Genomic DNA, 57,671 nt, shown 5'->3' on the forward strand with positions numbered 1-57,671 from the left:
AGATAAAGAACAAAAACGTGAGCAGCATGAAAGAGAGCAACCACATAGGCGAAAGCAGATAGTTGCAAAGGAAGAACAGAAAGCAGAGCAAGACTTTGCTGGATTATTGGGGGAGTAGAAAGTGCCAACCGTTGGACTGAATACAACAAATACAAATCATATTCCAGTAGGGCAAACACAGCAGGTACAGACTCAAAATGGAAGTACTGAAGTGAGCCAGCAAAAAACGCCTGGAGTTATGGGAAAAGATGATTTTTTAAAGCTCTTTTTAACAAGCTTACAATACCAAGATCCAATGAATGCAATGGATATGAATCAAATGATGAGTCAAATGTCGCAAATGTCACTTATGGAGCAAGTGCAAAATATGACAAAGGCGGTAGATTCATTACGAGACACGATGTATACAACAGCATTAGATGGTGGTATGAAATTTTTGGGTAAATATGTAAAAGGTGTAGATGCGGACGGGAAAACAGTGGAAGGTACTGTTGATGTTGTCCGTCTTGCGGCAAATAATGATGTCCAACTTGTAATAGGTGATCATGTCGTATCACTTCGCTTTGTCGAAAGTGTGTCTGATAAAAAAATAGAGAAGCCAGAAGAGAAACCGAATACAGAAGAACCAAAAACAACGATATAAGGAGTGTATAAAGAATATGATTAAAGCATTATATACAAGTATTACAGGAATGAACGCAACGCAAAATGCATTAAGTGTTACATCAAATAATATTGCCAATGCGCAAACAGTTGGTTATAAAAAACAAAAAGCTGTTTTTGATGATTTATTATACAATAATACAATTGGCTCAAAAGATACAAATCCAAAAAGTATTGGTAACGGTGTGAAACTAAGCGACACTTATACAGATTACAGTGGTGGATCAATTACATTAACCGGTGGAAAAACACAAGCAGCGATAGAAGGAAATGGCTTTTTTATGGTTGGTGATAAGCAAGGTGGTAATACGCAATATACGCGTAAAGGGACATTTGGAATATCGGGTGATTACTATCTTACAAATTCCGAAGGTCAATATGTACTTACGTATCCAACAAAAGCTGGTACAGAGGAAATTGATTATTCAGCGGCTCCTCGACCAATCCAGGTTCCGATGGGAACAGCGGTTGGAGGGATACGTACTGATAAAGCGACAATACAAGGGAATCTTCCGAGAGATCAGGACCAAATTACACAAGACCTTCCCGTTTATGATCAAGAAGGAAATACATTGACAATGCGTGTTGACATAACAAAAGTCGCTGACGGACAATATACGTATAAAGTATCAGTACGAAATGATTCGAAAAAAGAAACCAATTTTACTGACCTAGTTAATAATAACTCACTAACTTTTAATTCTTTAGGTGAAATTACGCAAGGAGGAACAGGGACAATTCCGTTTAACGGGGGGAATTTAACTTTAGATTTAAGTCATTTAACAAATTACCCAACTGAAAAAACATTAGCCCCAAAAGATATAACAGGGCGACCTGCGACAACGGTAAAAGATTGCATGATTTCTGATGGTGGTTATGTGATGGTGAGATATAAAGATGGAAGTATGAGAGCGGCTGGTCAACTTGCAGTAGCTATGTTCCCTAATGAAGGTGGATTGATGAAAATGGGAAATGGTAATTATGCCGCTACAGCATCAACTGGTGTTCCTACTTTCGGAGGATCTAATCAAAATGGTGCTGGTACAGTACGCGGCGGTGCGACAGAAGGGTCTAACGTTGATTTATCAACAGAATTTGTTGATTTAATGTTATACCAACGTGGATTCCAAGGAAATGCAAAAGTAATTAAAGTAGCAGATGATGTGTTAAATGAGGTTGTAAACTTAATTCGATAATAAGGTTTAATTTCCATCAGTGGGGGCTTCATCTCCAGCTGATGGTTAGTTGGACGATACAGGCAGTTATCACCCACATATCTTCCTTGTTTCCACTGAATACTGAGGTGGAGGCCTTACTGCCTATTAATACGGAATAAATAAGATATATTTTTTATGATGAATAGTGAGGTTTCTATGAGTATGACAAGAGAAGAACGAATTTTGCAGCTCCCGTTTTTTCAGGATAAACGAGACCTTGCGCAGCAAATTATAAATATTGAACAACAGGAACACCGATATTTACCAAATCAATTTGCGATTAAACAAGTACCACCATACACATTTGGAGACAAACGAGTAGTAATCGGCCGCATTCATGAATTTTATTTTATCGGTATTGATAATGGAGATAACTGGAGACATCAAGTGTTTGCTGATGTTATCAAGTGTCGCTCATTTTTTATTGGTTTGCCTGGTATTACGGATCAACAGCTAGCATTTTGGTTTAATAATATGGAGTTGCTAGCAGTTTCATGAAATAAAAATTCCATAAGTGAAGGGGATTTCCTCGTAGATGGCTAGTTGAATCAATTAAGCATTTATGGGTAGTTATTCCCTATTTAATTATATTTTTCGTATATTGAGATTAAATATATGACCGTTCATTAAATCTCGTATAATAAGGGGAGAAAGGGAATATGGTGCAAAATAAATATCGTGTAACGTTCATTTCGCCAAATGAAATGGAGCAGCGGACGGTTATGTCAGCAAGTAGCTTACCGAATTTAATTCGCAAAGTTGAAAATGTGATGGCAGACCCGAATGGCTATTTTATAAATGACAAAAAAAATAACTGCTATTTTCAAGTTATAAAACAAAATGTCACGTTTATTCAATATGAACTTCTCTTCTCTGATAAAGCGGTTCATATTGAAAAAGTGAAGCATGTTGCACCGGCTGTTATGCGGAAACTATTTCAAACGATGCGTAGTCCAGAAATATATGCGCTTGCATTACTCGATGTTGATGAAGAAACGAAAGGGTTTCTTTTAACAGAAATGGATGATCACCTGCGCAAACAAGTTGAGAAAGAACTTACGCAAAAGTGGGAAGTTGCACCAGCAGAAATATCAGAAGCACAAGAAGTGTTGCTTAATACGCTAGAGTCACTTATAAATGAATAAAGTAAAACGCCATAAAGTGAAACTTCCCTCAGTGGGGGGGCTTCATCCCCACTGAGGGTTAGTTGAACCAATCGGGCTTTTACGGGCAGTTATCCCCCGCCTATCTTCTTCGCTTTCCTCTGAATCTTGAGGTGGGGGTCTTACTGCCCACGAATAGCGGGATAAACATAAATAGAACAATTGGAGAGGGGAATTACCCGTTTATGTCACAAGCACAAAGCATTTTACTAGAAAGCGGAACAAATGAACTAGAAATCGTTACATATACAATTGGAGAAAACTTATTTAGTATTAATGTTATGAAAGTTCGTGAAATTATTAACCCGTTTCCTGTTACAACTGTTCCGGAAGCGCATACAGCAGTAGAAGGTGTTGTACAAGTACGCGGTGAGATTTTACCAGTTATTAATTTATCGCAAGCATTAAACTTAAAATCGAATAAGCCTTTAGATCAAACAAAGTTCATCATTGCAGAATTGAACCAAATGAAAGTGATTTTCCGCGTTGATGAAGTGCACCGCATTCAACGTATTTCATGGGAACAGATTGATGAACCAGCTTCCTTATCAATGGGCTTAGAAGAAACAACATCAGGGATTGTCAAACTCGATGGGAAAATCATTTTATTGTTAGATTACGAAAAAATCGTATGTGAAATTAGTAATACCGGCTATGAAACTCAAAAGTTATCCGGATTAGCAGAAAAGACAGATCGTGCTGAAAAAATTATTTATATTGCTGAAGATTCAGCAATGCTTCGCCAAATATTAGAAGAAACATTAACAACAGCAGGGTATTCGAAAATTAACTTCTTTAGCAATGGTGCAGAAGCATTAGCGCAAATTGAAAAGTTAGCAAATGAACAAGGTGAGAAGATGTTCCAGCATATTCACTTGCTCATTACCGATATTGAAATGCCGAAAATGGATGGACACCATTTAACAAAAGTAATTAAAGATCATGGCATTATGAATCAGCTGCCAGTTATCATTTTCTCTTCATTAATTACAAACGAGCTGTATCATAAAGGCGAATCTGTTGGTGCAAATGCACAAGTAAGTAAGCCGGATATTCAAGAGCTTATTGGACTTGTAGATAAACTTGTTTTATAAAGTGAAACTTCCATCAGTGGGGGGTCTTTATCCCCCACTGATGGTTAGTTGAACGAATCGGGCTTTTACGGGCAGTTATCCCCCACCTATCTTCTTCGATTTTCTCTGAATCTTGAGGTGGAGGTCTTACTGCCCGTTAATGCGGGATAAAAAATGTGAAAATAGATATAACCCTTTGGGGGGGCAAGAGGGTCTGGCCATGCATAGAAGCGGTCAGGGCCTTTTTCTGCCACATGCAAGGTTAAGACATAGAGAGAAAGCGAGTGCAGGTTCCTTTATTTCTGCATAGCATCCACTTATATGTTGAAAAATTAAAATGGATTTATATATTTTAAGTAATTGAACAGCATCTTTATCTAAATATAGAAAAAAGAAGGTAATTATCCGTGTCTGGTCGGTAATTACCCTTTTTTGTAATCAAATAAATTTTTTCAGTACTGTTGTTTTTAGGAAATCACTTTCTACTTCTATACTTTTTATATATTTTTATATGTTAATTATTTGACAGATAATTTAGAAATGTTATAAGATTAATATGTAAATATTTCTATTTTTGCAAATGATAAGGGGATAATGATGAGGGAATGAGAGGTGTGGGAGAGGGAGATGACACAACAAACCGCAATTTCTGCATTACAGTGTGTACAAAAACTATTACAAAAAACAAAAACAACGAAAAATTTGGAAATAGAATTTCGAAAAATAGAAAAGAAATTTCAAGTAGATTACGAAGAAGTAATTGGTTTACATAATAAAATGTTTATGTTCCAGATGGATATTGACAAGCTAGGCGGCTTTGTGGAATACGAACAATCAGATGTTACATGGCTAAAATCTGAATTAGAGCTGTTACTAGAAGGGTATGAATTTTGCCAGAAATATGGTATGAACATTTTAAGTATCTCTGAATCTTTAAGTCAAGAGGGGATACAATTATTTCCAAAAACACCAAGTCAATTACAAAATACATACTATAAATTAAGAAAAAAAGAACTACCATTGGAAAATATCATGAAACAAAAACCGGGGCGCAAACGAAAAAATGATTCTGTAAAACAATCTAGTACAAAAAAAGAAAGTAATAGAACAGAAGAAAAAATTGAAAAACAAAATGAAATAGTAGAAAAAAATCTCGTTACGTTATTATCAGGAATTGTAAACAATTTTCAAATGATAGATGCAAAAGATGGACGGCAGGAAAATGAACTGTATCACTTTATGGAAGGCATCTATAAGCTATCTAGCATGGCCGGAGAGCGAATGAAAGATGAGCAAGATGTTGAAGGGCTAAAGAAAGAAATTACTGCTTTGCGCGCTGAAACAGAGCGGTTACGAATAGAGAAAGAAGAACTGATTGCGGATATGAAAGGAATGACAAACAACGTCATTCACTTTATCACAAGTTCTGACGTGGAACAAATTCGTACCTTGCCGTATTTTGTTCATATGTGCAAACAAGACTTGCATAAACTAGGATTATATAATGGTACAACAGAAGGACAATTAAAAGTTGTCATTGATCGCAGCGGACAAGTTGTGTCAGTAATGAAATAAGGGAAGTCATCTGGAAGCGGGTGGCTTCTTTTTGTGTTTGTTGTAGTGATTTTAGAGGGGGATTTAATAAATAGAATATATTTTTACTATAGATGTATCTGTATTAGCATATGTGAGAAAGCAAGGTTTCGTATATAGGAGAAGAAATAGGAGAAAGATCATACAGTGTAAAGGGAAAGTTGGAACAGAATAAATTAGAAATATGTAGCTCCTATTTTATAAAAAAATACACCTCTCCGCACGCAGAAAGGTGTATTATCGTTATATCATCAAATGGATTATTGTAATAATTTACTTACCATTTGTGGGTTTTGGTTTGCTTGAGAAAGCATGCTGATGCCAGCTTCGTTCAAGATTTTGAACTTTGTCATATCAGACATTTCTTTCGCCATGTCAGCGTCTTCGATTTGAGAAGCAGCAGCAGAAATATTTGTTGCTTGGTTGTTTACGTTATTTAAGCTATGGTCTAGGCGGTTTAATTGAGCACCAAAAGTTGCTCTTGCGTCAGCAACTGCTTGGATAGCAACATCAATTTTATCCATTTCAGTTTGTGCATTAGTTACAGCTGTTGGTATATCAGCACCTGTTAAAGATCCAATAGCAGCACCAAGAAGTTTGTCTGTTGATGCGTCAATAGCTGTAATTGTAAGTTTGTCTTTTGAGATATCAGAAAGTTGAAGGTCTACATTAGTACCTTTTGTACTACCATTAATACCAGCTGAATTTAAAATTGCATTGCCGTTATAGTTTGTTGTTGTAGCAATATGGTCAATTTCTCCCCCTAATTCTTTGTACTCTTTGTCAAGAGATCCGCTATCTTTTGTATTATTTGTACCGTTAGCTGCTTGCGTTGCAAGGTCACGCATACGAAGTAAGATGTTTGAAATTGAGCCTAATGCTGAATCAGCAGTACGTAATGCAGACATACCATCTTGCGTGTTACGAGCACCTACGTTTAAGCCGCCTTCTTTTGCGCGCATACGAGTTGCGATTGCTAAACCAGCTGCATCGTCAGCTCCGCCGTTAATACGTTTACCGCTTGATAGACGGTTCATCGCAGCGTTCATTTTTTCTTGGTTTTGACGCATGTACTCTTGCGTACGCATACTGTTGATGTTTGTGTTAATTCTCATAATTAAGAACCCCCAAATTTTTTTTTTTTGTTATTGATTTTTTCATTAATCGTTAAAGTTGGATATGCGAAAAAATCAATTTCGAGTTAATTGTAATCCCTGGTATATATCATGTCAACATAAAATTGTAATGATTAAATATAAAAAAATATAATTTTAACAATTTATTAATTTTTAGAATGGTTTTTATTTTTTTTTTCAATTATTGCAAAGTGTTATAAAAAACTCTAATATTAGATTATCTTTGTTTCTTAAAAAGGTGATATTATGATAATAGGAAATGTAGTAAAAGAAGTTCTTTCTTATAAGAGGGGACAGCTGCAGCAAAAGCTAAGTAGTCCAGAGGCTTTTGTAAATAGTACTTTTGGGCAAGCGCTTCAAAATGAAACAATAAAGGATATGAAAGCGACTACACAGCTTTCAAAAGTAGAAGAGGGTCAAAAAGTAGTAGGAGAGACAAGTGTAAAGAATGCGGAGCCGTTGCAAGTGGCCCAGCAGGAGTTTACGCGCCGTTTTGCTGATCCGAATAGCACGGGTAAGGATACGTGGGAATTAACGGGAAAATATAATATTCAAAGTATACGTTCTAGTAATGAAGGAAAGTATGCGGATGTGATCCAACAAGTAAGTGATACATACGGCATTCCAAAAACGTTAATTCAAAAAATGATTGAAGTGGAATCTGACTTTAATCCAAATACGGTTTCTTCAGCAGGAGCGATGGGATTAATGCAGCTGATGCCAGCGAATGTGAAGGAACAGGGGATAAATAATCCATTTTCACCAGCTGAAAGTATTGAGGGCGGCGTGAAGGAGTTAACGGGATATTTGAAAAAATATAACGGCGATCTCGTATTAGCACTTGCGGCTTATAATGCAGGACCAGGTAATGTAAAAAAATATGGAGGTGTACCGCCGTTTCAAGAAACAAAAAATTATATAAAAAAGATATTAAACATCGATGTTTCTAAATAAAAAATTTCTTACATATAAACAGAAAATGAAATTTTGTAAACACGATACGGGAGTTGCTAGAAATGAAATTACATGATGATATTCCATTAACGATTCATTTTGAAATTGGCAAGACGAAAAAGAAAATTGATGATCTGCTTCACATTACAAAAGGGACATTATATCGCCTTGAACATTCAACAAAAAATACGGTGCGTCTTATGCTTGAGAATGAAGAGATTGGAACCGGGAAGATTTTGACGAAAAAGGGCAAAATGTACGTCGAAATTGTTGAATTAAAGAGATAGGGAAGGGGATTTTCATGAGTGGCGATAAATTAAGCCAAGAGCAAATTGATGCGCTGTTGAAGGCGATGAATGAAGGGGCGGAAATGCCTGATTTTGCACAAGAAGCAGAGAAGTTTCAAGAGTATGATTTTACTAGGCCAGAAAAGTTTGGTGTAGAGCATTTGCGCACTTTACATACGATTGCTTCTAGTTTTGGAAAGCAGTTGTCGCAGTCGCTTGCTGCACGCATGCGCATTCCAATTGAATTAGGACCATCAACGGTTGAGCAAGTTCCGTTTACGAGTGAGGATGCGGAAAAGATGCCGTTTACGAGTGAGTATGTGGAAAAAGATTATTATTTATATTGTGTTATTGATCTTGGTCTACCAGGACTTGGAGAAATTGTAATTGAGATGGATTTGGCGTTTATTATTTATATTCACGAATGTTGGCTCGGTGGGGATAGCAAGCGTAAATTTACGCGGCGCAGACCACTTACAGCATTTGAAGGTTTAACGCTTAAAAATATTTTCTCTATTCTTTGTCAAAATTTAGAGCAATCATTTGAAAGTGTAATTGAAATCAAGCCAAAAGTTGTAACAACAGAGACAAACCCAAATGCACTCAAAATCACGACAGCGAGCGATATGATTTCGGTGTTAAATGTAAATATGAAAACGGATTATTGGAATACAACGATTCGACTAGGCATTCCATTTTTATCTGTTGAAGACATTATGGATAAGTTAACGTCAGAAAATATTGTTGAACATTCTTCTGATAAACGAAAAACATATTTTGCGGAAGTGGAAGCAGAAGTACAAAAAGTTCGTAAACCTGTATATGTAGCGGTTGGTGAGCAGAAGATTACAATGGGTAGTTTGGAACAGCTTGAGGAAGGTGACATTATCCCGCTGCAAACGAAAGTAACAGATCAGCTTCGTGGATATGTTGACGGAAAGCATAAGTTTAATTGCTTTGTCGGAAAAGACGGAACACGTAAAGCATTTTTATTTAAAAGCTTTGTAGAGTAAGAGAGGGAGAAAAGGATATGAAGCATGAAGTATCATCTGTTGCGCTAGTAGATTTAGAAGAATACATAAAAGATCATAGCGAACCATCAAAAGCGCATATTGAAACCGTTTCAGATATTTCAGTTGAAGTTGGTGTACAGCTTGGAAAAGCAAGGTTAACACTTGGAGATGTGAAAAAACTGAAAGTTGGCGATATTTTAGAAGTGGAAAAAAGTTTAGGTCATAAAGTTGATGTGTATTTAGGTTGTGAAAAAGTAGGAATTGGCGAAGCGATTGTGATGGATGAAAATTTTGGAATTGTTATTTCTGAAATTCAAGCTGATAAGAAAAAAGCGGTACTAGCAGCTATGAAACATGAATTGAGTGAGAATGAATAGAGGAGGTGTCATATGAGTTATATGACGACCTTGTTGCAAGTTGTATTATTATTTGGTGCTCTTGGGTACGGTGCGTACTATATGATGAAAAAGACGAGAAAGCATCAGTTTTATAAGCAAGGAGAAAATGGTTTCATTCAAGTGAAAGATGGTATGTATGTGAATCATCAAACGAGTGCATTTTTATTTGAAGTAGATGGTAAACAAGTGTTTACGATTGTAGGTAATAATGGCATTCATTCCATTCAATTATCAGGAAATCAGTTTCATAAAGTGCTAGAAGATGCGATGAAAGAGGAACAAATTCAACAGAAAAAAGTAGAGGATCCATCATGAAAATAAAGAAACATATATCTTCTATTGGTTTTATTTTTGCATTTTCTATTGTTTTTTGTATTATTTTTGCAAATACAGCTTATGCAGAGCCAAATGGCTTTATTAATTTAGAAAATGGAAAAGAATTTACGAATAATTCCAGTGTACAACTTTTCTTACTCGTAACGCTTTTATCATTGTCTTCGTCAATTGTATTACTGTTTACGCACTTTACTTATTTTATGATTGTTCTTGGGATTACACGTCAGGGACTTGGTGTTATGAACTTACCGCCAAACCAAGTCCTTGTTGGCTTAGCGCTGTTTTTATCATTATTTACAATGCAGCCTGTTCTTGGGCAGTTGAAGAGTGATGTATGGGATCCGATGACGAAAGATAAAATTACGGTAAGTCAAGCAGCGGAGAAGACGGAACCTATTATGAAAACTTATATGGCAAAGCATACATATAGTCATGATTTGAAAATGATGTTAAAAGTTCGAAATGAAAAGTTGCCAAAAGATACGAAGGATATTTCGTTGTTTACACTTGTTCCATCTTTTACATTAACTCAAATTCAAAAAGGGTTAATAACAGGCATGTTTATTTATTTAGCGTTTGTCTTTATTGATTTAATCATTAGTACACTACTCATGTACCTTGGGATGATGATGGTACCGCCGATGATTTTAAGTTTACCATTTAAAATACTCATTTTCGTATATTTAGGTGGATATACGAAAATCGTCGACATTATGTTTAAAACGGTTGCTTAGGTGCTGTTAGCAGCCTTGTACTATACGTGATAGGAGTCACATTTGCATGAATATATCACCAATTACAGAAATCTTTCAAACCTTTTTTTATAAAGGGTTTGAAATTTTACTTCCAGTTGCGGGAGTAAGTATGATCGTTGTTATTATTCTTGCGGTATTAATGGCAATGATGCAAATTCAAGAGCAGACATTGACGTTTTTACCGAAGATGGCGAGTATTGTTCTTGTCATTATCATACTAGGTCCATGGATGTTTAACGAAATTACAACATTAATTTTAGACTTGTTTGATAAAATTCCGACGTTGCTGCGCTCGTCCTGAAAAAGGGTGACTGAAGATGAATATGGATTTATGGGTTGCAACGTTTTTTGCATTTTGCCGTATTACCTCATTTTTGTTTTTTTTACCGTTTTTTTCAGGACGATCCATGCCAGCAATGGCGAAAATTACATTTGGACTCGGGCTATCACTAGCAGTTGCTGATAAAGTTCATGTTTCTCACATTGAGACGATATGGGATGTTGTCGGTTATGCTGGCACACAAATTGTAATTGGATTAACACTTTCAAAAATCGTAGAGTTTTTGTGGGATATTCCAAAGATGGCCGGGCATATTTTAGATTTTGATATTGGTTTGTCGCAGGCAAGTTTATTTGATGTAAATGCTGGTTCGCAATCAACGCTGATTGCAACAATGTTTGATATTTTCTTTATGATTATTTTCGTTGCACTTGGTGGAATTGATTATTTTGTCTCGACAATTTTAAAGTCGTTTCAATATACAGAAGCAATTTCACAGCTATTGACGAAAGATTTTTTAGATAGTTTATTAGCAACGTTGTTATTTGCGCTTACGTCTGCAGTGGAAATTGCACTTCCACTTATGGGCAGTTTGTTTATTATCAATTTCGTATTAATTTTAATTGCAAAAAATGCACCGCAGCTCAATATTTTTGCGAATGCGTTTGTCTTAAAAATTACGTGCGGCATTTTATTTATCGCAATGAGTGTACCGATGTTCGGTTATGTATTTAAAAACTTAACGAATGTATTACTTGATGAATATACGAAACTATTTAATTTTTTCTTAACGAAATAGGGGGACGGTTATGGCCAAAGATAATAAAACAGAAAAAGCCACCCCGCAAAAGATTAAAAAAGCACGTGAGGAAGGAAACGTTGCTAGAAGTAAAGATTTAAATAATTTGTTTTCTGTTCTTGTTTTAGCAGCGGTTATTTATTTTTTCGGCGATCGTCTTGGCTATGAGATCGCCAATTCTGTTGCGGAGCTGTTGGACCAAATTGGAAAAAAAGCCGATACGACCGAGTACTTCTATTTAATGGGCATGCTTCTTTTGAAAATATCAGCGCCGATTCTTGTGCTTGTCTATGCGTTTCATATGCTGAATTATATGATGCAAGTCGGCTTTTTATTTTCAGCAAAAATTATTAAGCCGAAAGCATCGCGTATTAATCCGAAAAGCTATTTTACGAGACTGTTTAGTAGAAGAAGTATTGTTGATATTTTGAAGTCATTGTTTTATATGGTCCTTCTTGGTTATGTGGCGTATATCATTTTTAAGCGCAATTTTGAGAAGTTCGTAAGTATGATTGGATTTAATTGGACTGCTTCGCTCGTTGAAATTATACGGCAAATCAAATATGTCTTTTTGGCCATTTTAATCATTCTTATTGTTGTTTCTATTATTGATTTCATTTATCAGAAATGGGAGCATGCACAAGATTTAAAAATGAAAAAAGAAGAAGTAAAGCAAGAGCATAAAGATAACGAAGGGGACCCTGAAGTAAAAGGAAAGCGAAAAAGCTTTATGCATGCGATTTTGCAGGGAGCGATTACGAAAAAGATGGACGGTGCGACCTTTATTGTAAATAATCCAACCCACATTTCTGTTGCTCTTCGTTATGATAAGTTAGTTGATGCAGCACCAATTGTTGTTGCAAAAGGTGAAGACGAGCTGGCGCTTTATATGCGAACACTTGCACGTGAGCAAGATATACCGATGGTGGAAAACCGTCCATTGGCGCGTTCTTTATATTATCAAGTTGAGGAAGACGAGGCGATTCCAGAAGATTTATATGTTGCTGTTATTGAAGTTATGCGCTATTTAATTCAAACAAAACAAATTGAAGTGTAGGGCGCGTTTGGAGGAGATTCTGTTTGTTTAAGATAGATTCTGCAAGAACCTATTTTTCTATCTTTTTAGCAGTGTCATTCATTGTGGCACTTTTAATTCCATTGCCACCATTCATATTAGATGTCATTATTGTCTTTTTACTTGGGATGGCAGTGCTCGTATATATGCGGGCAACGAGCATTAAAGAGTGGGATGAGTTAAAGTCATTTCCAACATTATTATTATTAATTGCAATTTTCCGTGTTTCGATTAACGTTTCTACGACGCGGGCCATCTTAACAAACGGGAATGCTGGTCATGTTATTGAGGAGTTTGGTCAGTTTGTTATTGGCGGAAATATATTAATTGGAATTGTAATTTTTATCGTACTTATTGTATTCCAATTTATTGTCGCAAATGGTGCTTCTCGTACGGCTGAAGTTGCGGCACGTTTTACACTTGATTCTTTGCCAGGGAAACAGATGTCAATTGATGCAGATTTAAATCAGCGCATTATTACAGATGAAGAAGCAAAGAACAAACGGAAGAAATTAAATATGGAAACAGATTTTTACGGCGCGATGGACGGTGCCGGAAAATTTGTAAAAGGTGATGTTATTTTTAGTATCGTCATCTTATTCGTCAATATTGTTTTCGGATTAATTGTGGGAATGATGCAGCAAGGAATGGGATTTCAAGAAGCTGCCTATCATTATACGAAATTAACGATTGGCGATGGAATTGTAAACCAAATTGGTTCGTTATTATTAGCTATTTCAACAGGGATTATCGTTACACGTGTATTTGACGGGTCATCTGATACAGTAAACGAAGGTATTTATAAAGAGTTAATGGCGCATGACGTCGTTGTATATGCACTCGGTGGATTATTTATTGCCATGGGTATATTCTCGCCACTTCCACTCATACCATTTCTACTTGTTGGCGGAGGAGTTATTTTCTTAGGATACAGGAATAAACAGCGCTTGAAAAAAGAAGAAGAAGAAGCGCTGCAAAAAGAATTAGAAATGATTCAAAGTGATGACGATCAAATTAAGAAAGTGGAAGATTCATTTGGTGTCTTTACTGATAAATACCCAATCATTGTTGAACTTGGGCTTGATTTAGCAGCACTTGTGAAACAAAAAATTAACGGAGAAACAGCTCGTGATAAAGTTGTATTAATGCGAAAATCGATTATTACAGATTTAGGAATTAACGTTCCTGGCATTAACTTTAAAGATAATACGAGTTTTAGACCGCGTGGACGGTATGTGATTCGAATTAAAGGTGCAAAGGTAGCGGAAGGTGTCTTAAAATCAGGGTATTTATTAGCACTCAAAACACCAAACGTAATGGCAGATTTAGATGCTGAGCCTGCCAAAGACCCAATCTTTGGCGAAGATGGCTACTGGATTTTAGAGCATGTTGTACAAGATGCTCAAATGAAAGGCTATCAAGTGTTAGAACCGCTTAGCATTTTAATTACGCATTTAGATGTTATTATTCGTCGTAATGTACATGAACTATTGCAGCGTCAACATGTGAAAGATTTAATTCAATCTTTAGAGCGTGATCACAGCGTATTATTAGAAGAAATTAAGAAAAAAGAAATTGATTTATCTCTTGTTCAAAATGTCGTGAAACAATTGTTAAAAGAAGGAATTTCAATTCGGGATTTACCAACCATTATGGAAGGCATTATTGACGGAAAAGAAATATATCAAAATCATGCGGATGGTGTTACCTCTTTCGTACGTGAATGTATTTCGAAAGTCATTTGTGAGCATGCAAAAAACTATGATGGAAAAATTTATGCAGCACTATTCTCAGACTCAATAGAACTAGATGCGGATGTTGTAAACAATTCGTATCAAGGGTATTTACTAAACTGGGATTTAGAACAAGAAACACGTGTTATCGATCAAATTCAACACATTTTCAAACAGTCCCGCTTAACGGGAAGAGATCCAGTTTTATTAACGCGCCGCAAAGATTTTCGATTTGGTATTGTAAGGCTGCTTGACCGTTATCAAATAGAAGCAAAGGTACTCTGCATAAGTGAGTTGGCACCTGAGGTAGTTGTAGACCAAATTGCATATATTGAGTAGGGTGAAGGTGAGAGAAAATGGAAAGCGCAGCAAAGAAGGAAAGTATAAAGCGAATTGAAGCCTATTCTAAAAGCGAACTGTATCATAAACTTTTTGAAGAGCATGGAAATGATTATTACTACGTTGTCGATGAAACAGTCAAACGAAAAATTCCATTCTTTTGGAAAAAGAAATATGAAATGATTGTAAAAATTCCACAAAAGAGCGAAGAAGAGCAAGAACTATTCGTAACAGAACTAGTAGAAGAACAATCAGAAGAGATGATTCGAGAAGAGAAGATACAATCGATTTTACATGACCTTGAGAATAAAACGCATGACATTCCGTATACACCAAAGCCATTTGCTCAAAGTGAAGAGTGGCTGCAGAAAAAACAAAGATTACTTCAAGTATTTGATAAAGGACTTGTTGTAATGAAAAACATAGAAAAACAAGAAGAAAAATTAGAAGTGATCGCTAATCTTGTAAATGAAACATCACAAGAAAAAGAGCAAGGAGCATCAGTTCCGTTTATTATTAAAAAAGTACTTCGGACACTCGAACAAAATGATGTAGAGGAACATTTCTTAACAGTGTATGAGAAGAAATTACGAGCGAAGTTCGAACATACTTCTCTTATTACTGAAGAAGAGGTATTGCAGTTTATTCTTGAAGATATGAGTACACATTTTCAGACGGAAAATGTGTTTGATAAGGGAGTACAAACAATTGCTTTAATCGGACCGACAGGTGTTGGGAAGACTACGACACTTGCAAAAATTGCTTGGCAGTTATATGAACAAAATAAAACGGTCGGATTTATTACGACTGATTATTCTCGGAGCGGGACGGTTCAACAATTACAAGAGTATGTGAAAACAATTGGGGCAGAAGTCCTTGCAGTGCGTGATGCAGATGGAATGTCTAGAGCATTTTCTTACTTTAAACAGGAAGTACCAGTCGATTATATTTTAATTGATACAGCCGGGAAAAATTATCGTACAATAGAATCAGTACAAAGTATGATTGAAACGATGGAGCAAATTCATCCGGATTATATTTGCTTAACATTATCTGCTTCAATGAAAAGTAAAGATATGGTTGAAATTATTACAAATTTCAAAGACATACATATTAATGGGTTTATATTTACAAAGTTTGATGAAACAGCTAGCATTGGTGAACTGCTAAAAATTCCAGCTGTTTCAACTGCACCAATTGTATTTACAACAGATGGCCAAGATGTTACGCAGCATTTGCATATCGCAACAGCTGAACATTTAGCAAAACAAATGTTATACACTTCATAATAGAGAGCGAGGGGAAGAATAAGGCTTCCGCCTTATTTGTCACAGTATGAATGGTTTATACATTGGTTCTATGGGAATGATGAACTACATGCAGCATTTAAATGTGCATGCAAATAACATCGCTAATGCCCAAACAACGGGGTTTAAAGCGGATCAAATGACGTCAAAAGTCTTTAGTACACATGAAACATACCGTCAAGCAAATGGAACAGAAACTCCAATTGGAACGGTTGATTATGCAGTTATACCAGCTGCAACGCATGTGAATTTGACGCCGGGTTCAATGCAAATTACAAATAGCGGTACTGATTTTTATTTAGAAGATGGAAATGCAAACGCAGCTTCTTTCTTTGTTGTATCACAAAATAATCAAACATATATGACGAAAGATGGACATTTTACTCTAAATGCGGATCGTTACTTACAAACAACAGCTGGTGCGTATGTACTTGATAGTAATAATGAGCGTATTCGTATTCCGGAAGGTGCGAAGCTTTCTGTGGGAGCTGATGGTACTATTTATAATGAAACGACGCGGCAAAATATCGCACGTTTACAAACGAAATCAGTTGATGAAAACATGAAAGCACATCTTGTAAACCATGAAAATAAAACCTTTACAGTAGATGGAACAAACATTGCTAATTTACCGAATGGTACAGCTGTTGTTCGCAACTATATGTTAGAAAACTCAAATGTTGATATGCCGAAAGAAATGACAGACCTTATGACGAACCAAAAGATGGTTCAAGCATCCCAGCGTGTGATGACAACATTTGATAAAGTATATGAAAAAGAATCCAATGAACTGTTAAGATAAAGGAATGCCTGAAGAGGGCATTCCTTTTTGTGTTAAAATTCAGAATATTATTGACTCAATGAAAATCTTTTTTTATATTAGTAGGTATAACAATAACGACTAAAGGGGTGGGATTATGACAGAAGCGCTGTCGTATAGAAATGAAGAAAGTGGATGGGTTTACTATTACTCTTCTTGAAGTGGTTACTGTTTATTAGAATCAGAATAAGTGCGGGACGGTGAACAGGTGAAATTGTGAAAGAGTTGCAAAAACTTAGCTTTTCTTACATAAGGGTAAAGGAGGAGTTAGAGTGGAACGAGCAGCAGTATTAGAGTCGCAAGATGCAACGTTTATGCAAGGTGTGAAAGATTGCTTACCGACAGTTCTCGGTTATTTAAGCATTGGCGTTGCGTCAGGCGTAATTGAGAAAACAGCTGGATTTTCAATAACAGAAATTGCACTTATTTCATTACTGATTTATGCTGGCTCAGCACAGTTTATTATGGCCGGAATGTTTGTAGCAGGTGCGCCAGCTTCTACTATTATTTTTACCGTTTTTTTTGTAAATCTAAGACATTTTTTAATGAGCGCAGCATTAGCTCCGTACTTAAAAAGGGTATCAGTTTGGAAAAACATAGTGATTGGTTCGCAACTTACCGATGAAACATTTGGCGTTGCAGCCCAGCATGTAACAGGAAAACAATATGTAAGTGAAAAATGGATGTTAGGTTTAAATGTGACGGGTTATGTAAATTGGATAGTAGCAAATATTATTGGAGGCGTTTTAGGAGAGTGGATATCAGATCCACATACATATGGGATGGATTATGCGCTTCCAGCGATGTTTATAGGCTTGTTTGTTTTGCAACTTGTGAGCAGTCGTCCAAAGTTATTTGTTCATCTTTGCGTTGCCATTGCCTCAATTATGATTGCATTTCTTGCGCATTTCTTTGTATCAAATAGTGTTGCTGTTATTGTTGCAACACTTGCAGCAGCGACAATCGGGACGGTGATTGAAAAATGGAAGTAAGATGGGATGTATTACTTATTGTACTTGGATCTGCAATCGTCACATTTCTTCCGAGAGTAGTACCGCTGCTTGTATTAAGTAAAGTAGAAATTCCAGAATGGGGACTAAGATGGCTAAATCATATTCCAATTGCAATATTAGCTGCATTGTTAGCACAAACATTATTTATGAATGAAACGGTGCAAGTGGATTATTTATTAGCGGCCATTCCGACGTTCCTTGTTGCGATTTTTACACGGAGTTTGCTTGGGTCTGTACTAACAGGAGTCATTGTAACGTTTTTGTTACGCTTATTTTTTTCAATTTAATGAGGGATAAGAAAACGATTGGTACGGCTTAATGAAAGAAAATCCTCACTGATGAAAGTTTGATTTTTTGTAACAAGGATTATCCCATATTGCATCGAACTTTGTAATATAACGATTACAAAAGGAGTGATGCCATGTTCATTTTAACAATTGGTGTTGTTATGTTTACAATGTTTTTATTTTTTATTATTGGGCTTACAACATATAAAATGTTTGTTCAAAAAGTGACGCCTCAAATTTACTACACACCGTTTGAATCAATTACTGCACAATCACCTGTAGAGTTTCATGAGGAGAAGGACGATAGGGAAGAAAGTGCGGATTATGGTAAGGATAAAGATAGATAAAAAGTAATTTTGGTTGAAGGGGAAAAGAAATGAAGAAGTCGAAGGTAGCTAATATTACTGCTATTGTAACAATTATTATCGTACTAGGAATCTCTATTTTTTCACCTTACAATTATTTGAAACAGGTTCATGCAGAAGAAATTATGCAAGAACAAGGACTAAAAGACGAATTTAAGGATAAAAGCGTACAGAGTGTTACATATAAAGGTGATAATACGTATATTGTCAAAACAGATACGAGGGAATATGTTGTTATTCAAGAATATTACACACTTATGAATTATAAATGGAAGATATACGTGCTTGAGAAAACATGGGAATAAATATAACAGAGAAGTAGGAGCTACTTCTCTGTTATATTTTGAAGAAAAGAATGGATCATCTGATACCCTTGGTCTGCAGCTTCCTCATTGTATTTTGCAGAAAATGGATCAAGAAACCCGTGTTCTCCGTTAAGCTGTTTTATGTTTAGTAGCGAATGGCCTTTATTCTGCAAATTATCAATGACAGTAGAAACTAAAAAACTAGTTTCTGTTGCGGGGAATAATAATAATGTAGGGCATGTCGGCACAATGTTTGTGTAATCACGAATACGTGAGCCATAGCATCCGATAACAAAATCAATTCTACAATCTTCACTACATAACCAAGCAAGCGTTGCCCCGACGCTGAACCCGAGAATCCCCACATACGTATAGTTATTTCGTAATTCAACGAGCATATCTTCAATGTGTTGTTTTCCTCTTTGAAATCCAACATGCTTTATAAAATACGAATACGCCTCTGTTTCTTCGGTGTAATGAAAAGGGATGGGGCGATGTAATAAATTTGGACAAACAACGTCTATAGTCGAAGAGGAAAACGTATGAATAACATGCTCCATATGTTGGTTGATTCCGTATATTTCATGCAGAAGTAGAAGAGCCGTTTTCTGTTTCATAATCTATTATTCTCCTTTTGTAGCACGATACTCTCTTTCAACAAGACAAATTCTTGTGTGAAATTGTTCATACCATTGTTCTCGGCCTCTTTTTCTAGCAATCGTATGAGCAGCATGTTCTTTCCACTGCTGGATTGCTTCAAGTGATTCCCAGTACGAAATGGTAATACCAAAGCCGGTTTCATCACGGACGCTTTCAACATTGACAAATCCAGGTTGCTGCTTTGCTAACCTTACCATTTCATCTGCAACGATTTCGTAATCATCAGTTTCAGTTGAAAGTTGAGAAGTGAAAATAACCGCGTAGTATGGAACGTTGTTCATTTTGTTTTCTCCTTGCTATAAATTTTTTCTTTTTAGTTTAACACGAAATCTGAATAGTGTGTCATTTGGTTTATTCTTTAATTTCATTTACCGTATTGAATTTAAAATTAAAAAATTCATAAAAAATCAAGGATAGTCTCGTTTTTTTCTTTTAAGTGCTTAAATAAGCAGTAAGGCATTTACGCAAGAAATTAACTTCAATTATTTCATTGGGGAATTTATCCCGCTACTTTTGGGCGGTAAGAGCCCGATTGGTTAGTTTTACTTTATTTCTCCACTGTTCGTTAGTGCAGAAAATATAAGAAATCCCACTTCAAAATAAAATGAAGTGGGATTTCTTATATTTCCTCTAAGCTGTTGACTGGAACAGTAAGTTCACGATTTGGATTTGTTGCTTCGTATATGTGGGCTGTTTCATTTTTTTCGTCGACATGTTGAATTGTAACAGGCATACCTTGAAAAGTTACATTTGTTTGTTCCGTTGATTTTGAAATTTCTTTTGCTCTTTGAATATTCATTTCCAAACTCCTCTCTGTGTCCGATTGGTTAACCAGCAAGAGAGCTCCCACTGATGGAAGTTACGCTGTATTACTATTTTGGCTCACAGTAAGGAATAATATACCAATTAATAGAGAGTTTAAAGCTTTTGAATCATTTGTAATGTTTCTTCAGTGAAAGAAGAAAACATAGGAGCGTGATATTCTTGAATAGCGCTGTGCGCTTGCTTTGCTTCATACAGAGCTTGTTCTTTATCCTGCAGGTGCATATAGCATAAAGCACGAAAAGAGCCAGCTGTAGTCAGTAATGCTTTGTCTATCGGATGGTGCGTATAATCAGAGATTGTTACTTGTTTAAGGGATTCTAACGCTTCATGATAACGCTCTAGACCATATAGAGCTTTTCCTTTTTCAAGATAATAATAGCCATCTTTTTCGGGCCCTAGTATCTTTATAGACTGTTCCCCATATGCTTCAATGTGTGTAAGTGCAACCTCATATTGCCTCGTTAGCATATTATAAAAATAAGCTTTTAAAATATGAAGAAGAGTTGTTGAGATGGCGTTTTCTGTAAAAATCGCGAATTGTTCTGCTTTCTTTAAATAGTGTAAGTAACCTTCCATATCGTTAGCAAATGTGGCTTGATAAGACAAAATACGATAAAATTCATCTGTTCTATAGTACACTTGATTTTTTTTAGAAAAGGCAAGTGCTTGTAAAATAATATTTTTGCAGCCTTCGTAATCTCCAATGGCTAATAAAATGATTGCCTCGTCTAAAAAAAGTTCAATTTGCATAATTAAATCCATTTCTAAATGTTTTTCTTTATATTCATCACGAATAGAATTGATTAATTGTAAACATTCATTATATTTTTTGTTGAGAAACAATAATCTAAATAAGATGAGCTTTGTTTCTGTACTTTCGCGATATAAAGCATATTTTTCGAAAATTAACGTTGCTTTTTCAATATATGCATGGACATGATAATCTTTCATATGAAGTGCCACTCTAGCGTATTGTTTATATAAGCGTGCAGCATCTAGTGTAGATGGTAGTGCATCATGCACAATAGGATGAAGAATTTCGTATACATCTTTAAAGCGCATGTCTTGTATATGTTGCTCCATTTCTTGCACAAGAGTAGCGTGTTCATTCGCTGCTTCTTCTTCTTCTTCTAATAATAAAAAGCTTGCATCACAGCCGAGTTTATCAGCAAGATAATGTAACGTTTTCATAGAAGGAGTTGCCTTACCATTTTCAATTTGACTGAGCATACTTTTTGTTAATTCTGTCCCAGCAAGTTCAGATTGGGTAAGTTTTTTTTCTTTTCGTAATGTCCGTATTTTTTCTCCGAGAGTAGCCATGGAACTCCTCCTTTTTTAGAAAGTTAAATATAATTAAACTTTTTATTGTCAAATTCAGAAAATTAATTATATAATAAGTTTAACACAATTTAACTTTTAAAGGGAGAGTGATTATATGGAGGGTGTATTAGAAAAACAAAATGATGCACGATTAAAAATTGCGACGCGAAATATTATTTTGATGATGATTGGAAAATTATCATCAATGCTTGGGGCAAATATTTACACGTTTGCAATGGGGCTGTACGTTTTAAAAACGACAGGATCGGGCATGGGGTTTGCTATTACACTTGTTTGTGGTTCTGTACCACGTATGATTTGCGGGCCAATCGCCGGAGCAGCAGCAGATCGAATGAACCGGAAGTGGCTCGCTGTTGGAGCAGATATATTAAGTGCTCTTATTATGTTCACCATGTTTTTACTTTCAACTTCATTTGGACTTTCATTGATCTTCATCTATGCATCCGCAGCACTGTTATCCATATGTGCAAGTTTTTTCTCTATTGCTTTAACATCTTCTATTCCATCCTTAGTTGATACGACACGTATTCAAAAAGCGAATTCATTAAATCAAACAGCTACATCGCTTGCAACAATTTTAGGACCGATTATTGGTGGTCTTGTATACGGTTTATTTTCTATGAAATTCTTTTTTTTACTGAATGGTATGACATTTGCTTTTGCAGCGATAATAGAATTATTTATGATATTTGATTTATATAAAGCAGACAAAAAAGAAGATAAGGATCATTTTTTAACGAGCATAAAAGAAGGTTTTGTATATGTGAAAGAGCAAAGTGACATATTTTCAATGGTCAAACTTTCACTTTGGATTAATTTCTTTTTTTGTGCAATTACCGTTTCGTTGCCCTATATTATCGTTCAAAAATTATCACTTTCCTCTCAGCAATTTGGAGTAATTGAAGGAATGTTTGCGGTTGGGATGCTAATTGCTTCTATTGTTTTATCAGTTCGAGCAGAGGCAACAAATAAGTTCCAGACCATTCGTAGGAACCTTTTCATGCTAGCAGGCTTATTGCTTTGCATTGTATTACCGATTTTTCTTCCGTTAACTAAAACAATGATTTTTATATATTACATTACACTCATGATCCTTTTTGGGGTGAATATCATCACGATTAACGTTCCATTGCAAGTATTCGTTCAAAAAACGACAGCACCAGAATATTTAGGACGTGTATTCGGATTAATTGAAACAATTGCAACAGCAATTGTCCCTCTTGGAACACTCTTGTATGGTGTACTTTTAGACTATATACCAGCATCTACTGTTATGTTGATATCAGCGTTTGGACTGTTTATTGTTGTTTTCTTTGGAACGAAGCAATGGAAGAATGTGAAGGATGTGCAAAAACAAGAGGGTGTATCTATACCTTAAAGAAGAAGCAGTCATTGTTACAAAAAGATGAACTTCCTGCATTTGGAGAAGAAAAGGAGTATACTAATATTATAATTCAATCACAAGGAAGTGTCATTATGAGTACTGTTGGTGTTGTATATGGAGTTATTCTTTCTTCTATTTTTGTTTCTTTCACTGTAGGTGTAACACGTTACATTCATAAGTGGAAAGAAGGGATTGTAAAGCTAAATCATATTGAAGAAGAAGCAAGTGATTTCATGTTACATCACGGGAAATAAAGTGAAACTTCCATCAGTGGGCGCCTTTCCTACTGATGGAAAGCTCTCACTAATCGGGCTCTTACGGGCAGTTATCTTCTATTTAACTTCTTTGCTTTCTCAGAATCATGAGATTGAGATTTTACTGCCCGTTAGAGCGGGGTAAAGTGAAACTTCCATCAGTGGGGACCTTTTTCCACTGATGGAAAGCTCTCACCAATCGGGCTTTTACGGACAGTTATCCTCCACTTATCTTCTTAGCTGTATGGGTCTTACTGTCCGTTAATGCGGGATAAAACAGTATCTTTAATCTACTGATAATGAAATGTTTTTTAGGATAATTAAATATTTATAATTTTATTATGTAAACAAAAAGTGTGGTGTTAGAGATACGAACATCACACTTTTTGTTATGTAATATATTTTATTAACATATTAACCAATTTATCAAAAAATTGGCAAGAAAACCTCATCTTCAAAACGCGGAGAGTATAGCCCAGTTTAAGGTGGGGGATGAATTGCCCTTGTATTCGTAAAAAATTTTTGATATCAATGCGAATGTATGTTCTTTTTTATCGTTTTGTAGTATCATGAAGGTAAGGAGATAAGGCGGTGAAAATCATGACAAACGAAAAAGAATATGCAACCTATCAAATTTGGATTAAGAAAGGTCATAAATTGCACGTCTACTTCATGGAAATGTGTCAAAATGCAAAAAATCTCTACAATACAACAAACTTCTATATTCGCCAAGTGTATACGGCCTTATGTACGGATCAACCATTACAGCCGCTCCAACAAGAAGTTCTTCATACATTACAAGCACATATTGAAATCATGAATGAAAATCAACTTCATGCATACCAAAAACGTGTACAAAAACAGAAAGAAAAACCTGTTAACGAACAGAAAGAAATGAAATGTAACTTGTTTACATTCCCGACAAAAGAGAAATCGTTTCTATCCTATAACTTTCTAGATTGTTTGTTTAAAACAATGAAACAACAAGATTATATGAATTTGCCAGCACAAACAAATCAAGCAGTCATGAAGAAGCTATATCAAAACTGGAAATCATTCTTTGCTTCCATGAAAGTATATCAAAAACATCCTTCCACTTTTACGGGCAGACCTCGCATTCCAAAATATATCAAATCATCTATGAAAGAAATTGTATTCACCAATCAAGTGTGTAAACTCCAAGATAAGTACATTCGTTTTCCAAAAACAAGCATGAAATTAAATATCGGTAAATTGTTCGGGCATATCGAAAATCTCAAAGAGGTACGTGTTTCTCCTGCTTACGGGAAGTTTAAAGTTGAGATTGTAACAGAACAATCTGAGTCAGCGCCTGAGCATATCGACAATAATCGTTATATGAGTATTGACTTAGGAATCAATAACGTTGCAACTATCATAACAAATACAGGGTCTACTCCTGTGTTAGTAAAGGGCAATGTCATTAAAAGCATTAATCAATACTACAATAAGCAAAAGGCTTATTTACTGGGTATTCTTCGTCATGGAAAAGAACCAAAAGAAGGACCACACACATCAAACCGTTTAGAGAGGCTTCATGAGAAACGGTTTCTCAAAATAAAAGATTTCTTTCACAAAATCAGTTACCACATTGTTCAGATGGCGATTCAACAGGAAATCTCTATGATTGTGATTGGGAAAAATACATCATGGAAACAAAACGGTGAGATGGGGAAACAACAGAATCAATCGTTCTGCCATATCCCGCATAATCTACTCGTTGAAATGATCACCTACAAAGCAAAACGAAAAGGTATTCTTGTACAAGTCGTGGAAGAATCGTATACAAGTAAGGCCTCCTTTCTAGACGATGATATAATCCCCACTTATGGTGAAGAAGACATTCCTGTATTCAGTGGGAAACGTATCAAACGTGGCTTGTATCGTACGAAAGAGAATAAACTACTGAACGCAGATGTGAATGGTTCCTATAACATCTTAAAAAAAGCAGTTCCAAAGGCATTTGCCGATGGAATAGAGGGGTTGTGCCATCGGGCAGCTGTGTCAACTCCACTCGTGTTAAGCATCACTTGAAGGTGATATACGAGAAACCCCCACTTCAAGCTCCAAAGGAGATAAGTGGCGGGAGTTTTCATATAATAATGAAAAATGCAAAGGGGAGTAGGGGAATGACCAATATTTACTTTGTACGTCACGCACATTCTACATATACACCAGATGAGAGAGAAAGGCCGCTATCTGAAAAAGGTTGGCAAGCGGCAGAGAGAGTGACAGAAATATTACAAAATGAATCTATAGATGCTGTGATTGCTAGTCCATATAAGAGAGCTATTCAAACGGTAGAAGGGGTTGCTAAGTATTTTCAATTACCGATAGAGTTAGAGGAGGATTTAAGAGAGCGGTTATTAAGTTTGCAGCCCGTCGGAGATTTTGAACAATCTATTATGAAAGTATGGGAGGATCCTACTTTTTATTTTGAGGATGGAGAATCTAACATTACCGCTCAGGAGCGCGGAGTTGCTTGCATAACGGAAATCCTGCGGAAATATGAAGGGGAAAATATTGTAATAGGAACACATGGGAATATTATGGTCCTTATTATGAATTATTTTGATTCCCAATATGATTTTTCATTTTGGAAGAAGCTTCATATGCCTGACATATATAAGCTGACATTTACAGAAGGGCAGTTTGTTCAAGCAAATCGACTTTGGAAAGAAGATATTGTAAAGAAAGTGTGAATATTGACGAAAAGAGCAGGAGATTATGTAACAGTTATAGAAATCAATTGCTGGAGTGAAAAAGTTTTTTAATAAAAGGAGGCTGTTCATATGTTCGAGAAAAACAATAGATTTTCATCCATGTCAGGAGAGATTGTAGAAGTTCACAATGTGTATGAGATTTTACCACCTGACGGAACGATTATTGGTATGGCAACACCTGAGGAAATGGAAATTGCAGCAGAACTAGAACTAAAGCATTACGCTTTTTCACGTTTAATGGAAGCTAATATTCAATTAGACGGTGCCTCCTACAAAGAGATGTTAGAAGAATTTGAAGGTTATGAAAGAAGATCGATGGCTTTCTGGCGGGCACTGCATGAGCGTTTATCTGTGCCATGGGCATGGGTGTTACGCGTTGATGTTGCAAACGGCCCTATTCATGTAAGCAATGGAAACTTGTTTTATGATGTAGAAGAGTTAGAAGAAGACTTTGAATAATAAGAAGAGGAAAGCAGCATAGATACTGCTTTCCTCTTTCTATAAGTGCTGTATATTTTTGATTTGTTTTATTGCTTGAATTATAATATCGGGCCGATCTATTTCAACGGAGTGGCCTGATTTAGTAGCAACAATAAGTTGGCATTGTGCGTGCCTTGTCCCATTATCAGTACTTCAACTTTTTCTCCGAAGACATCTACATGTGTAATCAAAAGAAAGCCCCCTTAAGTTTGAAAAAACCTTTGACATACCAATAATATTCCCCATACTCCTATACCGCATAGAATAGAAGTGCCAAGTGAAAATGAGTTACGAAGACCCAAATATACAATGAATAATAGCAAGGCTGATGCAGGAAATCCATATAATACTCCTAGTGCAAAACCACTTAATTCTTCTCGAGATCCCCCTTCGACAGAAATCCAAAATAGACTGAGCAAACTGATTAATGGAAGTGCCGCAATGAAGCCACCAAGTGTACTATAGTGCTTAGCGATTTCTGTAACTCCTCCAATAATAAGTGCAGAAACAATCACTTTAATGAGAAAAGACATCGTGAGCCTCCTTCGCTAATAATTCAAATGCGGATTGAATTAGCTCATTTTCTTCTTTAGATAACTTCTCTCCTAGTTGTTTTAGTTTTGCCTCATCGAGCAGTGTATGTGTAGCTAATGCTTGTTGTCCTATTTCTGTTAGCTTTACAATTACAACTCGTTCATCTTGCTTACTGCGCTCTTTTACTACAAATTCTTTCTGAATTAACCGTTTAATATGTTCAGAAGCTGTGTTATGAGAGAGATGTAGTTTTGCGGCGATATTACTAATGGTTTGCGCTTCTTTTCGAGAAATCATTTGTAAAATACGAATGGCTTGGTGAGATAAATTTTCTTCGTATTCATGACGGAGATAAAAATAAATCGTTTCCCAATGTTTATTTAACGTTAGCATAATTACAACTCCTTTTTTTATATCGTACAATACGATATAATCGCTTGTAAAGATATAAAAGGTTAAATTTTTCTGTAAAAAAGTATCTTTTTTTTAGTAGATAATATAAGCTTATCTTAAAATCACAATGAAACGAGGGATGAGGATGGAAGCTGTACATACCTTTAAATGGACTGGTGATGAAAAAGCGTATTTAAATGTGATACATGTAGAAAAGCTAGGTCCTCTTTCTATCGGATTATATGGTGGAAATACAGAAGCTGGTGCAAGCAAAAATGAAGATGCTGTGCTTGCTTGGTGTGATCCACATGGAACATGGGAATTCGTTATGATTTTTGATGCACAAAGTACGATCGAACGAGCAAAGTTTATTATAGATATAATTTGTAAAAGAAAAGAGAAGTTACTACAGCTTTTCACTTATCCATCTCATCTAGTTTTTCATCATACGCATATGTATTTATTATCGCTCTTTACGGATGAAAAAATTATTGAAGAAAGTGAACGAATACAAGAACAAACAGCATGCCTTATTTGTCTTCGGAAAGGAAAGTTTGTGTATTGGTTGTCAGTAGGGGAATGTTTTGTCTACTTATTTCATCCAAGACTATTACAATGTGACCAGGGGCGCTTGAATAAACAGCAATGTTATGAACGGATTGGCAGAAAGAATATTTTTTCAGCAGCAACCCCTTGTTTTACTTCTGGGGTTCGTGAATTACAGGAGGGAACCAATCATATTGTGATGACAACAGATGGGATCATTGAATGTGGTGAACGGATATTTGAAGATGATTATGTATTATATCAATCGTTGTATTCAGATGATACCCTTCATGTTGGAGATGTACTGGAGAAGATAGAGGTTTGGAAAGGAACAGATAGTGCTACAATTATAGGTTGGTCTGTTGATATAGGACATATGGATTGTATCTGTGAGCAGGATTAAAGCAGATATCATAAAAAATAGAAGTGACATGTAAAACATACAGTGCAGGAGGAAATAAATTCTTTTGCGCTGTATGTTCTATTTTATTACTTAAATAATATTGTTAATTTGAGCTATAAAACAAGAGAAACCTTATTTATGGAGTTCCCTTATTCCATTAAGGCACACTTTAGTTGAATTAAATTATCTCTTTTATCCGTTTTATTGCAGAGTGAACTGTAAGTCTATGAAATGAAACTAATTTATTTTTGTAGATGACTCCATAGATACCATAAGGAGTAGGTGAAAGTCTCAACAATTCTTCTCTGTTTTTTATGTCAATAATTTCTGCATTAATACCCAATTTGTTTGCTGCCTTAACAACATTATTGGCTGATACATCTACAAATGGACACTGCTGGGTACGGAGAATTGTTAAATCTTTAAAAAGTTTAAGTCGCTCATCCCAATCTTTTGGGAAATATGGGTCAGGTGAATGTCCAAATTTGTTAACAAGTAACTCAAAACCATAAGGTGCATTATCTATTTCTCTAAAATTGTTCTTTATAAAAACGTCCTTACTGGGTGTCCAAGAAGTGTTCGGATTCGTAATCACAATAACTCCATCTTTATTTTGTTCCTGAGCATCTTGAATACTTTTATTAATCAATTTTGAGGCATACCCTTTTCCTGTAATATTTACCCATAAGCAATGGATAACTAAGTAATTTTCGCCATAGACAACTCTCGAAGAATATTCAATAGGTGTATATTCAATAAACCCAGCTGGTTTGTTATTCTCCATTATTTTTATATACTTTAATCCTTCATTGAACCTTCTCATAAGCCATTTGTTTTTATTTATGTAACCTGTTGAAGATGGCTTGCTACGAAGACAATAACAACCCCCATCATCTATATTCTCTTCGTCTAACTCTACCAGCTCAATTTGTTCCAATATATTTCTCCCTCCACAATTTTTCAATATTCTTATTCACCTATTCTATCTTTTAAGGGAATAATAAACATTTATTATTTAGTAAATTATTACAATTTGAGTTTATCATAGGTTGCTTCCGTTGAAAATAGACAGCTTTTCACAAAGTCAGTGAAGGGCTTCATCTCTCACCTATCTTCTTCGCTTCTGTCTGAATCTTGAGGTAGAAGTCTTACTGCCCGCGAATAGCGGGATAAAAAAATCTTAAAAATTGTCATAAGATCTTTCTTTGTGCATATATATGTATAATGTGGCCACAAAGCGGGAGTATACTCTCACTTCCTAAAAATCTATTTTAAAACTTGTAAAGGTTATTATAGGGAAATTGCCGAAAGGAGTTTTGAAGAAAGTATGAGTTATGGGCTCCGTTATGCTGTAGAACAAAGGAAAAAACAATTGATTGAGAAGTTAATTGATGTAGGTGTATACAAAGTATTAAATAAACAATTGTATGAATTATCACTAGATGAATTAGAAAAAGAATATAATGATATCTTAAAATATGAAGATGTGCGTGCGTAGTTTATTCAAAATTGTTCCTTTTAAATGAAATAAAGACGTTAGGCATAGTTAAGCATTAGTAGAAGGTGAAGAAATCCTTCATTTTATGGAAAGTTGACTTTATAAAAATCCCCTTTCTCAGTGTAGTATTGAGAAAGGGGATTTTGTTTAAGATACAGTTGTAAATGAAGGGATAGGGTCATGGAACATATCCCAGTCTTCATACATTTCTTTTTCAGTTAATAAACAGTGGTCTAAAGATTGTTCTATTTCTTCTCTATTCATATCAATACCGATAAAGACTAATTCGGTAATTCGGTCTCCGTATGTGTCATCCCAACGGTTTAAAATGTCTGGGTCTTCTGAAATAATTTGTTGTTGTTCCTCTTTTGAAGTAGATGCTACCCACTCGCCAGCTCCTTGAATCGTAATAGATGAACCTGCTTGAGAGAGAAGTCCGATGATATTGTTGCGAGAAGCAAGCCAGAAGAAGCCCTTCGCTCTCACGACGTCAAGTGGCCAGTTTTCAAGCCATTTCATCAATCTCTCAGGCTGGAACGGGCGCTTACGGCGGTATACAAATGATGAAATGTTATACTCGTCTGTCTCAGGTGTGTGTTCGCTATTTAATTCTTTGATCCATCCAGCTGCTTGACTTACTTTTTCATAGTCAAATAGATTCGTATTTAAGATTGAGTATAACGGCACTTGCGAATAAACTGCTTCAATAATACGAGCTTCTGGATTTAACCTTTGTAATAGTTTGTGAAGTTCTGTAATATCATCCTGCTCTAGCATATCTGTTTTGTTTAAAATAATTACATTTGCAAATTCAATTTGATCAATGAGTAAATCAATCACTTCGCGTGTATCTGTCTCATCAATTGCTTCTTGGCGATCTAATAAACTTTCACCTGAAGCATAATCATCCCAGAAGCGATTCGCATCTACGACAGTAACCATCGTATCTAAACGACATGTATTTGATAAGTTGATTGCTAATTCTTCGTCCATATATGTGAATGTTTGTGCAACTGGAATAGGCTCACTAATACCTGAAGATTCGATGACAATATAATCAATATCTCCAGATTCTACGAGACGGTTCACTTCTATAATTAAATCTTCACGTAATGTACAGCAAATACATCCATTTTGAATTTCAACAAGTTTTTCCTCTGTTCTAGAAAAACCACCTTGTTTAACAAGTGCAGCATCAATGTTAATTTCGCTCATGTCATTAACAATGACAGCTACTTTCATTCCGTCGCGATTTGTAAGTATATGATTTAGTAATGTTGTTTTTCCAGATCCTAAGTAACCGCTTAATACTGTAACGGGAATTTTTTTCATATAAAGACTCTCCTTTTCAAATCGTAATCATTACGTTTTATTTCTTGTTATATCTTAAAAGATGAAAAAGAAAATTGCAATAGTAAATCATAATGATTACGATTTGAGAGTAAGATATAGTAAGTGTGTTGTGGATGAAACATGGCATAGAAAAAGAGGACAAGCATATGTTTACAATAAAGAGGAGCTTCTATCGGAAAGTATTTTATCCCGCTCTAACGGGCAGTAAAATCTTAATTTCAAGATTCTGAGAAAGCAAAGAAGCTAGATGGAAGTTAACGGCCCATAAGAGCCCGATTGGTGAGAGCTTTCCATCAGTGGGGGATGAAGAAAGCCCCACTGATGGAAGTTTCACTTTATTGCTAGTTGAACATGAGCTAAAAATATAAAGGAGGAGATTGTGATGACACTTGCACGGATTTCTAGAGAAATTATGGGTACAATGTTAATCGCACTATTTGTGTTCTTATTATTTTTTGTTGATTTTACAAATGTATCATCGTTGCAAGCACTGATCCCTAAAACGTGGATGAATGTAAATACAATTTTTTTAAGTATTTTTTTTGAAGCTGTTCCATTCATATTAATTGGTGTATTCATTTCAGCGGTTATTCAAGTATTCGTGACAGAAGACGTGATAAAGAAAGTGTTGCCTAAACATCCTATTGTTGCCATGTTTCCAGCAGCATTTGTTGGTGTATTATTTCCGATGTGTGAATGTGTAATTATTCCAATTATAAGAAGACTGATTCAAAAAGGATTACCTCTTCATGTAGGAATGGTAATTCTTGTTACCGCCCCTATTTTAAATCCGGTTGTATTTTTTTCAACATTCTATGCGTTTCGCATGAACCCTACAATTGTATACGCTCGTTTTGGACTCGCTTTTCTTGTCGCTATATGTATTGGAGGTATTGTTTATTACTTATATCGTGACAAGAATGTATTGAAAGAAAGTGGTGTGATAAGTGAACATAAACATTCGAAGAGAAGCTGGCAGGAGGTTGCTTCGCATGCAGCAGATGAGTTTTTTAGTACAGGAAAATATTTGTTAATTGGTGCATTTTTAGCTAGTTTATTTCAAACATTTTTAGATCGTCACCTTCTTGCCGAATTAGCGAACAGTAATCTCATTTCTCCACTTGTTATGATGGCCCTTGGTTATGTTTTATCTCTTTGTTCTGCAGCAGATGCATTTATTGCAGCATCATTTGGTCACATTTTTTCAACAAAAGCTCTTCTCGCTTTTTTAGTGTTCGGACCAATGGTAGATTTGAAAAATACTGTTATGCTATTTGCATATTTTCAAAAGAAGTTTGTGTTTCTGTTTATGGCGATTGTGACGATTAGTGTATATGTTATCGTTCAACTTACCATGAAATAGGAGGCGGAGAAGGTGGAAGAGCAGGAGAAAAAAGGATTTCATATTTATATTCGCGGCATTATATTGATTGGATTTGCGATGCTATTATTCAAACTGCTTATTACCGGGCATATTGATAACTTTATTGCACCGCGTATGGTGAAACTTACTTATATAGCAACAATTGTGTCTTTACTACTTGGTTGTTTACAAGTGTGGCGAAGTGGAAATGAAAAGTCAAAGGCATGTCATTGCTGTGAGGGACATGTGCTCCCAAAAACGAAAATAGGAACTTGCTTCTTTTATGGATTATTTCTTATACCTATTATCAGTGCCTTTTTATTTTCGAGTGTATCACTTGACGGAAGTGTTGCCGCCAAGCGTGGAATGAATCAAAGTACACAAACGAAGCCACAAAAAGAAAATGACGATTGGAAGAGATTATTAGTAGATGGAGAGGAACCGCAAACTGCTAATGTACCAAGTTCTCAAGTAAGTTCTCAAGTAAGTTCTCAAGCAAGTTCTCAAGCACCATCCGAAGACCTAGAAAAGAACTTGTTAGAAAAGAAAAGCATACAAATAAATGATAAAAACTATATGGATGCTATGGATATTATTAGTCGTGATGTTATTGGATTTAAAGGGAAAGAAATTAATTTTTCTGGGTTTGTATACCGTGATACAGACGTGAAAGGAGCGCAAGTTGTAGTTGCACGTTACGGTATTACGTGTTGCATAGCAGATGCTACCGTTTATGGAATGATTGTTTCCGGTGAAGGAATTACTAAATTACAAAATGAAACGTGGGTTACGATTACTGGAACATTAGATGAGACAACCTATAGGGGAGCTTTATTTCCACTTGTAAAAGCAAATAAAGTAGAAAAAATAGAAGCTCCGAAGCAACCGTATGTATACGAGAATTTAATACCATAAACAAAAAGATGAGCCCGTAACTGAGCTCATCTTAATTTGTATATCAGATTAAAGGTTCTTCACAATTAACTTCACAGTTTATCCCGTTACTTTAGGGCAGTAAGACTCCCACCCCAAGGTTCTGGAAAAACAAAGAAGATAGGTGGGAGATAACTGCTGGCATGCGCCCGATTGGTGAGAGTTTTCCATCAGTGGAGGATGAAGAAAGCCCCACTGATGGAAGTTTCACTTTCATTCAATCACATAATGGATTTTTAACTTTCACATAAAAATAGGCATGTGCTTCTCCCATCATACGCATAAGAGTTAAGGCTTTATAATCTACTTTATCTGCAAAAAAGACAGCATAGTCAGATGTTGCATGCTCTTTATTGCTAGAATCTCTTTGTAAATCTATAAAAATATTGTGCAAGACTCGTTTTACAATATTCCATAGCAATTGTTCATTTAGCTGATAGAATTGGCTAATATGTAAAAATAATTCTCCAAAGTGATTTTGTATGACAGAATAAAACACTTTATTACGCATACTTTTTTCATTATCCACCAAAATTCTTGATTTATGATGAAACATGTTTATATCAAATCCTGCATTTTGTAAACGACCACGATGAACTCGAATACCTTCCCAATCGCGTACAAGTAGTCGGTCTGGTGTGCCATCTTTTTTAAATACAGGTACTGTGTTTTGTAGATGGCCTTCTAAACCAATACCGTATTTAACCATGAGCGGAATAAAGCCGGTAAGAGCGTTTGTTACATACTTTTCAATAAACAGAACAATTGCATCGTGTAATGGTAGGTCATGACTATCTTTATACAACTCAATTAGTTCTGCTATAACTGGTCTATTTGCGCCGTGTACAGAAGCGACAAGGGCAGAACCAACAATGGCCCATTCATCATGTTTTACATAAGTATGAATATTGTCGCGAATGACACAAGCGAGATTTTCACTTCGCAATGTTTGTGTTTCTTCGTCTATGTCATTTGGATGAAGAAAATGAGCGCCAGCTCGCTCCATAATTGGAACAAAGCGAGTTTCGTTAATCATCGTCTCCATAGTAACAATTTGTTTTAAAATATTGCTCATAAGTGGTCCATTATGAATAGTTTGTTCAGATAACGTCCGCACTTCTCCTGTTAAATGAATATTTGTTGTTAGTTTATAATGCGGTCTAATCGTTTCATATTGTGCAGGGAAGATTGTACGAAATGACATGCCCGCTAAATAATTTGCTTCATAATCGAATAAAATGATGATTTGTTTTTCGAGTTCATCACTGAAAATTTCACGTAACGTATGAGTAGCTTGCCATGGATGAATTGGTAATAGAATGTAGTCATCTATTTTATCGCCAAGTCTTATTTCTGCTTCTACTTGGAGTACAGGTTCAAAAGAAAACAATAATGCATTCCAATTTTGTTCTTCCATAAAAGCAGCACTTATATAATCTTGATGTACGGCTACAAATCGTAATGGAATTGTATTTTTAAACTCTGCTGAATACGCAATGGTTTCTTCAGGACTTAAACCTTTTCGCATTTTGGCACCAGGGTGACAAGGATGACCTTCTATAACAAGCTGTTCAAAAAACGCATAGGAATCTTGTGCGTGAGAAGCAGCTTGTAGTGTTGAAGAATTTTCAGTTTGTTCATGAAAAGTATAAGCAAGAGCTAAATTGGCAGCGCTATTAGTGACATCATCTTCAAATATATGAAAATAGGAATGTGATCCTTGCCAATCTTCATGTAGTAGTAATGTCAATACCTCATTTGGATGTGTAATTTCATTTGCGCTAGATGGTGATACGAAAATATACGGCCCGCATATAACCGGTCGTTCAAAAGCATATATGTGTTGAATCGGTATAAGTAGGTATGCATTTTGCCCCTTGAAATATAGTCCCTGTATCATTGAAATTTCATCAAATAGATGAATATGAGTGTTTATATAGTCTAGTAAATAGTCTGGACAACGATGTTCTGAAAATGCCGCAAATACCTCTTCGTGTTTTCGAAGTTCGATTCCAGTTTTTGTAATGTTACATATGTTTTCACGTATGAAGGACGATAGTAATCGTTCAAGTATACCAGCTCGTCCTTTTCGAATCATTTGTTGATAGTTTTTATGTAGCGGTGCGTGATGTTGTTGTAAAAAAGAAAGTAAGTTTTGTTCCTCTAATTTTAACGTTTGAATTTTATTGAGATGCATAGTAACCACCTTTCTCAAGTTTTTAATCTTTACAAAAAAATAAGAATATTTTATATTGTTAATGTGATGATATTGATAATCAATCTCAATTATAAAAGATACATTTAAAAATGCAACAAAAAAATTCGAGGTGGTTCGTATTCGTAAACTCTTTTTTAGTAGTTCATTTTTCTTATTTATGGGGAATTGGCTTGGAATGACTGCAATCAATTGGTACGTCTATGATTTGTATCATAGTGCTACATATTTAGGGTGGATAAACTTTGTACGGCTCATTCCAATTGCATTGTTTAGTGTATATGCAGGGAAGCTTTGTGATCTGTATCCGCGTATTAAGTTAATGAAGTCATATTCATTCTGGGGGCTAATAGTTACAACGTTACTTGCTATTTATGTTGTGTTTGTTACTCCTTCGTTTTTTATTTTTATTCTTTTTTCATTTGTAAGAGGAGTAATTAGTGCATTAGAAACACCAAATCGAAATACGCTTCTTTCGGATATTGATACGAATAATCAAATTAGTAAACTGATATCTATGAATTCGTTTGTGATGAATGCTTGTCGTTCGACAGGTCCGGCAGTAGCTGGATTTTTAATTGCAGGAGGACATATTAAACTTACATTTATGATGCAGGCAGCTTGTTCACTTATTGCATTCATCCTCGTATTACCAATGAAAGATAAAACGATGAAAAAACGAAAAGAAAAGAAAAAAGCAAGCTGGGAACAAATTGTTCAATATTTCTCTCATGATCATATGGGAAGAAATATTTTTATCACATCAATGATTACAATGGCTTTTGGCTTTTCGTATACGTCTGTATTGCCTGTACTTGTTTCTCATCAATTTACTGGAAAAGCAGAAGTATTTGGTATTGCGATGTCTTCGGCGGCAATTGGTGCCATTATAGCAACCATTATTCTTCCTAGGGTATTAGAGTATATTTCAGAAATGAAGATTTATTACATGAGTTTAGTTATGTTTTCCATTAGTATAGCGCTCCTCATTATTAGTAATACATTTGTGTTTTTTATACTATTATTCTTTATCGGCCTTTTTGGACAGCTGTTACGCTCTAGTAACCGTGTGTATTTTCAAAACAATGTTCGTGAAGAAGAACGAGGACTCATGCTTAGTGTTGTATTAATGGATCGAGGAATGATTCCACTCGGTTCGATTGTAATAAGTTATGCCATTGAATATGTGGGGATTTCTGAAACATTTATGATGATGGGTATTTTATGTATGATTCCATTTGTATTTCAATATATAAAAGTGAAAAAACAAAACAGGAAGGTGAAGCATTTTGTCCATTCAAAGTAAACAATCCAATCGAGTACAAGCGGAATATCGTATTTTAAATCGTTTTTGTAATGCGTTAATTCGTGAAAAAAATTTATTAGAAAGCTGTGCGGTGCTAAAGCATGATTATGGTATTGAAATTATAGATTGTATGAATGAAGCAGAATTATTATTAGAAGTGCAACAAGAAGGAGCATTTGAACGGTACGAATTTGCTTTTCCACTCCGGTTTAAAGTAAGAGGGCATGTTAGATGGATTGAGTCATTACAAATGTTTTTTGAAGAAGTGGCACCATTCTTTCAGCTTCATGTTTCAGATTCCTTGCAGAAAGAGTTACAGAACAGTGTAGAGAACTTAGAATTGGCTTATGAAGCATGGGAACAAAAACAAGAATGGACAAAACAGCAGCTTGAAACAAATTTGATGTTTTTTGCAAAATACAAACCAAATAATCTATGCCAATTCCTTGAAGAACTAAAAAAATGTATGTCGTTTGACGAATTATTATATACAGAGTCATTAGTAATCGAAGGGCATCCACTGCATCCTTCTACAAAAGCAAAACTTGGTTTATCAAAAGAAGAAGTAAAACGTTATGCTCCTGAATTTGAGCAAGTTGTTCCGTTATATGTAGTGCTTGTTCATAAAGATGTAACAGTAGTTACAGGAGATAGCTTTGAAAAACCTTTATTATATAAAAATTTACCAGATTTATATGAAACAGTTTCTGGCCTATTAGTAAACAGAAGAAACAGAATAGAAGACTATTATCCATTTCTTGTTCATCCATGGCAATATGAGCATGTACTAACAGAGGAGTATGGGGAAGATTTAGAGGAAGGACGTATTATTCCGATCCCATATCAGCTTTCGTCCAGAGCAACGCTTTCATTTCGAACAATGAATCTATTAGAGTTACCATATCATGTGAAGCTTCCAGTACGGGTACAAGCAACAAGTGCAGTTAGGACGGTATCACCAGAAATAACTGTAAATGGGCCAATTCTTTCTACGCTATTTGATAAGATTTATGCAAAAGAAAAAGAGCTATCACAATCAGTAATTGTCGTTCGTGAACGAGTTGGAGCTACTTTTACAAAAAATAATGACTTTCATTTAGGAAGAAATCTAGCATTTGTTTTACGAGAAAGTCCAAATGTATATAAGCAAGAGGGAGAGTTACTATGGGTTGGAGCTAGTTTAACAGCAAGCAATCCATTAAAAGAAGGAGAGCCTATTATTGTAGATATGATGCGTACATATTTCGGAATGGAGACGATTGGTAAAAAAGAGGTGCTTCACTATGTTGCTCATTACACTGAGAAAGTTATGATTCCTATACTGCAGCTTGTTTTACAATATGGAATTGCTTTAGAAGGACATATGCAAAACTCTATTATTGTTACAAAAGGCGGGGAGGTCCAACGTATTTTTGTACGTGATTTAGGAGGAGTAAGAATTCATAAGAAGACATTAGCGGAGGTAGTAGACATTTCTGAGGTTAAAGAAGCAGTCGTATTTACAGATGATATGAATGAGGTTTATAACAAGTTTATTCATTCGGTACTGCAAAACCATTTTGGGGATGTATTATTTACGTTAGCTCGCTCAATAGATGACGTACAGGAAAAAGAGTTATGGAGAATTGTTGCTGCTATTGTTGCAGATTACATGGTAGATGCAACCGAAGAGCAAAAGGCAGCTATATTTGCAAGGCAAATTGAAACGAAAGCATTGTTCTCAATGAGAATACAAGATCAAGCAAAATCTTATTTATATACAAGTTTTCAAAATCCACTTTGTATGTAGTAGGAGGAACGAACATGCTGCCTATCATGAAAGTAAACCTTTCAAAATTGAAGTATAATGCTATGATAATGAAACGATTATGCGAGCGTTCAAATATTATATGTTTTCCTGTAACAAAAGGGGTCGGCGCTGCAGAAGAAGTGATTGAAACGCTTCAAGAGGCAGGGTATACAAAATTTGCTGATTCTAGATTACAGCATCTTTATAAACTTCGTTCTATTGTTGGAAAAGAAGCTGAGCTTTTATTAATTCGTGCACCAGCTTTGTCAGAAGTAGAAGAAACGGTTCTTTGGACAGATATTAGTTTGAATTCTGAACTATGTATCATAGAAGCATTAGGAAGAGCAGCGAGAAGATACGGAACAACGCACAGCGTGATTCTAATGGTTGATTTAGGTGATCTTCGAGAAGGAATGATGCCATATGAAGTGGTGGAAGCAGCACAGAGAGTATCGAATATACCAGGAATTATACTCGATGGTATTGGAGCAAACTTTACTTGCTTTAGCGGTGTTATTCCAACTGAACATTCTTTACAAGAATTAACGCAATTAGCAAAAGTAGTAGAGAAGGAAATTGGAAAACAGCTTCGGTTTATCTCAGGTGGTAACTCAAGTTCGTTACCACTTATCATGCAAAGAAAACAGATTGGATGTGTTAACTCTTTACGGATTGGAGAAGCTATTTTTCTTGGGAAAGAAACAGCGTATGGAAAAAATATTTCTTTCATGTACCAAGATGTATTTTCAATTGAAGCGGAAATCATTGAAATAAAAAGAAAGCCGTCTATGCCAAAAGGCGTTATTGGAAAAGATGCATTTGGTCAAGTCCCGTATTTTGAAGATAAAGGGGAGCGACTACGAGCGATTGTTGCAATAGGAAGGCAGGATCTTGATATTAGTGGTTTACGACCTTTCGATAGGAATATTGAAATTCTTGGTGGAAGTAGTGACCATTTAATTGTTGATATAACTGATAGTACACCTTATAGCATAGGGGATAAAATGACATTTGTTCCGGCGTACAGTGCATTGCAAAGCGGTATGGTTTCTTCACTTGTACGAAAAGAATATGTATATGATGATGTACTGCAAAAAGCGCTTATATTATAAAGCAAAAAAATAAGTGGGAGCTTCATCCCCCACTTATTTTTTTGCTTTCCCCTGACTTTTGAGATGGAGGAATTGCTGCCAATTGTCTTTAAATCTCGAGATGAAAATGGTTAGAACGAGAGAGTGTGTGAATCATTGTTACGAATAATTTCTCAATAAATGGTAGACAATTTTTAAAATTATGCTATCATATTAAATGATAATGATTATCAATATTATTTAAGTGGGGGATTACATAATGAAAGGAAAAAAACTTAGTACTTTACTTATAGCTATGTCAATAACGGTGGGAGCACTTGCCGGCTGCAGTGGGGAAGCAAAAGAAACAGTTAAGAAAGAAGAGAAAGCGGAAGCAAAGAATCAAACAGGTTCAGTGAAAATTAAACATGAATGGGGAGAAACAGAGTTAAAAGAAACACCGAAAAATATAGTAACTCTTGACTTTTCATTTATTGATACATTAACGGATTTAGGTGTTACACCAGTCGGAAATGCGGGAGTAGGAAAAACAAAAATTCCAGAATATTTGCAAGATAAAGTATCGAAAGTAACCGATGTTGGGGAGCGAAAGGCTCCGAATTTGGAAGTTATTTCATCTGTGAAACCAGACTTAATTATTGCAAGTAAGGATCGCCACAATATGATTCAAAAAGAATTACAGGATATAGCACCAACAATTGCGTTTGATGATAATAGTTATGAAGAAATAATGAAAAATATGGATACGATTGCAAAAGCAGTTGGAAAAGAAGAAGAAGCGAAAAAAATTAAAACAAAATTACAAGATAAAATTTCAAAAGCAAAAGAGAAAGTAAAAGGAAATCCAAAAGTACTTGTAATCGGAGCTTTTGATGATGAGTTTTCTGTATGGATTAAAGATTCCTTTATTGGTTCTTTAATGACGGACATTGGCGCTACATATGCATATGAAGGAGAAAAAGCAAAAACAGAGGGCAAGGCAGAAATTGCAAAAATTACGATGGAACGTCTAAATGAAATTAACCCGGATTATATTTTCTTATATGGTGAGAATGTAGAGAAGTTTAAAAATAATCCACTATACAATAACTTAAAAGCAGTGAAAGAAAAGCATGTAGTTGACGTTGATCGAAACCTTTGGGCACGAGGGCGCGGACCAATTGCAGCAGATAAAATTTTAGATGAGGCGATTCCGGCATTAACAGGTCAGTCTTCTAAATAAGGAGTTGGAGACTTTGTATCATACACAAATTAGAAGCAGACGGGCATCAAGTCCGTATGCTTCTTCTACTTTGCAATTTATCTTCTTTTTTCTACTATTAGTAATGTTTGGAGCCCTCTCCGCATTATTTCGTGTAAAAGGATTATCATTTCATAACATATCAGAAGTATTTGCAATAGATACAAAAAATTTAATTTACTATACTGTTTGGCAAGTACGTGTGCCACGTGTATTACTAGGGGCTCTACTTGGAGCAGCGTTAGCCGTTGCGGGATGTCTATTACAAGGAATTACACGGAATCCTTTATCTGATCCGGAAATTATGGGAGTAAACCAAGGAGCTTCTTGTTTTGTTGTAATTGCCCTTTTAGTGTTTGGGGAGAAGGATGCGACTTTCGTTATTTTACTAGCAGCTTTTCTCGGGGCCGCAGTAGGAGGCAGCGTCATTTATTCATTAGCGTTTCGCGGTGAATATACACCTTCACGTCTTGTGCTTGCTGGTATTGCAGTTAGTCTATTTCTTGGATCATTAACAACAGGAGCGATTTTGTTATATGAAACGCAACTAACAGAAATTTTATATTGGATGGCTGGGAAGTTATCAGGAGCAAATTGGCTAGATATAAAAATGATGTTAGTATCGGCAGTTCCTGTTATAGTGATTGCTTTTTTTCTAGCAAATCAATTGAACATTTTATCTCTTGGTGAAGAGACTGCACGCGGACTTGGCATAAACGTTCTTCGTATTCGGCGAATATTTGCGTTTTTAATTGTTCTTCTTGTCGGTAGTGCGGTAGCGGTAGCGGGACCAATTGGGTTTATTGGACTCATAGTTCCGCATGTTGCGAGAAAACTGGTCGGTCAAGATTATCGAATTATTTTACCATTTTCAGCATTGCTTGGTGCAAACCTTCTTGTCATAGCAGATTTTGCAGCGCAGTGGGTTTCTTATCCAGCTGATACACCAGTTGGCGTTATAACCGCACTCTTAGGCACACCGTTCTTCATCTATTTAATGAGAAGAAAGCGAGGTGCTGTCAAATGAAGAAGTTTGGCCGATTTACGATTGTTATGATAGTAGGGATTATATTGTTAATTGCAGTTGCTCTACTTAGTTTACGGTTTGGAGCTGTGCCAACACCAATTGCTGATATTATAGAAGGAATGATGACAGGGAAAGGTATTGTAATAAAATATCGTTTACCACGTCTTATCATAGCGATTTTAGTTGGAATTAACATGGCATTATCAGGGGCCATTTTACAAAGTGTTACACGTAATCCACTTGCTGCACCTGACATTATTGGGATTTCTGCTGGTGGAGGATTAGCAGCTGTTATGATGTTGCTTATGTTTCCAAATGTGCCGCCAATTATGCTTCCTATTGCTGCATTTGTCGGGGCAATGCTTGCGAGTTTACTAGTATATGCTTTATCGTATCAAAAAGGAGGAGTGAAGCCAGAGCGTCTTGCGTTATGCGGCGTTGCAATTTCTGCGGGGTTACATGCGCTCATTACGTTTATTATTGTGAAATTTGCACTTGATTCCTCACAAGCTCTCGTATGGTTAAAAGGAAGTTTATATGCAAGGTCTTGGCAACATGTTGAAATGCTATGGCCATGGACCTTGATTGGTGCGGTAATTACATTTATGAGTTATAAACAAATTAATCTTTTATTATTAAATGAAGAAACTGTAAAGGGTTTAGGAATGCGTATTGATGTTGTTCGTCTTGTACTTATCGGTGTAGCAGTTGGTTTAGCAGCAAGCTCAGTAGCGGTAGCAGGTACAATTGGTTTTGTAGGACTTGTTATTCCGCATGCAGCACGGCTGCTTGTTGGCTCAGACAGTAGGTTGTTTTTGCCAGTGTCTGCATTGCTCGGTGCATTGCTTGTTACCGGTGCAGATATGGTAGGGAGAATTATAATTCCGCCAATTGAAATACCAGCTGGAATTATAACAGCACTTATTGGAGCACCGTATTTTATATATTTACTGGTAATTAGAAAAACAGCATAAATAAAAAATAAGGAGTGAACAAGATGACAAGTTTACATACGAAACAATTGGAGCTTACGTACGGAGATCAAACAATTATTAATCATCTTGATTTACATATTCCAGAAGGGAAAATTACGGCACTTGTTGGTCGAAATGGATGTGGAAAGTCAACGATTTTAAAATCATTAGCAAGGCTGTTGCAACCAACAAAGGGGCATGTATACTTAGATGGAAAAACAATTCATACGATGCCAACAAAAGAAGTAGCAAAGAAATTAGCTATTTTACCACAATCCCCGACAGCACCTGAAGGGTTAACAGTAGAAGGACTTGTTTGGCATGGTCGTTATCCGCATCAACGATTACTTGGAAAACGAACAGAGAAAGATTATGAGATGGTTACTTGGGCGCTTGAAGTAACTGGAATGAATCAATTTACAGAACGTACACTAGATGAATTGTCAGGCGGACAGCGTCAGCGTGTTTGGATTGCGATGGCGCTTGCGCAAGATACGGAGTTATTGCTATTAGACGAACCGACAACATATTTAGACATGGCTCATCAGCTAGAAGTACTAGAATTACTGAAAAGATTAAATGAAGAAGAAAATCGAACTGTGGTGATGGTTGTACATGATTTAAATCACGCGGCCAAGTATGCACATCACATTGTTGCGATTAAAGATGGAGATAAAGTAATGGAAGGTGAGCCAAAGGATGTTTTAAATGATGAATTGTTTGAAACAGTATTTGGAGTGAAAGCACGCGTTGTATATGACCCAGTTGCCATGACGTATATGTGTACGCCGTATGCTTTACTTTCAGAGAAAAAAGAAAAACAAGAAGAAAGAAGTGTTGGATAAAAAAACTGTTGAGAATTGTTTCTCAACAGTTTTTTATTGAGGAAGTTATTGGGCGGTAAGCCCCCTACTTATGGAAGTTCCGATTTATATAAAAATTAGAGCAGAAAAATACTGTATTTTTTCGAATTGGCATTGCGAAATACACGATGTACTTTTACAATAAAACAGTCGTTATATTTATTATACTAAAAAAACAAATCAGAATAATGTTAATATTCTTATTGGCGATTTGTGAAGGGAGAAGAATTTTGAAAAGTGTAAGATTACCATCGATGGTAGAAATCATCGTTCTTTTGCTGTTATTTCTAAGTGTTGTCTTTTCGTTTCAGACAATTTTTGATTTACCGATTCAGCTTGCTTTATTTATTTCATGGTTTCTTGTTATTGCACTTGGACTAAGACTTGGGTTTCGTTATCAAGAATTACAAGATGCAATTACGAAAGGAATTTCCAATGGTCTTGAAGCGATTTTAATTTTAGTATCGGTTGGTGCCCTTATTGGAACGTGGATTGCTGGAGGTGTTGTACCAACCCTTATTTACTATGGTTTAGAATTTATTCACCCAAGTATCTTTCTATTAGCAACATTAATTATTTGTTCTATTACATCCATCGCAACAGGTACTTCTTGGGGAACAGTAGGTACAGCTGGTATTGCAATGATGGCAATTGGAGAAGGACTTGGATTACCACTTCCTCTTGTAGCAGGTGCAGTTCTGTCCGGTGCATATTTTGGAGATAAGTTATCACCATTATCCGATAGCACAGTACTTGCAGCTTCTATGGCGAAGGTGGACGTTATTGCGCATGTTCGTGCAATGTTGTATTTAGATATTCCAGCTTATATTATTACGGGGATTATGTTTACAGTTGCAGGATGGATATATGGCGGTAAGAATGTAGATTTAGAAAAAGTAGATTTTCTAAAGGCATCTTTACTAAAGCAGTTTGATATTCACATATGGATGCTCGTTCCAGCAGTAATTGTAATCATACTTTTAGCAATGAAACGTCCATCTATGCCTACAATTGCAATGGGGGCACTTCTTGGTTCCATTTGGGCCGCTTTGTTCCAAGGTATGCCTTTTGGAGAAGCGATTGGCACAGCTTATAAAGGGTTTTCTATTGATTCTGGAATCGATTTCATTGATAAGTTATTAAATCGTGGTGGAATTGAAGGGATGCTAGGCTCAGTTGCCGTCATTATTTTTGGACTTGGTTTTGGTGGGTTACTAGAAAAGCTTGGTGTTTTGAAAGTTATTGTTTCGAAGTTTGAGAAAAAATTAACCTCAGCAGGTAATGTAACACTTTCGACTTTAATTGTTGCATTTTTAGCAAATGTATTTGGCTGTGCTATGTATGTATCCTTAATTTTAACGCCAAAAATTATGGAAGAAAGTTATGATAAATTAAAACTAGATCGCCGCATTTTAGCACGTAACTCAGAAGTTGGCGGAACACTAACATCGGGGATGGTTCCATGGTCTGATAACGGTATTTTTATGGCCGGTATTCTAGGCGTTTCGACTTTATCTTACCTTCCGTTTATGTGGCTGAGCTTTGTATCGTTAGCGCTCGCGGTTATTTACGGATATACTGGTAAATTCATTTGGTATGTAGATGATGTGGAGAAAGGCAAGCAAGTATCATAGTATGAAAAAATCATCCTTTTGCTTATAGCGGGGGATGATTTTTTGCTTTAATGAGCGAATCTATTATATTTGTGTAGTAATTTATATTATTAAAATCATCATTTAATAGAATCTATAGAAAACAATAAATGATTTTCATTTTTATTGGTAATATTTATCATTTGTTTGTATTTTAGGTAAAATAAAAAAGAAGGTATTTTATTCTAAGGGGATGAAAAAATGGGGTACAGAATTGAAAGAGATACATTAGGAGAAATGAAAGTTCCAGCTGATAAATTATGGGCAGCGCAAACGCAGCGCAGTAAGGAAAACTTTCCGATTGGAACAGAACGTATGCCGCTTGGAATTGTGCGGGCATTTGCAATTTTAAAGAAAGGTGCAGCGATTAGTAATCAAAAATTAGGAAAGTTATCAGAAGAAAAAGCAACTGTAATTGTAGAGGCGGCGGATGAAATTTTAGCAGGAAAATGGGACACACATTTTCCACTTGTTGTTTGGCAAACAGGAAGTGGTACACAGTCTAACATGAATGTGAATGAAGTGATCGCAAACCGCGCGAATCAAATTTTAAAGGAAAAAGGACTTGAGGGACATATTCATCCAAACGATGATGTAAATATGTCCCAAAGTTCAAATGATACGTTTCCAACAGCACTTCACGTTGCTTGTGTTATTGCAGTAGAAGAACAGGTATTACCGGCAGTAGAAAAACTAAAAGAAACCCTAAAAGAAAAAATAAACGCATTTTCACATATTATTAAAATTGGCCGTACTCATTTACAGGATGCGACCCCGTTAACGTTAGGACAAGAAGTAAGCGGCTGGCATCGTATGCTTGAAAAAACAGAACGGATGATTATAGAAAGCAGTACATATATGAAAGAACTCGCAATCGGTGGCACTGCGGTTGGAACAGGGATTAATGCTCATCCGAAATTTGGTGATATGGTTGCAGGAGAAATTAGTAATTTTACAGGCAAACAATTTGTATCAGCGTCAAATAAATTTCATGCGCTAACAAGTCATGATGAAGTTGTCTATACGCACGGTGCCTTAAAAGCGTTAGCTGCTGACTTAATGAAGATTGCAAACGATGTACGCTGGCTTGCAAGTGGTCCTCGCAGTGGTCTTGGTGAAATTACGATTCCAGCAAACGAGCCAGGGAGCTCTATTATGCCAGGGAAAGTAAATCCAACACAAAGTGAAGCTTTAACGATGGTCGCAGCGCAAGTAATGGGAAATGATGCAACAATTGGCTTTGCGGCAAGTCAAGGAAACTTCGAATTAAACGTCTTTAAACCGGTTATTGCGTATAACTTTTTGCAGTCAGCTAGATTATTAGCAGATGCAATTGTTTCATTTAACGATAATTGTGCAGTAGGTATTGAAGCAAATGAAGAAATTATTGGGCAACACTTAAATAACTCGTTAATGCTTGTAACAGCCTTAAACCCACATATCGGTTATGAAAATGCAGCGAAAATTGCGAAGCATGCACATAATGAAGGATTAACACTGAAAGAAGCAGCAATGCGATCAGGATTATTAACAGAGGAACAATTTGATGAAATTGTAGATCCAAAGAAAATGATTGAGCCGAAGGAATAAATGAAATGCTTTATAAAGGATAGGATTCTCAAGTGAGAATCCTATTATTTTTTGTTTATCATGAGACCGAATAAGTACAAAAGTTCTCTTTTTTGTTAAAAAATACAAAATTATTTCATAAATTCCACACAATTGTTTGTTATCCTTCATGTAGGTCGACTTAATTAATAAGAAAAAGGGACTGCTATATGAAACCAACTCGAGTTTTTTTTCTCTTTTGTATACTGTTTTTGAGTTTGTCATTACATACTCACGCACAAGATACGCTACAATCTCAAATTAACGCTGCTCCTGAATATGGAATCGTAAAAATCCCAAGCGGTATTTATAATGAAACAATCGTTCTTTCAAGGCCTATAACCTTGGAAGGAACGGGAGAGGTTACCGTTCGTTCTTGTAGTAAAGAGCCTGCTATTACGATAAAAGGACAATCTGTCACCTTGAAGCATATAAAGGTAGAACAATGCAGCAATGTGACAGACACGGAAGCGATTCGTGTCACTGGTAAGAATCATAGGTTGCACAATCTTCGAATCTACACGAAGCAGTTTGGAATTAAATTTAACGAGGCAAGTGATACGGTTGTAGAAGATAGTTTTATTAGAGGAGATTCTAAAGGAAACGGAATCGATTTATGGGAATCAAATAATAATATGATTCAAGGAATCGAGATTGATGGAGTAAGAGATGGCATTTATATAGAAAATAGTCATTTTAACCGAGTAACTCAAAATGCTATCAGAAATTCTCGTTATGGCGTACATATTATGTTTTCTAATCACATCACCGTACAGAATAACAAGTCTCATCACAATATTACAGGTGCTATGGTGATGGGAACAAAAGAAACAACAATTAAAAAGAATAACTTCAGTTTTAATAACCGTAATGTCAATGCACAGGGTTTATTGCTATACGATACAGAGAACACAGAAGCGATTGATAATCGAATCTCTTATAATCGTGTTGGAATGTATGTGGAAAATGCGAATAACAACCGTATTTCAGATAATGAAGTAAACGGGAATTTTATTGGCATGCAATTTAAAAATGCGAATGAAAATAATGTGTCTGACAATATCTTTATCGGAAATGTAAATGAGTCTCAAGCGATAAACAGCACTGGAAACAAAATTATACATAATTATTGGGACGCATCCTTGAAACTGGATACAAAGGGAAATGGTATTAGCAGCATACCATACAGAGCAGATCCCTTTTTTTTAACACTAACAAATGAAGTCCCTGAATATCAGCTGTTTTTCCAAGCACCTGGTATGCTTGTACTCCAAACATTGTTGAAAAGTCCTGAAAATCAAGTTTTAACTGATTATGAACCTGCGATGACAATTAGAGGAAAGACGGAAGAAAACAATTCTTCATTCAGGATGCAAATCGGAATGATTAGTGTGAGTATGTTAGCAATAAGTATCATTTTATTTAAAATTGGGAGGAAAAGAAGATGAAATGGAAAGGTTTATTCATTACAATAGTTGCAGCTCTTTTATTGACAGTAGTTGGCTGCGGGAAAAAGGAAGTTAAGCCAGTAGCAATTGACGAGAAAACTGATAAATGTGCCAATTGTAATATGGCTGTGACGAACGATCAATTTGGAACAGAAGTAATTCTTGAAAACGGTAAATCATTAAAATTTGATGATCTTGGCTGTATGTACAAATGGATGGATAAAAACAAGAATGAAAAGTTGCAAGCAAAATTTGTACGTGATTTTAATACAAAAGAGTGGGTTGAAGTAGAGAAAGCGACTTATGTTTATGACAAAGATATTAAAACACCGATGGCTTATAATGTGATTTCTTTTAAAGATAAAAAAGATGCGGAAAGCTTTATATCTAAAAATAGAGGTGAAGTGTTAGCTGCAAAAGATTTGGAAAAGCATGAATGGAAAAAGAACATGGATATGATGATGAAAATAAAAGAAGAGAATGGCAAGAAAAAGGATATGAATCATTCACATTAATAAAAAGGACAACCGTTCCGGTTGTCTTTTTTTACGGAAAGAGGGATTGTATGTGGCACATTTGGCAATCTGAGTGGCGGATCACGATAAGACAACGTTCATCTTATACATTTGTAATCCTATGGTTGAGCGTTCTGTCTTTACTATTTTTACTGGAGCGAAATACCCCTACTATAACAGGATACACAAATATGATAGGTACAATGGCGAATTTAGTGCTGTATATTATACCGTTATTTATGCTGATTATCAGTTCTTTTTCTGTTGCGAATGAAATGGAAAACGGACAGTGGCGGTTATTAAGTACGTATCCCGTTTCTAGCGTTGCTTACGTAATGGGAAAAGCATTCGGACAATTTACAGCGCAGCTCATTATTTTCACACTTAGTTATGGTATAAGTCTCATAATTGGTCTAATTAGTGGAAGTGCGTTATCTATCAAATGGGTGCTGGCTCTTTATGTATTTTCAATAGTATTAATGCTTTTCTTTCTAATAATCGGTTTCGTGATAGGTTCTTTTGTCGTAACAAGATGGCAGGCGCTAACGATATCTGTAGGGATGTGGTTTTTCTTAATTATGATTTGGCCTACTGCGCTTATCGCTGTTCTTAGCCTTGTTCCGTATCCGATGATTGCTGTGCTTCTAAAGATAGCTTTGTTTATCAATCCAGCTGAATTACTTCGCATCGTATTTGTTGTTCAATTAGGCGGTGGTGCAATATTTGGACAAGCATACGATACTCTAATTACTTTCTTACAATCCGGGGCGGCATGGGGAGTGCTCATTTTGTATACATTGTTGTACATGATTTTAGGATTTGTTCTCTCTGCATGGAAGCTAGAAAGGAGAAAAATGCAATGACACTTTTGCAAGTTTCAAAGGTTTCAAAGGAATATAAGACAAAACAAGCACTTTCTCACTTTTCAATTCAAGTAGATGGGGGAACATGCATCGTACTATGCGGCGGGAATGGTGCAGGAAAAAGTACACTTCTTCATATATTGGCAGGTATTTCAAAGCCGACAGAAGGTACAATTGTATTGAATGGTGTTGCTCTCCATGAAAACAGAAATGCATACGTGTCGCAAATTGGATATATGCCAGATGACTTTCATGCACAGAAAATGATGACAGTGCAGGAATTTCTTTCTTTTTATGGTGTGTTACGAAAGGCAAGTCAACAACAAATACAAGAAATCTTAGAAAAGATAGGTCTGGTTGAAAAGAGGGATGAACTTGTAAAACATTTATCGAAGGGAATGCGGCAACGCTTAGTATTTGGGCAAGCGTTGTTAGGGAAACCGAAACTATTATTATTAGATGAACCAACAAACGGTTTGGATCCATTTTGGGTCAATGCATTCGTCGAGGTTTTACAGGACATCAAGAAGGATGGGAAAATTGTTATTTTTTCAACACATATGATGGATGTGGCAGCGGAGATAGGGGATTGTATTTTGTTTATGAAAGATGGGACCGTGACAAAGCACATTGAACATAAAGGAAGTAAAGAGGAGAAAACACTGCACTTGTTACAATTGCACCGGCAGGGATGAAATCGAAATAATTTTATCGGAATTTTGGCAAGAAAACTCCATCTTCAAAACGTGCAGGGCATAGCCCAGTTTAAGGTGGAGATGAATTGCCGTCGCATTTGTAAAAGTATTTTCGTGGTGTTGCGAATGTATGTTCTTTCTGGCCGTTTTGTAGTATCATGAAGAAAAGAAGGAGGTGAACATGATGACAAAAGAAAAAGAATATACAGCCTATCAAATTTGGATCAAGAAAGGTCATAAATTGTACGCATACTTCATGGAAATGTGTCAAAATGCAAAAAACCTCTACAATACAACAAACTTCTACATTCGCCAAGTGTATACGGCTTTACGTATAGAGAAAACTTTACGGCCCCTTCAACAAAAAGTTCTCCATACATTACAAACACATATTGAAACCATGAATGAAAATCAACTTCATGCGTATCAAAAACGCATGCAAAAACAAAAAGAAAAACCTGTGAAAGAGCAGAAAGATATAAAATGTAACTTGTTTACATTCCCGACAAAAGAGAAATCGTTTCTATCCTACAATTTTCTAGATTGTTTGTTTAAAACAATGAAACAACAAGATTATATGAATTTGCCAGCACAAACGAATCAAGCGGTTATGAAGAAGTTATATCAAAACTGGAAATCATTCTTTGCATCCATTAAGGCATACAAGAAACATCCTTCCACCTTTACGGGCAGACCTCGCATCCCAAAATATATCAAATCATCTATGAAAGAAATTGTATTCACGAATCAAGTATGTAAACTCCAAGAGAAGTACATTCGTTTTCCAAAAACAAGCATAAAATTAAATATCGGTAAATTGTTTGGGCGGATTGGCAATCTAAAAGAGGTACGTGTTTCTCCTGCTTATGGGAAGTTTAAAGTGGAGATTGTGACAGAACAATCTGAGCCAGCACCTGAGCATGTCGACAATAATCGTTATATGAGTATTGACTTAGGAATCAATAACATTGCAACTATCACAACGAATACAGGGGCCAATCCTGTGTTAGTAAAGGGCAATGTCATCAAAAGCATCAATCAATACTACAACAAGCAAAAAGCTTATTTACTGGGTGTTCTTCGTCATGGAAAAGAACCAAAAGAAGGACCGCACACATCAAAGCGTTTAGAGAGGCTTCACGAGAAACGGTTTCTTAAAATAAAAGATCTCTTTCATAAAATGAGTTATCACATTGTCCAGCTGGCAATTCAACAGGAAGTTTCTATAATTGTGATTGGGAAAAATACATCTTGGAAACAAAACAGTGAAATGGGGAAACGACAGAATCAATCGTTCTGCCATATCCCGCATAATCTACTCATTGAAATGATCACCTATAAGGCAAAACGAAAAGGTATTACTGTACAAGTCGTAGAAGAATCGTATACAAGCAAGGCATCCTTTTTAGACAATGATGTGATTCCCACTTACGGTGAGGAAGACATCCCTGTATTCAGTGGAAAACGTATCAAACGTGGCTTGTATCGTACGAAAGAAAATAAACTACTGAACGCTGATGTGAATGGTTCCTATAACATCTTAAAAAAAGCAGTTCCAAAGGCGTTTGTCGATGGAATAGAGGGGTTGTGCCATCAGGCAGCTGTGTCAACCCCACTCGTGTTAAGCATCTCTTGAAGATGATACACGAGAAATCCCCACTTCAAGATCCGAAGGAGATAAGTGGCGGGAGTTTTCATACCACATCAGGTTATTTGTTTATAGAGTTGTGCATGTCCAATAAGTCGGATTGGACAAGCGTTGTAGCGTTAGTTTTAGACAGCTCCAGCCAATCATTTCATCTAGACTATCTTCAATTATTTTTCGTCTTTCTATCTACAATAGTTGGTTTCATTATGCTCAAGTTAATTGAGAAAAAAAGAAAAGTTTAATAACGATAATGAGAAATAGGACTAGCATGATAGCTAGTCCTATTTGTTGTTTTTTCGTGTGCAAATGTAAGCAAAAGTTGTATTTATTTATCCAGCTACTCGAGGGTAGTAAGACCACATTGATAGAAATGTTGTTTTATTTGAAAGGCATGAAATTTCTTTTTGATATTTATAAAACATAAACATTATTTGTTTTTGTTTGAAAATAGGTAAACGAAATATTGAAATGTTTATTTTTATTGTGTTATTATAAAATAAAATAAACCAAATCATAATTTGTTTGTTTTTAAAATAAACTTTTTAGGGGATTGTTTAGCATGAATGATATTTCGGAATGGTTTTGGAATGCCTCAGTAGAAGAATTAAAAAAAGGATATGTATTTGAGAAGGAAACTGAAGAATACATTTGTTTAGCGTGCGGAGCTAGATTTGTGAAAGGTATTATTTATCAAGAGCAAAATGTTTTTTATGAAGCAGAGAAGTTTACGCAGCTTCATATCGCAAATGAACATACTTCTATGTTCGACTATTTATTAGGATTAGATAAGAAGTTAACAGGTTTAACGGACTTGCAGAAGAAGATGATTCAGTTCTTTCATATGGGTCTAAATGATAAAGAAATTGTGAAGGAAATGGACGGTGGAAGCACATCAACAATTCGGAATCATCGTTTTACATTAAGGGAGAAGATGAAACAAGCAAAGGTGTTTCTTGCGCTTATGGAGTTGTCAGAAGAAAAGGCGACGAATCAATCTAAATTTCTCCCTATTCACCGTACAGCTACGATGGTCGATCAACGGTATAACATTACAGAAGCAGAGAATGAAGAAGTTTTAAAATCACATTTTACAGAAGGATTAGACGGACCGCTTTCTACATTTCCGAAGAAACAAAAGCGAAAATTAATTATTTTGAAACATTTAGTGAAAAAGTTTGATAGTAATCAAAAATATACAGAAAAAGAAGTTAATGAGATTTTAGAAAATGTATATCCTGATTATGTCACGTTAAGAAGATACTTAATTGAATATGGTTTCATAGGCAGAACAACTGATGGAAGTCAGTACTGGGTGAAATTATAGAGAACAATATTGAGAAAGTGAAAGGAGAAAGGAAATTGAATAGAAGAGAAGAATTAAAACAACTGTACAAAGAAACAGAAATAGAATCTGGAATTTACTGTATTAAGAATATGAAAAACGGAAAAGTGTATGTAGAGAGTACGGGGAACTTAAAAACTATGAGTGGAAGACGACTTTTACTTAATATGGGTTCTCATACGAATAAGGCATTGCAAGATGATTGGAAGGAATACGGGGCAGATGCTTTTGAGTTTGAAGTATTAGAAGTGTTGAAAAAGAAAGATACTGGATATTTTAACGCAAAAGAAGAATTGAAGAAACTAGAAGAGAAATGGTTAGAGAGTTTAAAGCCATATGGAGAGCGTGGATATAACCGCGAAGCATCTCGATAAAAGGGGAGATGAAATTTGAAAATAAATGAAGAAGGAACAGAAAGTAAACCAATATGGCGTTCTATGTCTATGTTTCTTATTCCTTTACTTTTAAGTAATGTATTGCAGTCGCTTGGACAGTTGTTTGGTATGGTAGTAGTGGGACGTTGGCTTGGTATTAATGACTTAGCTGCTATTTCGGCTTTCTTTCCGTTGTTTTTTCTACTCATTTCATTTGTAATTGGGATTGGTTCTGGTAGCTCGATTTTAATTGGGCAGGCTTTTGGGGCTCGTAATGAGGATCGTTTAAAGGCCATTGTCGGTACAACGTTGACATTTACGTTTGTACTTGGAGCGATTTTAGCGGTAGCGGGTAGTATGTTTGCAATGGATATTATGCGCTTGGTTGGTACGCCAGAAAATATCATTGATATAAGTGTTCACTATGCACGAATTTTGTTTATTTCCATGCCAGTGCTATTTTTGTACTTTGCATATACAACATTTATGCGCGGGACAGGGGACTCTAAAACACCATTTTATTTTTTAATTGTTAGTACAGGACTAAATATGGCATTATTACCTATTCTTATTTTTGGTTGGTTAGGCCTGCCGAAACTTGGTGTGTACGGTGCAGCATATGCTTCTGTTATATCAACAATTGTTACATTTATTATTCTGTTAGTTTATTTAAGAAAAACGAAACATCCATTGCAATTTGATGCAACAGTTCGAAAGTATCTTCGCATGGATTGGGACTTGTTAAAATTATTATTACGTCTTGGCATCCCAGCAAGTATTAATATGATACTCGTTTCCTTATCAGAGATTGCCGTTATTTCTTTTGTAAATCGCTTCGGATCAGATGCAACTGCGGCGTACGGAGTAGTAAACCAAGTAGCAAGTTATGTACAGATGCCAGCGGTGAGTCTTGGGATTACTGTTTCCATATTTGCAGCGCAGTCCATTGGAGCAAATCAATTTGATCGCCTACAAAAAGTAATCCGAGCGGGACTTGTTATGAACTATGTAATTGGAGGAGTATTAATCTCTTTTATTTATTTGTTCTCAAAAGAAATTTTAGCGCTCTTTTTAACGAGTCAGAATACGATTGATATTGCACATAGTCTCATTATGATTACGTTATGGAGTTACTTAATTTTCGGTCATGCGCAAATTATTGGTGCGACAATGCGTGCGAGTGGAACTGTGTTGTGGCCCACTATTTTTGCGGTTATATCGATTTGGGGTGTGGAAGTTCCAGTGGCCTATTTCCTGTCGTATCATACGAGCCTTGGGATAAAAGGAATATGGGTTGGATATCCAGCTGCATTTATTATGAGCTTACTTTTACAATATGGATACTATCGATTGTCGTGGAAGAAGAAGCGAATTACACGTCTTATTAGCTAAAGGTTTGGTATCATTTTTCTTGTTAAACAAATGGGCGTTAATAGAGATAAGATACAAAAATAATTATGTGAACAAAAACCCCCTTCTAGATTGCTTATCTGGAGGGGGTTTTTAATCCCGCTATTTCCTACCTTGAGATTCAGAAAAGGTTGAAGAAAAGAGGTGGGAGATAACTGCTAGTATATGCTCGATTGGGTAGGCTTTCTATTAGTGATGGATGAAGGAATCCTTTATTTATGGAAGTCTTATTTTATATGGTTTTGGTGAAAGTATAGTGATTTAACTTGAAGGGATATCCATAAAAAGGAATACTTGTTTTTTATGATTGGTAACATATTAAAAATATAGGAGGTGATACAACATGAAAAACAATAATAGAGGCAGTCGTAATAAAGTATTAGTTCGAGGGGCGGAAAATACAATTGATCAAATGAAATATGAAATTGCCCAAGAGTTTGGTGTACAACTTGGCGCAGACACAACAGCTCGTGCAAATGGATCTGTTGGCGGTGAAATTACAAAACGTTTAGTAGCATTAGCTGAACAACACCTTGGTGGTGGATTTATTCGTTAATTTTAGTTAAAAACATAATAAAATACAGTAAGCTAAAGCATGTATATCCTATATATTTTCTTTATGTATATGTATCTTAGTAAGGGAAATCCTCATAATAATCCACACACTTACTCAAAGATTGTTAATGATCTTTAATCAACATCGAGTATTATATTGGAAAACTCTAGTGTAAGCAACAAAACGTATAAATTATGGGTAAGGTGTTTCCAATGAATTACAAGAATTTCTTTGCCGGAACACACATACTTAAAAGCTTATTTTTAATACTTAAAAGAATTTTTATTATAATATTTTCTATAGGAGGGTATCGTAAAATGGGTGTATTAAGTGGTAATCCTCAGAATGAGCCTTTGCATTATGGAGAAGTATTTGATATTTGGAGTTATCTTCTTACGACGCAGGGAGCGATTGCTGGACATCAAGTATATATGAATCATACAGGCGATGAAGATTTGAAGAAATTTTTAGAGAATCTAATTGAAAACGATATGACTTCTGAAACAGAAGAACTAAAGTCTCTTTTGAAGGTAAATGGAGTGGCTTTACCGCCAGCGCCTCCAGAAAGGCCTGTTGCATCTATTGAAGATATTCCGCCTGGTGCCCGCATTAATGATGCGGAAATTGCAGCGGCTGTTTCGGCAGGTCTTGCAGCAGGACTAGTAACTTGTAGCCAAATTATGGGGAAATGCCTTCGAGAAGATGTAGGCATGCTATTTGGACAATTTCATATGAAAAAAGCACAGGCCGGGGCAGCATTGCTGCGTTTAAGTAAAAAGAAAGGTTGGGTAATTCCACCTCCATTACATGTTCGGAATTCTGAGCAAGCGTAACTAAATAAAAAGTGGCCAAAGGCCGCTTTTTATTCTGATTTATCATTTGTATCTTTTTTGTTTTCAGGTAAATTCTTTTTTCTATATATTCATCTGAAAACTCCGTAGCATACGTATCATGATGTATAGATGATTGACGTGGATTATCATCTGTATATAAAACCAATTTCTTCATATAGACATGAAAAAATATTTCTACCGTACTAATAAGAAGAGCTGACCAAAATGAAGCTGCGGTAATATGGATAGGAACGATATCTGTAAGAAGATAAGGTAATATCCAAACTCCCAAAAAGCTTAAACCAAAATCAGTGGTTGTAGTAACCATATTTCTATACTTAGGTAAAATAAATAAATCTCCTAATTAAATATGCTGCTCCTGTAATTATGAATGAAATCAATAGTAGTCTAGGAGTCGAAACATTTTGGAATATACCTAGTATTATAAGTAGTACGGCACTAATAGCGGTATATTTAATTAATAAGGCAACAATATTATTCCTCCATTTTCATGTAGTAATAAAATTTTTTCACTTTTATCATTCTTTGTTATATTGTGTTGATAGTTTTAAAAATATTGGAATTTATAAACAGAAAATTAAT

The 57,671-nt window shown here is 35.7% G+C and carries 63 protein-coding genes and 1 pseudogene (1 of these 64 cut by a window edge); 53 read left to right on the forward strand and 11 right to left on the reverse strand.

Going from position 1 to position 57,671, the window contains the following annotated elements:
• The 7 genes from fliK to WAX78_RS14245 form a co-directional block, all read left to right on the forward strand.
• Nucleotides 1-118: the 3' portion of a flagellar hook-length control protein FliK gene (gene fliK / locus WAX78_RS14215; RefSeq protein ID WP_336482911.1), read on the forward strand. The gene continues 1,025 nt to the left of window position 1, outside the view; 118 of the gene's 1,143 nt are visible here — the last part of the coding sequence; the start codon falls outside the window, past its left edge; it ends in the stop codon at nt 116-118.
• A gap of 3 nt (nt 119-121) precedes the next feature.
• Complete coding sequence (locus tag WAX78_RS14220) at nt 122-643, forward strand: flagellar hook capping FlgD N-terminal domain-containing protein (protein ID WP_336482912.1); 522 nt, start codon at nt 122-124, stop codon at nt 641-643.
• A 16-nt stretch (nt 644-659) separates the two neighbouring features.
• Nucleotides 660-1,859, forward strand: a complete 1,200-nt coding sequence (locus WAX78_RS14225; RefSeq protein ID WP_336482913.1) for a flagellar hook protein FlgE — start codon at nt 660-662, stop codon at nt 1,857-1,859.
• 183 nt (nt 1,860-2,042) lie between these two features.
• Entirely contained in the window at nt 2,043-2,378 is a 336-nt protein-coding gene (locus tag WAX78_RS14230; protein ID WP_336483026.1) for a DUF3964 family protein, read from the forward strand.
• A gap of 161 nt (nt 2,379-2,539) precedes the next feature.
• Nucleotides 2,540-3,025, forward strand: coding sequence for a FliG C-terminal domain-containing protein (locus WAX78_RS14235; protein WP_336482914.1), 486 nt, complete (start codon nt 2,540-2,542; stop codon nt 3,023-3,025).
• Between the two features lie 203 nt (nt 3,026-3,228).
• On the forward strand, nt 3,229-4,137 hold the full coding sequence (locus tag WAX78_RS14240) for a chemotaxis protein (protein ID WP_336482915.1): 909 nt from the start codon (nt 3,229-3,231) through the stop codon (nt 4,135-4,137).
• A gap of 606 nt (nt 4,138-4,743) precedes the next feature.
• Nucleotides 4,744-5,691, forward strand: coding sequence for a DNA-binding domain-containing protein (locus WAX78_RS14245; protein ID WP_336482916.1), 948 nt, complete (start codon nt 4,744-4,746; stop codon nt 5,689-5,691).
• A gap of 278 nt (nt 5,692-5,969) precedes the next feature.
• Here WAX78_RS14245 and WAX78_RS14250 read toward each other — a convergent pair whose 3' ends face one another.
• Nucleotides 5,970-6,824: a flagellin N-terminal helical domain-containing protein gene (locus tag WAX78_RS14250; protein ID WP_336482917.1), complete on the reverse strand. Its 855-nt coding sequence runs from the start codon at nt 6,822-6,824 to the stop codon at nt 5,970-5,972.
• Between the two features lie 267 nt (nt 6,825-7,091).
• Here WAX78_RS14250 and WAX78_RS14255 point away from each other — a divergent pair, with 267 nt between their 5' ends.
• From WAX78_RS14255 to WAX78_RS14330, 16 genes are all read left to right on the forward strand, one after another.
• Nucleotides 7,092-7,799 (forward strand): lytic transglycosylase domain-containing protein, encoded by a 708-nt coding sequence (locus tag WAX78_RS14255; protein ID WP_336482918.1) that lies wholly within the window; start codon nt 7,092-7,094, stop codon nt 7,797-7,799.
• 62 nt (nt 7,800-7,861) lie between these two features.
• Nucleotides 7,862-8,086, forward strand: a complete 225-nt coding sequence (locus WAX78_RS14260) for a flagellar motor switch protein FliN (protein WP_336482919.1) — start codon at nt 7,862-7,864, stop codon at nt 8,084-8,086.
• Between the two features lie 14 nt (nt 8,087-8,100).
• A complete protein-coding gene (gene fliM, locus WAX78_RS14265; protein WP_336482920.1) occupies nt 8,101-9,099 on the forward strand; it encodes a flagellar motor switch protein FliM in 999 nt (332 codons plus the stop codon).
• 17 nt (nt 9,100-9,116) lie between these two features.
• The gene (locus WAX78_RS14270; RefSeq protein WP_336482921.1) at nt 9,117-9,476 is read left to right on the forward strand and encodes a FliM/FliN family flagellar motor switch protein; all 360 of its coding nucleotides are present in this window, start codon (nt 9,117-9,119) and stop codon (nt 9,474-9,476) included.
• 12 nt (nt 9,477-9,488) lie between these two features.
• Nucleotides 9,489-9,812, forward strand: a complete 324-nt coding sequence (locus WAX78_RS14275) for a flagellar motor switch protein FliN (RefSeq protein ID WP_336482922.1) — start codon at nt 9,489-9,491, stop codon at nt 9,810-9,812.
• A complete protein-coding gene (locus WAX78_RS14280; RefSeq protein WP_336482923.1) occupies nt 9,809-10,567 on the forward strand; it encodes a flagellar type III secretion system pore protein FliP in 759 nt (252 codons plus the stop codon). The genes WAX78_RS14275 and WAX78_RS14280 overlap by 4 nt, the downstream gene beginning before the upstream one ends.
• 46 nt (nt 10,568-10,613) lie before the next feature.
• Nucleotides 10,614-10,889 carry a flagellar biosynthetic protein FliQ gene (locus WAX78_RS14285; RefSeq protein WP_336482924.1) on the forward strand — a complete coding sequence of 92 codons (276 nt, stop codon included), beginning with the start codon at nt 10,614-10,616 and terminating at the stop codon, nt 10,887-10,889.
• Between the two features lie 16 nt (nt 10,890-10,905).
• Entirely contained in the window at nt 10,906-11,667 is a 762-nt protein-coding gene (locus tag WAX78_RS14290) for a flagellar biosynthetic protein FliR (protein ID WP_336482925.1), read from the forward strand.
• Between the two features lie 10 nt (nt 11,668-11,677).
• Nucleotides 11,678-12,724, forward strand: a complete 1,047-nt coding sequence (flhB, locus tag WAX78_RS14295; protein ID WP_336482926.1) for a flagellar type III secretion system protein FlhB — start codon at nt 11,678-11,680, stop codon at nt 12,722-12,724.
• A gap of 23 nt (nt 12,725-12,747) precedes the next feature.
• Nucleotides 12,748-14,814, forward strand: coding sequence for a flagellar biosynthesis protein FlhA (locus WAX78_RS14300; protein ID WP_336482927.1), 2,067 nt, complete (start codon nt 12,748-12,750; stop codon nt 14,812-14,814).
• Nucleotides 14,815-14,831: 17 nt separating this feature from the next.
• A complete protein-coding gene (gene flhF, locus WAX78_RS14305; protein ID WP_336482928.1) occupies nt 14,832-16,103 on the forward strand; it encodes a flagellar biosynthesis protein FlhF in 1,272 nt (423 codons plus the stop codon).
• A 46-nt stretch (nt 16,104-16,149) separates the two neighbouring features.
• Entirely contained in the window at nt 16,150-16,923 is a 774-nt protein-coding gene (locus WAX78_RS14310) for a flagellar hook-basal body complex protein (RefSeq protein ID WP_336482929.1), read from the forward strand.
• A 332-nt stretch (nt 16,924-17,255) separates the two neighbouring features.
• On the forward strand, nt 17,256-17,933 hold the full coding sequence (locus WAX78_RS14315; protein ID WP_336483027.1) for an AzlC family ABC transporter permease: 678 nt from the start codon (nt 17,256-17,258) through the stop codon (nt 17,931-17,933).
• Nucleotides 17,924-18,241 carry an AzlD domain-containing protein gene (locus WAX78_RS14320; protein WP_336482930.1) on the forward strand — a complete coding sequence of 106 codons (318 nt, stop codon included), beginning with the start codon at nt 17,924-17,926 and terminating at the stop codon, nt 18,239-18,241. The genes WAX78_RS14315 and WAX78_RS14320 overlap by 10 nt, the downstream gene beginning before the upstream one ends.
• Before the next feature lie 134 nt (nt 18,242-18,375).
• On the forward strand, nt 18,376-18,588 hold the full coding sequence (locus WAX78_RS14325) for a DUF3951 domain-containing protein (protein ID WP_336482931.1): 213 nt from the start codon (nt 18,376-18,378) through the stop codon (nt 18,586-18,588).
• A 29-nt stretch (nt 18,589-18,617) separates the two neighbouring features.
• Nucleotides 18,618-18,911: a hypothetical protein gene (locus WAX78_RS14330; protein ID WP_336482932.1), complete on the forward strand. Its 294-nt coding sequence runs from the start codon at nt 18,618-18,620 to the stop codon at nt 18,909-18,911.
• A gap of 20 nt (nt 18,912-18,931) precedes the next feature.
• Here the strand turns inward: WAX78_RS14330 and WAX78_RS14335 are convergent, their stop codons facing one another.
• The 4 genes from WAX78_RS14335 to WAX78_RS14350 form a co-directional block, all read right to left on the reverse strand.
• Complete coding sequence (locus tag WAX78_RS14335; RefSeq protein ID WP_336482933.1) at nt 18,932-19,528, reverse strand: dienelactone hydrolase family protein; 597 nt, start codon at nt 19,526-19,528, stop codon at nt 18,932-18,934.
• A 6-nt stretch (nt 19,529-19,534) separates the two neighbouring features.
• Nucleotides 19,535-19,852 carry an antibiotic biosynthesis monooxygenase family protein gene (locus tag WAX78_RS14340; protein WP_336482934.1) on the reverse strand — a complete coding sequence of 106 codons (318 nt, stop codon included), beginning with the start codon at nt 19,850-19,852 and terminating at the stop codon, nt 19,535-19,537.
• Between the two features lie 338 nt (nt 19,853-20,190).
• The gene (locus WAX78_RS14345) at nt 20,191-20,370 is read right to left on the reverse strand and encodes an H-type small acid-soluble spore protein (protein WP_098310369.1); all 180 of its coding nucleotides are present in this window, start codon (nt 20,368-20,370) and stop codon (nt 20,191-20,193) included.
• 119 nt (nt 20,371-20,489) lie between these two features.
• Nucleotides 20,490-21,716, reverse strand: a complete 1,227-nt coding sequence (locus WAX78_RS14350) for a helix-turn-helix domain-containing protein (RefSeq protein WP_336482935.1) — start codon at nt 21,714-21,716, stop codon at nt 20,490-20,492.
• A gap of 115 nt (nt 21,717-21,831) precedes the next feature.
• On the opposite strand from WAX78_RS14350, the gene WAX78_RS14355 reads away from it, so the two are divergent.
• The 5 genes from WAX78_RS14355 (at nt 21,832) to WAX78_RS14375 (ending at nt 26,575) form a co-directional block, all read left to right on the forward strand.
• Entirely contained in the window at nt 21,832-23,115 is a 1,284-nt protein-coding gene (locus tag WAX78_RS14355) for an MFS transporter (protein WP_336482936.1), read from the forward strand.
• 98 nt (nt 23,116-23,213) lie between these two features.
• Complete coding sequence (locus WAX78_RS14360) at nt 23,214-23,375, forward strand: peptidase (RefSeq protein ID WP_336483028.1); 162 nt, start codon at nt 23,214-23,216, stop codon at nt 23,373-23,375.
• A gap of 600 nt (nt 23,376-23,975) precedes the next feature.
• On the forward strand, nt 23,976-25,427 hold the full coding sequence (locus tag WAX78_RS14365; protein ID WP_336483029.1) for an RNA-guided endonuclease InsQ/TnpB family protein: 1,452 nt from the start codon (nt 23,976-23,978) through the stop codon (nt 25,425-25,427).
• Between the two features lie 95 nt (nt 25,428-25,522).
• Nucleotides 25,523-26,095 carry a histidine phosphatase family protein gene (locus tag WAX78_RS14370; RefSeq protein WP_336482937.1) on the forward strand — a complete coding sequence of 191 codons (573 nt, stop codon included), beginning with the start codon at nt 25,523-25,525 and terminating at the stop codon, nt 26,093-26,095.
• Between the two features lie 90 nt (nt 26,096-26,185).
• Nucleotides 26,186-26,575, forward strand: coding sequence for a hypothetical protein (locus WAX78_RS14375; RefSeq protein ID WP_336482938.1), 390 nt, complete (start codon nt 26,186-26,188; stop codon nt 26,573-26,575).
• 224 nt (nt 26,576-26,799) lie between these two features.
• Here the strand turns inward: WAX78_RS14375 and WAX78_RS14380 are convergent, their stop codons facing one another.
• Both WAX78_RS14380 and WAX78_RS14385 read right to left on the reverse strand, forming a co-directional pair.
• Nucleotides 26,800-27,129 carry a DUF3147 family protein gene (locus tag WAX78_RS14380; RefSeq protein ID WP_336482939.1) on the reverse strand — a complete coding sequence of 110 codons (330 nt, stop codon included), beginning with the start codon at nt 27,127-27,129 and terminating at the stop codon, nt 26,800-26,802.
• Nucleotides 27,113-27,523: a MarR family winged helix-turn-helix transcriptional regulator gene (locus WAX78_RS14385; protein ID WP_336482940.1), complete on the reverse strand. Its 411-nt coding sequence runs from the start codon at nt 27,521-27,523 to the stop codon at nt 27,113-27,115. Before WAX78_RS14385 ends, WAX78_RS14380 begins: the two co-directional genes overlap by 17 nt.
• A 145-nt stretch (nt 27,524-27,668) precedes the next feature.
• Here WAX78_RS14385 and WAX78_RS14390 point away from each other — a divergent pair, with 145 nt between their 5' ends.
• Complete coding sequence (locus tag WAX78_RS14390) at nt 27,669-28,472, forward strand: protein phosphatase 2C domain-containing protein (protein WP_336482941.1); 804 nt, start codon at nt 27,669-27,671, stop codon at nt 28,470-28,472.
• 178 nt (nt 28,473-28,650) lie between these two features.
• Here WAX78_RS14390 and WAX78_RS14395 read toward each other — a convergent pair whose 3' ends face one another.
• On the reverse strand, nt 28,651-29,409 hold the full coding sequence (locus tag WAX78_RS14395; RefSeq protein WP_336482942.1) for a GNAT family N-acetyltransferase: 759 nt from the start codon (nt 29,407-29,409) through the stop codon (nt 28,651-28,653).
• Between the two features lie 390 nt (nt 29,410-29,799).
• Here WAX78_RS14395 and WAX78_RS14400 point away from each other — a divergent pair, with 390 nt between their 5' ends.
• The gene (locus WAX78_RS14400) at nt 29,800-29,970 is read left to right on the forward strand and encodes a Fur-regulated basic protein FbpA (protein WP_098310360.1); all 171 of its coding nucleotides are present in this window, start codon (nt 29,800-29,802) and stop codon (nt 29,968-29,970) included.
• A 147-nt stretch (nt 29,971-30,117) separates the two neighbouring features.
• Here WAX78_RS14400 and WAX78_RS14405 read toward each other — a convergent pair whose 3' ends face one another.
• A complete protein-coding gene (locus WAX78_RS14405; RefSeq protein WP_336482943.1) occupies nt 30,118-31,302 on the reverse strand; it encodes a GTP-binding protein in 1,185 nt (394 codons plus the stop codon).
• A gap of 61 nt (nt 31,303-31,363) precedes the next feature.
• On the opposite strand from WAX78_RS14405, the gene WAX78_RS14410 reads away from it, so the two are divergent.
• The 3 genes from WAX78_RS14410 to WAX78_RS14420 all read left to right on the forward strand — a co-directional run bounded on the left by WAX78_RS14410 (nt 31,364) and on the right by WAX78_RS14420 (nt 33,601).
• Nucleotides 31,364-31,531, forward strand: a complete 168-nt coding sequence (locus WAX78_RS14410) for a hypothetical protein (RefSeq protein ID WP_336482944.1) — start codon at nt 31,364-31,366, stop codon at nt 31,529-31,531.
• Nucleotides 31,532-31,705: 174 nt separating this feature from the next.
• The gene (locus tag WAX78_RS14415; protein WP_336482945.1) at nt 31,706-32,686 is read left to right on the forward strand and encodes a permease; all 981 of its coding nucleotides are present in this window, start codon (nt 31,706-31,708) and stop codon (nt 32,684-32,686) included.
• A gap of 12 nt (nt 32,687-32,698) precedes the next feature.
• Entirely contained in the window at nt 32,699-33,601 is a 903-nt protein-coding gene (locus tag WAX78_RS14420) for a TIGR03943 family putative permease subunit (protein WP_336482946.1), read from the forward strand.
• Between the two features lie 235 nt (nt 33,602-33,836).
• Here the strand turns inward: WAX78_RS14420 and WAX78_RS14425 are convergent, their stop codons facing one another.
• Nucleotides 33,837-35,816, reverse strand: a complete 1,980-nt coding sequence (locus WAX78_RS14425) for an IucA/IucC family protein (protein WP_336482947.1) — start codon at nt 35,814-35,816, stop codon at nt 33,837-33,839.
• 130 nt (nt 35,817-35,946) lie between these two features.
• On the opposite strand from WAX78_RS14425, the gene WAX78_RS14430 reads away from it, so the two are divergent.
• The 20 genes from WAX78_RS14430 (at nt 35,947) to WAX78_RS14525 (ending at nt 57,068) form a co-directional block, all read left to right on the forward strand.
• Nucleotides 35,947-37,140 carry an MFS transporter gene (locus WAX78_RS14430; RefSeq protein WP_336482948.1) on the forward strand — a complete coding sequence of 398 codons (1,194 nt, stop codon included), beginning with the start codon at nt 35,947-35,949 and terminating at the stop codon, nt 37,138-37,140.
• Complete coding sequence (locus WAX78_RS14435; RefSeq protein WP_336482949.1) at nt 37,124-38,929, forward strand: IucA/IucC family protein; 1,806 nt, start codon at nt 37,124-37,126, stop codon at nt 38,927-38,929. Before WAX78_RS14430 ends, WAX78_RS14435 begins: the two co-directional genes overlap by 17 nt.
• A 14-nt stretch (nt 38,930-38,943) precedes the next feature.
• A complete protein-coding gene (locus tag WAX78_RS14440; protein ID WP_336482950.1) occupies nt 38,944-40,041 on the forward strand; it encodes an alanine/ornithine racemase family PLP-dependent enzyme in 1,098 nt (365 codons plus the stop codon).
• A 238-nt stretch (nt 40,042-40,279) separates the two neighbouring features.
• Nucleotides 40,280-41,242, forward strand: coding sequence for an ABC transporter substrate-binding protein (locus tag WAX78_RS14445; RefSeq protein WP_336482951.1), 963 nt, complete (start codon nt 40,280-40,282; stop codon nt 41,240-41,242).
• Nucleotides 41,243-41,255: 13 nt separating this feature from the next.
• Nucleotides 41,256-42,287, forward strand: coding sequence for a FecCD family ABC transporter permease (locus WAX78_RS14450; RefSeq protein WP_336482952.1), 1,032 nt, complete (start codon nt 41,256-41,258; stop codon nt 42,285-42,287).
• A complete protein-coding gene (locus tag WAX78_RS14455; RefSeq protein WP_336482953.1) occupies nt 42,284-43,261 on the forward strand; it encodes a FecCD family ABC transporter permease in 978 nt (325 codons plus the stop codon). The genes WAX78_RS14450 and WAX78_RS14455 overlap by 4 nt, the downstream gene beginning before the upstream one ends.
• Nucleotides 43,262-43,284: 23 nt before the next feature.
• Nucleotides 43,285-44,106 carry an ABC transporter ATP-binding protein gene (locus WAX78_RS14460; RefSeq protein WP_336482954.1) on the forward strand — a complete coding sequence of 274 codons (822 nt, stop codon included), beginning with the start codon at nt 43,285-43,287 and terminating at the stop codon, nt 44,104-44,106.
• 248 nt (nt 44,107-44,354) lie between these two features.
• Nucleotides 44,355-45,758 (forward strand): Na+/H+ antiporter NhaC, encoded by a 1,404-nt coding sequence (gene nhaC / locus WAX78_RS14465; protein WP_336482955.1) that lies wholly within the window; start codon nt 44,355-44,357, stop codon nt 45,756-45,758.
• A gap of 219 nt (nt 45,759-45,977) precedes the next feature.
• Entirely contained in the window at nt 45,978-47,366 is a 1,389-nt protein-coding gene (fumC, locus tag WAX78_RS14470; protein WP_336482956.1) for a class II fumarate hydratase, read from the forward strand.
• A 230-nt stretch (nt 47,367-47,596) separates the two neighbouring features.
• The gene (locus tag WAX78_RS14475) at nt 47,597-48,832 is read left to right on the forward strand and encodes a right-handed parallel beta-helix repeat-containing protein (protein WP_336482957.1); all 1,236 of its coding nucleotides are present in this window, start codon (nt 47,597-47,599) and stop codon (nt 48,830-48,832) included.
• Complete coding sequence (locus tag WAX78_RS14480) at nt 48,829-49,347, forward strand: nitrous oxide reductase accessory protein NosL (RefSeq protein WP_336482958.1); 519 nt, start codon at nt 48,829-48,831, stop codon at nt 49,345-49,347. The genes WAX78_RS14475 and WAX78_RS14480 overlap by 4 nt, the downstream gene beginning before the upstream one ends.
• Nucleotides 49,348-49,397: 50 nt before the next feature.
• Nucleotides 49,398-50,210, forward strand: coding sequence for an ABC transporter permease (locus WAX78_RS14485; RefSeq protein ID WP_336483030.1), 813 nt, complete (start codon nt 49,398-49,400; stop codon nt 50,208-50,210).
• Nucleotides 50,207-50,905 (forward strand): ABC transporter ATP-binding protein, encoded by a 699-nt coding sequence (locus WAX78_RS14490; RefSeq protein ID WP_336482959.1) that lies wholly within the window; start codon nt 50,207-50,209, stop codon nt 50,903-50,905. The genes WAX78_RS14485 and WAX78_RS14490 overlap by 4 nt, the downstream gene beginning before the upstream one ends.
• Before the next feature lie 184 nt (nt 50,906-51,089).
• Nucleotides 51,090-52,541: an RNA-guided endonuclease InsQ/TnpB family protein gene (locus WAX78_RS14495; protein ID WP_336482960.1), complete on the forward strand. Its 1,452-nt coding sequence runs from the start codon at nt 51,090-51,092 to the stop codon at nt 52,539-52,541.
• Between the two features lie 95 nt (nt 52,542-52,636).
• Entirely contained in the window at nt 52,637-52,795 is a 159-nt protein-coding gene (locus WAX78_RS14500) for a hypothetical protein (protein ID WP_336482961.1), read from the forward strand.
• 317 nt (nt 52,796-53,112) lie between these two features.
• Complete coding sequence (locus WAX78_RS14505) at nt 53,113-53,877, forward strand: DUF2087 domain-containing protein (protein WP_336482962.1); 765 nt, start codon at nt 53,113-53,115, stop codon at nt 53,875-53,877.
• A 35-nt stretch (nt 53,878-53,912) separates the two neighbouring features.
• Nucleotides 53,913-54,269: a GIY-YIG nuclease family protein gene (locus tag WAX78_RS14510; protein WP_336482963.1), complete on the forward strand. Its 357-nt coding sequence runs from the start codon at nt 53,913-53,915 to the stop codon at nt 54,267-54,269.
• Between the two features lie 63 nt (nt 54,270-54,332).
• Complete coding sequence (locus WAX78_RS14515) at nt 54,333-55,661, forward strand: MATE family efflux transporter (protein WP_336483031.1); 1,329 nt, start codon at nt 54,333-54,335, stop codon at nt 55,659-55,661.
• A 361-nt stretch (nt 55,662-56,022) separates the two neighbouring features.
• Nucleotides 56,023-56,235, forward strand: a complete 213-nt coding sequence (locus WAX78_RS14520; RefSeq protein ID WP_336482964.1) for an alpha/beta-type small acid-soluble spore protein — start codon at nt 56,023-56,025, stop codon at nt 56,233-56,235.
• A gap of 317 nt (nt 56,236-56,552) precedes the next feature.
• Nucleotides 56,553-57,068 (forward strand): DUF3231 family protein, encoded by a 516-nt coding sequence (locus WAX78_RS14525; protein WP_336482965.1) that lies wholly within the window; start codon nt 56,553-56,555, stop codon nt 57,066-57,068.
• Between the two features lie 55 nt (nt 57,069-57,123).
• Here WAX78_RS14525 and WAX78_RS14530 read toward each other — a convergent pair.
• Nucleotides 57,124-57,562: pseudogene (locus WAX78_RS14530) on the reverse strand (YndM family protein); the annotation flags it as partial.
• Nucleotides 57,563-57,671 lie beyond the last annotated feature (109 nt).

The sequence above is a fragment of the Bacillus yunxiaonensis genome (assembly GCF_037104695.1).
GTDB lineage: Bacteria > Bacillota > Bacilli > Bacillales > Bacillaceae_G > Bacillus_A > Bacillus_A yunxiaonensis.

Excerpts from the sequence above, each read along its gene's own strand:
- WAX78_RS14225 (WP_336482913.1), top strand. The coding sequence starts at position 660 with ATGATTAAAGCATTATATACAAGTATTACAGGAATGAACGCAACGCAA.
- WAX78_RS14230 (WP_336483026.1), top strand. The coding sequence starts at position 2,043 with ATGACAAGAGAAGAACGAATTTTGCAGCTCCCGTTTTTTCAGGATAAA.
- WAX78_RS14235 (WP_336482914.1), top strand. The coding sequence starts at position 2,540 with ATGGTGCAAAATAAATATCGTGTAACGTTCATTTCGCCAAATGAAATG.
- WAX78_RS14240 (WP_336482915.1), top strand. The coding sequence starts at position 3,229 with ATGTCACAAGCACAAAGCATTTTACTAGAAAGCGGAACAAATGAACTA.
- WAX78_RS14245 (WP_336482916.1), top strand. The coding sequence starts at position 4,744 with ATGACACAACAAACCGCAATTTCTGCATTACAGTGTGTACAAAAACTA.
- WAX78_RS14250 (WP_336482917.1), bottom strand. The coding sequence starts at position 6,824 with ATGAGAATTAACACAAACATCAACAGTATGCGTACGCAAGAGTACATG.
- WAX78_RS14255 (WP_336482918.1), top strand. The coding sequence starts at position 7,092 with ATGATAATAGGAAATGTAGTAAAAGAAGTTCTTTCTTATAAGAGGGGA.
- WAX78_RS14260 (WP_336482919.1), top strand. The coding sequence starts at position 7,862 with ATGAAATTACATGATGATATTCCATTAACGATTCATTTTGAAATTGGC.
- fliM (WP_336482920.1), top strand. The coding sequence starts at position 8,101 with ATGAGTGGCGATAAATTAAGCCAAGAGCAAATTGATGCGCTGTTGAAG.
- WAX78_RS14270 (WP_336482921.1), top strand. The coding sequence starts at position 9,117 with ATGAAGCATGAAGTATCATCTGTTGCGCTAGTAGATTTAGAAGAATAC.
- WAX78_RS14275 (WP_336482922.1), top strand. The coding sequence starts at position 9,489 with ATGAGTTATATGACGACCTTGTTGCAAGTTGTATTATTATTTGGTGCT.
- WAX78_RS14280 (WP_336482923.1), top strand. The coding sequence starts at position 9,809 with ATGAAAATAAAGAAACATATATCTTCTATTGGTTTTATTTTTGCATTT.
- WAX78_RS14285 (WP_336482924.1), top strand. The coding sequence starts at position 10,614 with ATGAATATATCACCAATTACAGAAATCTTTCAAACCTTTTTTTATAAA.
- WAX78_RS14290 (WP_336482925.1), top strand. The coding sequence starts at position 10,906 with ATGAATATGGATTTATGGGTTGCAACGTTTTTTGCATTTTGCCGTATT.
- flhB (WP_336482926.1), top strand. The coding sequence starts at position 11,678 with ATGGCCAAAGATAATAAAACAGAAAAAGCCACCCCGCAAAAGATTAAA.
- flhF (WP_336482928.1), top strand. The coding sequence starts at position 14,832 with ATGGAAAGCGCAGCAAAGAAGGAAAGTATAAAGCGAATTGAAGCCTAT.
- WAX78_RS14310 (WP_336482929.1), top strand. The coding sequence starts at position 16,150 with ATGAATGGTTTATACATTGGTTCTATGGGAATGATGAACTACATGCAG.
- WAX78_RS14315 (WP_336483027.1), top strand. The coding sequence starts at position 17,256 with ATGCAAGGTGTGAAAGATTGCTTACCGACAGTTCTCGGTTATTTAAGC.
- WAX78_RS14320 (WP_336482930.1), top strand. The coding sequence starts at position 17,924 with ATGGAAGTAAGATGGGATGTATTACTTATTGTACTTGGATCTGCAATC.
- WAX78_RS14325 (WP_336482931.1), top strand. The coding sequence starts at position 18,376 with ATGTTCATTTTAACAATTGGTGTTGTTATGTTTACAATGTTTTTATTT.
- WAX78_RS14330 (WP_336482932.1), top strand. The coding sequence starts at position 18,618 with ATGAAGAAGTCGAAGGTAGCTAATATTACTGCTATTGTAACAATTATT.
- WAX78_RS14335 (WP_336482933.1), bottom strand. The coding sequence starts at position 19,528 with ATGAAACAGAAAACGGCTCTTCTACTTCTGCATGAAATATACGGAATC.
- WAX78_RS14340 (WP_336482934.1), bottom strand. The coding sequence starts at position 19,852 with ATGAACAACGTTCCATACTACGCGGTTATTTTCACTTCTCAACTTTCA.
- WAX78_RS14345 (WP_098310369.1), bottom strand. The coding sequence starts at position 20,370 with ATGAATATTCAAAGAGCAAAAGAAATTTCAAAATCAACGGAACAAACA.
- WAX78_RS14350 (WP_336482935.1), bottom strand. The coding sequence starts at position 21,716 with ATGGCTACTCTCGGAGAAAAAATACGGACATTACGAAAAGAAAAAAAA.
- WAX78_RS14355 (WP_336482936.1), top strand. The coding sequence starts at position 21,832 with ATGGAGGGTGTATTAGAAAAACAAAATGATGCACGATTAAAAATTGCG.
- WAX78_RS14360 (WP_336483028.1), top strand. The coding sequence starts at position 23,214 with ATGAGTACTGTTGGTGTTGTATATGGAGTTATTCTTTCTTCTATTTTT.
- WAX78_RS14365 (WP_336483029.1), top strand. The coding sequence starts at position 23,976 with ATGACAAACGAAAAAGAATATGCAACCTATCAAATTTGGATTAAGAAA.
- WAX78_RS14370 (WP_336482937.1), top strand. The coding sequence starts at position 25,523 with ATGACCAATATTTACTTTGTACGTCACGCACATTCTACATATACACCA.
- WAX78_RS14375 (WP_336482938.1), top strand. The coding sequence starts at position 26,186 with ATGTTCGAGAAAAACAATAGATTTTCATCCATGTCAGGAGAGATTGTA.
- WAX78_RS14380 (WP_336482939.1), bottom strand. The coding sequence starts at position 27,129 with ATGTCTTTTCTCATTAAAGTGATTGTTTCTGCACTTATTATTGGAGGA.
- WAX78_RS14385 (WP_336482940.1), bottom strand. The coding sequence starts at position 27,523 with ATGCTAACGTTAAATAAACATTGGGAAACGATTTATTTTTATCTCCGT.
- WAX78_RS14390 (WP_336482941.1), top strand. The coding sequence starts at position 27,669 with ATGGAAGCTGTACATACCTTTAAATGGACTGGTGATGAAAAAGCGTAT.
- WAX78_RS14400 (WP_098310360.1), top strand. The coding sequence starts at position 29,800 with ATGAGTTATGGGCTCCGTTATGCTGTAGAACAAAGGAAAAAACAATTG.
- WAX78_RS14405 (WP_336482943.1), bottom strand. The coding sequence starts at position 31,302 with ATGAAAAAAATTCCCGTTACAGTATTAAGCGGTTACTTAGGATCTGGA.
- WAX78_RS14410 (WP_336482944.1), top strand. The coding sequence starts at position 31,364 with ATGAAAAAGAAAATTGCAATAGTAAATCATAATGATTACGATTTGAGA.
- WAX78_RS14415 (WP_336482945.1), top strand. The coding sequence starts at position 31,706 with ATGACACTTGCACGGATTTCTAGAGAAATTATGGGTACAATGTTAATC.
- WAX78_RS14425 (WP_336482947.1), bottom strand. The coding sequence starts at position 35,816 with ATGCATCTCAATAAAATTCAAACGTTAAAATTAGAGGAACAAAACTTA.
- WAX78_RS14440 (WP_336482950.1), top strand. The coding sequence starts at position 38,944 with ATGCTGCCTATCATGAAAGTAAACCTTTCAAAATTGAAGTATAATGCT.
- WAX78_RS14445 (WP_336482951.1), top strand. The coding sequence starts at position 40,280 with ATGAAAGGAAAAAAACTTAGTACTTTACTTATAGCTATGTCAATAACG.
- WAX78_RS14455 (WP_336482953.1), top strand. The coding sequence starts at position 42,284 with ATGAAGAAGTTTGGCCGATTTACGATTGTTATGATAGTAGGGATTATA.
- WAX78_RS14460 (WP_336482954.1), top strand. The coding sequence starts at position 43,285 with ATGACAAGTTTACATACGAAACAATTGGAGCTTACGTACGGAGATCAA.
- fumC (WP_336482956.1), top strand. The coding sequence starts at position 45,978 with ATGGGGTACAGAATTGAAAGAGATACATTAGGAGAAATGAAAGTTCCA.
- WAX78_RS14480 (WP_336482958.1), top strand. The coding sequence starts at position 48,829 with ATGAAATGGAAAGGTTTATTCATTACAATAGTTGCAGCTCTTTTATTG.
- WAX78_RS14485 (WP_336483030.1), top strand. The coding sequence starts at position 49,398 with ATGTGGCACATTTGGCAATCTGAGTGGCGGATCACGATAAGACAACGT.
- WAX78_RS14490 (WP_336482959.1), top strand. The coding sequence starts at position 50,207 with ATGACACTTTTGCAAGTTTCAAAGGTTTCAAAGGAATATAAGACAAAA.
- WAX78_RS14495 (WP_336482960.1), top strand. The coding sequence starts at position 51,090 with ATGACAAAAGAAAAAGAATATACAGCCTATCAAATTTGGATCAAGAAA.
- WAX78_RS14500 (WP_336482961.1), top strand. The coding sequence starts at position 52,637 with ATGTCCAATAAGTCGGATTGGACAAGCGTTGTAGCGTTAGTTTTAGAC.
- WAX78_RS14505 (WP_336482962.1), top strand. The coding sequence starts at position 53,113 with ATGAATGATATTTCGGAATGGTTTTGGAATGCCTCAGTAGAAGAATTA.
- WAX78_RS14515 (WP_336483031.1), top strand. The coding sequence starts at position 54,333 with ATGTCTATGTTTCTTATTCCTTTACTTTTAAGTAATGTATTGCAGTCG.
- WAX78_RS14520 (WP_336482964.1), top strand. The coding sequence starts at position 56,023 with ATGAAAAACAATAATAGAGGCAGTCGTAATAAAGTATTAGTTCGAGGG.
- WAX78_RS14525 (WP_336482965.1), top strand. The coding sequence starts at position 56,553 with ATGGGTGTATTAAGTGGTAATCCTCAGAATGAGCCTTTGCATTATGGA.